This window comes from Martinezella lusitana (assembly GCF_900094565.1).
Classification (GTDB): Bacteria; Pseudomonadota; Alphaproteobacteria; order Rhizobiales; family Rhizobiaceae; genus Rhizobium; species Rhizobium lusitanum.
This window is the reverse complement of sequence record NZ_FMAF01000040.1, coordinates 1-42,922: the sequence shown is the minus strand read 5'-3', so window position 1 is coordinate 42,922 and position 42,922 is coordinate 1. Positions and strand designations below refer to the sequence as shown.

33 protein-coding genes, 6 pseudogenes and 1 other annotated feature are annotated in these 42,922 nt (G+C 55.9%); of the genes and pseudogenes, 19 read left to right on the top strand and 20 right to left on the bottom strand.

Going from position 1 to position 42,922, the window contains the following annotated elements; all coding sequences use genetic code 11:
• The 4 genes and pseudogenes from GA0061101_RS39105 to GA0061101_RS35170 all read right to left on the bottom strand — a co-directional run.
• A pseudogene (locus tag GA0061101_RS39105) lies at positions 1-90 on the bottom strand (IS5/IS1182 family transposase); the annotation flags it as partial.
• A 117-nt stretch (positions 91-207) separates the two neighbouring features.
• Positions 208-1,530, bottom strand: a complete 1,323-nt coding sequence (gene ltrA, locus GA0061101_RS35180; protein ID WP_028755411.1) for a group II intron reverse transcriptase/maturase — start codon at positions 1,528-1,530, stop codon at positions 208-210.
• Positions 1,531-2,001: 471 nt separating this feature from the next.
• Positions 2,002-2,222: pseudogene (locus tag GA0061101_RS35175) on the bottom strand (hypothetical protein); the annotation flags it as partial.
• Positions 2,223-2,376: 154 nt separating this feature from the next.
• On the bottom strand, positions 2,377-3,375 hold the full coding sequence (locus GA0061101_RS35170) for a hypothetical protein (protein WP_004118206.1): 999 nt from the start codon (positions 3,373-3,375) through the stop codon (positions 2,377-2,379).
• Positions 3,376-3,656: 281 nt separating this feature from the next.
• Here GA0061101_RS35170 and GA0061101_RS35165 point away from each other — a divergent pair, with 281 nt between their 5' ends.
• Positions 3,657-7,727, top strand: coding sequence for a helix-turn-helix domain-containing protein (locus GA0061101_RS35165; protein ID WP_004118204.1), 4,071 nt, complete (start codon positions 3,657-3,659; stop codon positions 7,725-7,727).
• An 896-nt stretch (positions 7,728-8,623) separates the two neighbouring features.
• Positions 8,624-9,361 (top strand): hypothetical protein, encoded by a 738-nt coding sequence (locus GA0061101_RS35160; RefSeq protein WP_004118203.1) that lies wholly within the window; start codon positions 8,624-8,626, stop codon positions 9,359-9,361.
• Positions 9,362-9,367: 6 nt separating this feature from the next.
• Here GA0061101_RS35160 and GA0061101_RS35155 read toward each other — a convergent pair whose 3' ends face one another.
• The 5 genes and pseudogenes from GA0061101_RS35155 to GA0061101_RS40590 form a co-directional block, all read right to left on the bottom strand.
• Complete coding sequence (locus GA0061101_RS35155; protein WP_004118201.1) at positions 9,368-10,789, bottom strand: ISNCY family transposase; 1,422 nt, start codon at positions 10,787-10,789, stop codon at positions 9,368-9,370.
• Between the two features lie 217 nt (positions 10,790-11,006).
• Positions 11,007-12,323 carry a reverse transcriptase domain-containing protein gene (locus GA0061101_RS35150; protein WP_004122915.1) on the bottom strand — a complete coding sequence of 439 codons (1,317 nt, stop codon included), beginning with the start codon at positions 12,321-12,323 and terminating at the stop codon, positions 11,007-11,009.
• A gap of 5 nt (positions 12,324-12,328) precedes the next feature.
• Entirely contained in the window at positions 12,329-12,907 is a 579-nt protein-coding gene (locus tag GA0061101_RS35145) for an SLATT domain-containing protein (RefSeq protein WP_004122917.1), read from the bottom strand.
• Between the two features lie 292 nt (positions 12,908-13,199).
• Positions 13,200-13,487: a Shedu anti-phage system protein SduA domain-containing protein gene (locus GA0061101_RS35140; protein ID WP_004122918.1), complete on the bottom strand. Its 288-nt coding sequence runs from the start codon at positions 13,485-13,487 to the stop codon at positions 13,200-13,202.
• 119 nt (positions 13,488-13,606) lie between these two features.
• Positions 13,607-13,729: pseudogene (locus GA0061101_RS40590) on the bottom strand (non-homologous end-joining DNA ligase); the annotation flags it as partial.
• A 37-nt stretch (positions 13,730-13,766) separates the two neighbouring features.
• Between GA0061101_RS40590 and GA0061101_RS35135 the strand changes: the two are divergent.
• Complete coding sequence (locus GA0061101_RS35135; protein ID WP_004122919.1) at positions 13,767-13,988, top strand: hypothetical protein; 222 nt, start codon at positions 13,767-13,769, stop codon at positions 13,986-13,988.
• Between the two features lie 236 nt (positions 13,989-14,224).
• Here GA0061101_RS35135 and GA0061101_RS35130 read toward each other — a convergent pair whose 3' ends face one another.
• Positions 14,225-14,407, bottom strand: a complete 183-nt coding sequence (locus tag GA0061101_RS35130) for a hypothetical protein (protein ID WP_240535486.1) — start codon at positions 14,405-14,407, stop codon at positions 14,225-14,227.
• 159 nt (positions 14,408-14,566) lie between these two features.
• Between GA0061101_RS35130 and GA0061101_RS41225 the strand changes: the two genes are divergently transcribed.
• The 5 genes from GA0061101_RS41225 (at position 14,567) to GA0061101_RS39960 (ending at position 18,106) form a co-directional block, all read left to right on the top strand.
• Positions 14,567-14,926: a hypothetical protein gene (locus GA0061101_RS41225; protein WP_004122923.1), complete on the top strand. Its 360-nt coding sequence runs from the start codon at positions 14,567-14,569 to the stop codon at positions 14,924-14,926.
• Positions 14,830-15,120, top strand: coding sequence for a DUF7146 domain-containing protein (locus tag GA0061101_RS41220; RefSeq protein ID WP_425281488.1), 291 nt, complete (start codon positions 14,830-14,832; stop codon positions 15,118-15,120). The genes GA0061101_RS41225 and GA0061101_RS41220 overlap by 97 nt, the downstream gene beginning before the upstream one ends.
• Before the next feature lie 82 nt (positions 15,121-15,202).
• Complete coding sequence (locus tag GA0061101_RS41215) at positions 15,203-15,484, top strand: toprim domain-containing protein (protein ID WP_376766907.1); 282 nt, start codon at positions 15,203-15,205, stop codon at positions 15,482-15,484.
• 376 nt (positions 15,485-15,860) lie between these two features.
• Positions 15,861-16,340 carry a coproporphyrinogen III oxidase gene (locus GA0061101_RS35120; RefSeq protein WP_240535487.1) on the top strand — a complete coding sequence of 160 codons (480 nt, stop codon included), beginning with the start codon at positions 15,861-15,863 and terminating at the stop codon, positions 16,338-16,340.
• Entirely contained in the window at positions 16,337-18,106 is a 1,770-nt protein-coding gene (locus GA0061101_RS39960) for a GNAT family N-acetyltransferase (RefSeq protein ID WP_004122926.1), read from the top strand. Before GA0061101_RS35120 ends, GA0061101_RS39960 begins: the two co-directional genes overlap by 4 nt.
• A 172-nt stretch (positions 18,107-18,278) precedes the next feature.
• Here GA0061101_RS39960 and GA0061101_RS35110 read toward each other — a convergent pair.
• Positions 18,279-18,930, bottom strand: a pseudogene (locus GA0061101_RS35110) (ISNCY family transposase); the annotation flags it as partial.
• Between the two features lie 1,088 nt (positions 18,931-20,018).
• Between GA0061101_RS35110 and GA0061101_RS35100 the strand changes: the two are divergent.
• Genes GA0061101_RS35100 through GA0061101_RS35090 form a run of 3 tightly spaced genes read left to right on the top strand, consistent with a single transcriptional unit; the run spans position 20,019 to position 23,370 of the window.
• Positions 20,019-20,699 (top strand): vWA domain-containing protein, encoded by a 681-nt coding sequence (locus tag GA0061101_RS35100; protein WP_004122927.1) that lies wholly within the window; start codon positions 20,019-20,021, stop codon positions 20,697-20,699.
• The gene (locus GA0061101_RS35095) at positions 20,696-21,466 is read left to right on the top strand and encodes a PP2C family serine/threonine-protein phosphatase (protein ID WP_037136628.1); all 771 of its coding nucleotides are present in this window, start codon (positions 20,696-20,698) and stop codon (positions 21,464-21,466) included. The genes GA0061101_RS35100 and GA0061101_RS35095 overlap by 4 nt, the downstream gene beginning before the upstream one ends.
• On the top strand, positions 21,463-23,370 hold the full coding sequence (locus GA0061101_RS35090; RefSeq protein ID WP_004122931.1) for a protein kinase domain-containing protein: 1,908 nt from the start codon (positions 21,463-21,465) through the stop codon (positions 23,368-23,370). The genes GA0061101_RS35095 and GA0061101_RS35090 overlap by 4 nt, the downstream gene beginning before the upstream one ends.
• A 756-nt stretch (positions 23,371-24,126) precedes the next feature.
• On the opposite strand, the gene GA0061101_RS35080 is transcribed toward GA0061101_RS35090, so the two are convergent.
• From GA0061101_RS35080 to GA0061101_RS35050, 7 genes are all read right to left on the bottom strand, one after another.
• The gene (locus tag GA0061101_RS35080) at positions 24,127-25,305 is read right to left on the bottom strand and encodes a hypothetical protein (RefSeq protein WP_240535488.1); all 1,179 of its coding nucleotides are present in this window, start codon (positions 25,303-25,305) and stop codon (positions 24,127-24,129) included.
• A gap of 12 nt (positions 25,306-25,317) precedes the next feature.
• The gene (gene hxsA / locus GA0061101_RS35075; protein WP_004122938.1) at positions 25,318-25,941 is read right to left on the bottom strand and encodes a His-Xaa-Ser repeat protein HxsA; all 624 of its coding nucleotides are present in this window, start codon (positions 25,939-25,941) and stop codon (positions 25,318-25,320) included.
• On the bottom strand, positions 25,938-27,020 hold the full coding sequence (hxsC, locus tag GA0061101_RS35070; protein WP_004122943.1) for a His-Xaa-Ser system radical SAM maturase HxsC: 1,083 nt from the start codon (positions 27,018-27,020) through the stop codon (positions 25,938-25,940). Before hxsC ends, hxsA begins: the two co-directional genes overlap by 4 nt.
• The gene (hxsB, locus tag GA0061101_RS35065; RefSeq protein WP_004122947.1) at positions 27,017-28,423 is read right to left on the bottom strand and encodes a His-Xaa-Ser system radical SAM maturase HxsB; all 1,407 of its coding nucleotides are present in this window, start codon (positions 28,421-28,423) and stop codon (positions 27,017-27,019) included. The genes hxsC and hxsB overlap by 4 nt, the downstream gene beginning before the upstream one ends.
• Positions 28,420-28,854 carry a hypothetical protein gene (locus GA0061101_RS35060; protein ID WP_240535489.1) on the bottom strand — a complete coding sequence of 145 codons (435 nt, stop codon included), beginning with the start codon at positions 28,852-28,854 and terminating at the stop codon, positions 28,420-28,422. Before GA0061101_RS35060 ends, hxsB begins: the two co-directional genes overlap by 4 nt.
• Positions 28,855-29,227: 373 nt before the next feature.
• Complete coding sequence (locus GA0061101_RS35055) at positions 29,228-30,124, bottom strand: MFS transporter (protein ID WP_004122951.1); 897 nt, start codon at positions 30,122-30,124, stop codon at positions 29,228-29,230.
• 291 nt (positions 30,125-30,415) lie between these two features.
• On the bottom strand, positions 30,416-31,813 hold the full coding sequence (locus GA0061101_RS35050) for a helix-turn-helix domain-containing protein (protein WP_004122953.1): 1,398 nt from the start codon (positions 31,811-31,813) through the stop codon (positions 30,416-30,418).
• A gap of 124 nt (positions 31,814-31,937) precedes the next feature.
• Here GA0061101_RS35050 and GA0061101_RS35045 point away from each other — a divergent pair, with 124 nt between their 5' ends.
• Positions 31,938-33,530 carry an isocitrate lyase gene (locus GA0061101_RS35045; protein WP_004122955.1) on the top strand — a complete coding sequence of 531 codons (1,593 nt, stop codon included), beginning with the start codon at positions 31,938-31,940 and terminating at the stop codon, positions 33,528-33,530.
• 63 nt (positions 33,531-33,593) lie between these two features.
• Positions 33,594-33,773: a hypothetical protein gene (locus tag GA0061101_RS35040; protein ID WP_015342020.1), complete on the top strand. Its 180-nt coding sequence runs from the start codon at positions 33,594-33,596 to the stop codon at positions 33,771-33,773.
• Between the two features lie 98 nt (positions 33,774-33,871).
• Here GA0061101_RS35040 and GA0061101_RS35035 read toward each other — a convergent pair.
• Positions 33,872-35,100, bottom strand: a protein-coding gene (locus GA0061101_RS35035) for an IS3-like element ISRtr2 family transposase (protein WP_076611960.1) whose coding sequence is annotated in 2 segments (ribosomal slippage) — positions 33,872-34,812 and positions 34,812-35,100 — 1,230 coding nt in all. Because the reading frame shifts where the segments join, the coding sequence is not laid out codon by codon here.
• Positions 34,703-34,819 (bottom strand) — a sequence feature (AL1L pseudoknot). (Overlaps the previous gene by 117 nt.)
• Before the next feature lie 140 nt (positions 35,101-35,240).
• Here GA0061101_RS35035 and gltA point away from each other — a divergent pair.
• Together gltA and GA0061101_RS35025 are read left to right on the top strand one after the other, a co-directional pair.
• Positions 35,241-36,530, top strand: coding sequence for a citrate synthase (gene gltA / locus GA0061101_RS35030; RefSeq protein ID WP_004129043.1), 1,290 nt, complete (start codon positions 35,241-35,243; stop codon positions 36,528-36,530).
• A gap of 408 nt (positions 36,531-36,938) precedes the next feature.
• Positions 36,939-38,411: pseudogene (locus GA0061101_RS35025) on the top strand (NAD-dependent succinate-semialdehyde dehydrogenase).
• Between the two features lie 162 nt (positions 38,412-38,573).
• On the opposite strand, the pseudogene GA0061101_RS35020 reads toward GA0061101_RS35025, so the two are convergent.
• Positions 38,574-38,917 (bottom strand): annotated as a pseudogene (locus GA0061101_RS35020) (glutamate dehydrogenase); the annotation flags it as partial.
• 613 nt (positions 38,918-39,530) lie between these two features.
• On the opposite strand from GA0061101_RS35020, the gene GA0061101_RS35015 reads away from it, so the two are divergent.
• The 4 genes from GA0061101_RS35015 to GA0061101_RS35000 all read left to right on the top strand — a co-directional run.
• The gene (locus tag GA0061101_RS35015) at positions 39,531-40,367 is read left to right on the top strand and encodes a transporter substrate-binding domain-containing protein (protein ID WP_004129031.1); all 837 of its coding nucleotides are present in this window, start codon (positions 39,531-39,533) and stop codon (positions 40,365-40,367) included.
• Positions 40,368-40,423: 56 nt separating this feature from the next.
• Entirely contained in the window at positions 40,424-41,398 is a 975-nt protein-coding gene (locus tag GA0061101_RS35010; RefSeq protein ID WP_004129028.1) for an amino acid ABC transporter permease, read from the top strand.
• A gap of 122 nt (positions 41,399-41,520) precedes the next feature.
• Entirely contained in the window at positions 41,521-42,264 is a 744-nt protein-coding gene (locus GA0061101_RS35005) for an amino acid ABC transporter ATP-binding protein (protein WP_028755383.1), read from the top strand.
• Between the two features lie 422 nt (positions 42,265-42,686).
• A partial coding sequence (locus GA0061101_RS35000; protein ID WP_141694157.1) for a transposase occupies positions 42,687-42,922 on the top strand: 236 nt, incomplete at its 3' end.

The following is a 42,922-nucleotide window of genomic DNA, read 5'->3' as shown; positions in this document are numbered from 1 at the left end:
ACCGTCGCGATCCTGGATGTCGGCGCTGTGCACCATGAGACCGACCATCAGGCCGAGCGTATCGACGATGATATGGCGCTTGCGGCCTTTGGTCTGTAGAGTCGAGGAAAGGCGCGGTGGCTGGCCCTTGCGAGGCTCGCTCCGTTTCCTTTCCCCGCTCATCAAACCGGACGTGCGGATTTCCCGCATCCGGCTTTCCGACTGGCTTCATCGTAAGGCCCACGGCGACTGCTTGCCGCGCTCGCGTCGAAGACACAGCACGCCCAATTCCCCGTAAACATGTTCACGTGGGAATCGACGCGTGCTGCGTCCTTGCACTTTGTGCCGTCTGCACAGGAAGTTCGTGACGCGGTCATAGACGTGTCGATCGACGCCTTCATAGGCCGATGCGAGAGCGCCATAGGAGAAGTATGCGGCCCAACCGCCCAGGAGGCGGTTCAATCGCTTGCGAACTTCAGGCCATGTGCCCTTGTTGCCCGGCGTCAGCAGCGCGCTGACCTTGGTCTTGATCCGCTGCACGCTCTTCCTGGACGGGCTCGCTCCCAGGTACCACCGGCCGCCGTTGGGCAGATGACGTGGTCCAAGCGAGTAGCCAAGGAAGTCGAAGTGTTCGCGCCGGGCATCCTTCACCGAGGTTTTCGCCTCGTTGAGCGACAGCCCGAGTTTCGTCATCACCGTCCTTGTCCACGCCAGCGCCTCGGCCGCATGATCGCGGCTGAGAATGACGAAGTCATCGGCATAAGAGATGACGTGCGCGCGGAACTCTTCACCCAGACCGCTGAGACGCCAGTGCTTCAGGAACCGGTTCATGTAGATGACCGAGAGCAGCGGACTGACGACACCCCCTTGGGGCGTGCCGTGTGTGCTGCTCTTGCCGCCAGTCATGCGCCGTTTCCCGTCGCCATCCCGCTCCTCGACCGGTGCTCGCAGCCACAGCCTGATCAGCCGCAGCACGCTCCGATCGACGATGCGTCGGGCCACCGATTTGAGGAGGTCCGAATGCGGGATCGTGTCAAAATATTTCGACAAATCAGCGTCGACAACGTCGGTGTAGCCCCGGCACATCAGCCGGTGCGTTTCCTTGACTGCATCGACCGCGCTGCGACGCGGCCGATAACCATAAGCACCGTCCTCGAAGTCCGCCTCGAAGATTGGTTCCAGTACGAGCTTGGCAGCGGTCTGGATGACGCGACAGCGGATAGAGGGAATGCCGAGCGCACGCTCGCCTCCCCCAGGCTTCGGTATCATCACCCGCCGCACCGGATCGGGTCGGTACGTCTTCGAAACGAGTTCTTCGCGCAGGCCCGCCAACCACGCATCCACGCCCGACGCCTCGATCTGCGTAAAGGTCACTCCGTCGACGCCAGGCGCTCCCGCATTGGCGCGGGCCAGCGCATAGGCATGGCGCAGAATGTCTTCACGGCAAATCTTGTCGTAGAGCAAATAGAAGCGGAAAGCGGGCTCCGCCTTCGCCTTACAATAGAGCTTTCTCTGTAGGTTCCTGATCTTTTCAGGTGTTTCGAGGCTCATCGCCAATCAACCTTTCCTCACCATCTTCGAAAGCATGCCAGAAGTCAGGGTCCTTTCCTCCGCCGGCATTGCCCGGCATCGACAGTCTTACGACCCTGTCCGACTCCCGTCCGGTCCATCGCCATCAGCGATGTCGAAGCCGCGACCTCCGACCGCACGGGTCTCCCTCGATTACCCGCATCACCCTTCCCGCGTGCCGTGCCCAATACCCCGGCAGACCGAACAGGTGCTTGTGACGATTGCTTCCCTGTTCGCACGGCCTTCCCCGGGTAAGAGACGGGTCGGCATCTGCATCGACTCTTTCGAGGCCTGCTCGGACTTCACTCGCGTTACGGCCCACTGGATTGCTCAACCGCCCAAGGCGGCCTTTGTCACGAGGCTTCGAACCGGCCGGTTACCCGACCGATCCGCTCGTCAGCTACCAGATCAATCGACAACTCTCTGGATGGAACCTTCCTCCATTGGTGACACGCGCCTTCGAGGCGCACTCTTGCCCGCGTCATAGCCCCGGATGCCGCCGCTTTCGGTGGTTTTGACGCTCTGGCTATCGATCACACCGGCCGTCGGGCTTGCCTCCTTGCCCTCCAACTCGCGCGTTTCCATCACGAGACGATGGTTGATGCGTGGCCAAAGTCCCAACGCTCTCCATATTGCCGACGGGTGATTTTGGTCCAGGCCATCGTGTTCTCCATCGAATCTCGCAAATCCGAAGGAATCATAACCTGTTGAAATCACCCACCTCTTTTTGAGGCAGCCTCTAAAGAGAAGCCCACCACGGCAACTGATCGGTTCATATCCAAGAATATCACCATGAACCGGAAGCGGTGGCTCATTAAGAGGCAACGCCTAATAGTCGCACCAGATTGCAGCAAGCGACGCGAATTCTTCCCAGTTCGGTTTGCCTTTATCCTTCCACCGCATGCAAACTTTAGGAAGGTCGGCTGTCATTTGGGCCCAATCATCTGCGGAGACTTCTTTGATCTTGCCGACGTCCCATCGATCTTGAGACAAACGCGAGAGCTTTTCATAGGCCTCCGGTTTACCCAGCAGAATCTTGCGCGTCCCGCCGGGAATCCAAGCGTCACGCCAAGAGTGTTGGGCGCAAACATTATGCGGACTGACTGTCGGAATGAAAAATTCTAATCCCGTGTAGTGGCAATAGTCCCAAGTCTCGTCTTCGGGAGAGCCAGTATTGCATTTTTCCCACACGTTTTCCGGCAACTTCACACTCGATCGCAACTGCTCAGCCGTAAGCAATAGGCCATCTCGCGCCTCCAATTCTTTCGAAGGCGGCGGATTTGACGTATCGTAGCCGCAGCCTCCTTTGAGAAAGGTTTCGCGCACCATCGAAGCACCTGGAGCCATTGTCCAGGTAAAGTCATTTGCTTGGTGGAACAGCGTATATTCGTGCCATTCGTTTGCCCCGGTTGCTTCAGTGGCCAATTCATTGAAAAAAATTCCTGCGGATACGGCATCGGGCTGCGAGCCTAGGCCGATCATCTTTGTAGGGAAGCGATTGAACCAGTCGAAGGCTACAGGTTGTCGACTCTGGCAAGGCCGATCCCCTGAAAAATGCAAAGTGTCGCCTTTGACTGTATAGAGTTCCCCGTTTCCAATTTGGATGAGTTCGCATCCATGGCTAGGCTTAACCAAGTCCGGTGCATACTCAGGGTTGAGTGTCATGAAAATAATTATTGCGACAATCGCGATGATCGCGAGCGACGGATATTTGTCCAAGATTCTATGAAATAATCGGCGCAAAAGCCTGTAGATCGCAACGAATGGGCGAAGTGCCTGGTTTTTCTTGGCAATGTCGAAGCAATATCGAAGAATGCCCGCCAACATGTTCTGCCCCAGCGGCTACTTAAGTTTCTGCATGCTACAGACAATATTTTTCTTAACAATAGCAGTTCCGATTCGATCTAATTGTACCACGCTTCACAACTATAGATGTGGATTCTGGAAGGGGCAATGAAAACATCCCGATGTTCATCGCTGCTCGCGGAATCCCCAATCCTTTTGACTTGGAGAAGGAGCCGAAGGCGAGGCAGGGTAGCTGGTCCCTGAATGTGTTGTTCGGCTCCAGGGTTATTGCATTTTTAATTTGACGTCATATAAAATCACTAATGTCTACGTTGCTCAATCCTCCTGCCTCCAATGAGGCTATCACTCCCGCACAATGTCGCGCTGCTCGCGCTCTTTTGGCTTGGTCTCAGCAGGAGCTCGCCAGCCGCGCTCGAGTAGCCACCTCCACCGTGGCAGACTTTGAGCGGGGCCATCGCAACCCGATTCAACAGAACGCTGAAGCAATTCGCGGAGTGCTCGAAGCGGAAGGCATTGCTTTCCGAGCGGGAGGAGCTGTTATCGGGCCAACATTGCCCGCCTTCGCCGACCGGAAGGACGCTGGTTTGCCAATAAGATGGGTCGATGCGACTGATCTTTCTCAGTGGGCCGAGCGACGCGACGGTCAGGGATCTCTTCCAACCTTGCTTGCGAAGCTAGCAAGGGCAAATCGCCCCATATTACTGAGGTTTCCCTCGGACGAAGGTGTCCAGCACGCTGGCTGGGACGGAGTTACCGAAGCAAGCGAAGCGTCTGAATATATTCCGCTCGGTGTCACGGGATGGGAAATCGGGACGCAGCGAGATCGCATCGCCTCGAAGGCCGATGATGACTATAAGAAGCGCAGCGAGAATCCGCTTGGTCTTATACCTGCCGAGTTGACGTTCATCTTCGTGACGCCGCGTCATTGGCCCCAAAAGGAAATGTGGGCGCAAAAGAAGCGTGCGGAGAACATCTGGAAGGACGTGCGTGCTTACGATGGAGATAATCTAGTCCATTGGATCGAACTCTATCCCGCTGTCGGGTTATGGCTGGCTATCGCCCTTGGCAAGCGACCAGCCGGGGCACTTGATCTTCGGGAATATTGGCTGGAATGGGCGCTCGCGACCCAATGGCAATTGCCAAGTGAATTGGTGCTCTGTGATCGCGACGAAAGTGCCACCCGGATTCTTCGATGGCTCAGGGGGCCGTCGTCTGTGCTTGCGGTAAAGGGGGAGAGCCCGGCTGAGGTTTCCGGATTTGTTTATGCGGCGATCAACCAGCTTCCCGCTAATCTTGCGGAATATTACCTGTGCCGAAGCTTGGTAGTCGCAAACTCCGAAACTGCAAGGCTGATTGGAGATAGTGCAACGCCGTTGGTCATCGTGGTGTTAGATCCGGAGCCAGGCCCGGCGCAGGCGTTGGCCAAGAAGGGACACCATGTACTTGCCGCATATGGCCAAGACGCCTCGTCCTCCGGCGATGCCATTGTGCTTGAACGCCCCGCACGAGAGAATATTAAGATCGTCCTTGAAGGGGTTGGCGTGCCTTCCGAGATGGCAGGGCGGATGGCGAGAGATTCGTCGCGAAGTCTAGGAATTCTGCGACGTCTCATGCCAAGCTCTCCTGGACGAGTACCCGCGTGGGCGAAAGGACTTCCCTCTCAATCGCTCATTGCGGCTCTCCTCGCAGGTGGCTGGGATGAAAGCAGCGAGGGAGACAAATCTGTCCTATCGCGGTTGGCTGACATGCCCTACGAACCGTTCGCAGCTAGTCTTGCGGGTTTGGCCGGAAATTTCGATAGTCCTCTGCGTAAAGTGGGCTCTGTGTGGAAAATTGCCTCGCCACGCGATGCTTGGGGCCTGCTGGCAGCGGATATATCGCCCTCTCACATGGAACGGTTTGCTGCAGTCGCATTAGACGTTTTGAGCGCGGCCGACCCCCGCTACGAAATGCCCGCGGAGGAACGGTGGTATGCATCGGTCCGGGGGGTGCATCCAGAATTTTCCAAAAATCTGCGTAACGGTGTCGGCGAAGTATTGATTATACTTGCTCTGTTCGGAAAACTGGCCTCATCCGTACCATCTGCGGAGCTGCAGCCAGATCTTATCATTCAACGCTTGCTTAGCGGCGCCGACCGTCAACGTTGGTGGTCACTGTCGAGGGATTTTCAACTATTAGCGGAAGCCTCACCGTCCAGTTTCCTCAGCGCACTCGACGACGCACTTGGTCAGGACGATAGCCCTGTCGCCGTTCTTTTCGGTCACGATACGTCCCCGCTTTTTGGCGCCGAGCACCTATCCACATTATTGTGGGCTCTCGAAACTTTGGCATGGTCTCCCGACTATCTCGGGCGTGCGGCCTCTATTCTCGGGGCGCTCGATGAGCTTGATCCTGGGGGCCGTTATACTAACCGTCCCGGCAGTAGTCTCCGAACTACATTTCTTCTATGGGCGCCGCAAACACACGCGACACTAGAACAGCGACTTCGGGTCTTGGACCGGCTAAGAGCGAGGTTCCCCAAGGCAGCTTGGAAACTCCTGCTGGGCATTCTTCCGACCGAACACGACTCGTTTTCACCAACGCCAGCCCCTCTCTGGCGCGATTTCTCGACGCCAACCTCAGAAATCGTCACTTTCGAGCTGATTGAAAGAGGCGCGCTCGCGATTACCGATCGTCTCCTTGCAGACGCGTCGGCTGATATCTCACGGTGGGTGGCGCTGCTCGATCGCTGGGGCAATCTCGGAGCCAGACGGGAAGAAGCGCTAAACAAACTCAAGGCGCTTGTTCCGTTCATTGCGGACGACGTGGGTCGGAACGCGTTAAGGTCGAAGTTGCGCGCAATTTTGCATAGCCATCGCAGTTTCCGTGATGCCGCGTGGGCGCTTCCTGAAGAAGAATTGGCTCCTTTTGAGGAAATTTACAACGCCATAACCCCTGTCGACCTAATCGCAGAGATTTCTTGGTTGTTTGACACGTCGGTCGCACTTCCGAACCCAATCGGCACCAGGTGGCACGAGGACACACAGCGGCAGCTCCAAGGGGAACGCCGAAGCGTTGTTGAAGCAATTCTCACCAATATGGGACTGGACGGCCTGTTTGCTCTTGCTAACGCTGTACAGGAGAAAGGTTACCTGGGACAAGCCATTGCCGAGGCCGAAGTTGGCAACCCGCGACGGGGACACGAAATTATCGTCCGGGCTCTCACAAGAGAGGGCGTAGTGGGCTTAGGAGTTGCCCGGGGGATGATAATAACGATGTATCCCATGCAAGCTGATCAATGGGTGACAGATTTGGTCGACGAGATGCAGCAGATAGGAGCCAAACAGGAAAGCTTGCTCGCAATTCTGCTCGCCCTCCCGCCCTCGTCGCGCGCTTGGTCGCTCTTGCGGGAATTGGGCGCAAATTTCGAAGAGCAGTACTGGAAACGGGTCCCAATCCTTTGGATTAATGGCGAACGGGAAGATACAGAGTTTGCGGTGAGCAAACTGATGGATGTCGGTCGCGCTCGCCATGTCGTGCATCTAGTTGGCTTGCGGTTGCATACAGGTCTGACATTTGGCTCGGATTTGCTCGTCCGCCTCCTTATTGAAGCGGCCTTACAACCAGCCGAATTCGACGCCGATCACAATGACACGACGATGTTCCAACACTACGTTGCCGAAATTCTGTCTGTTTTAGACAACCGTGACGACGTCCCCGCCACGGAGATGTTAAAGCTGGAATGGATTTATCTTCCAGTGCTTGAATACTCGCAGCGTCCGGCCAAGTTAATCATCCGCGAGCTTGCGTCCAATCCGCAGCTATTCATCGACGTAATCTGCGCAATTTACAAACCCAGCGAGGACAGCCGCGTAGTTGAAGAGACTGTGGCTAACCAAGAACAAGTCACCAATCGTGCCCGCCAAGCAAGCAACCTCTTGCGTCTCTGGAATGTTGTTCCTGGAACCAGACCAGACGGTACAATAGATCTAGCGATCTTAGAAGACTGGGTTCAACGTGCCCGCCAACTGGCGAAATCCGCCGGGCGGGAGGATATTTCGGACCAGAAGATCGGCGAAGTCCTTGCCTGCGCACCTTCGGGGCAAGACGGCATCTGGCCCACAGAAGCTGTCCGCGAATTAATTGAATCCGTTCGCAACAAAAATATCGAAATTGGGCTCATGATTGGTCGTCGCAATCTGCGTGGCGTTACGACGAGGCTACCGCGTGACGGCGGCGCCCAAGAGCACGATCTTGCGAGGACCTTTAGCGAGTGGTCGCGAGCGACGGCGCTGGAATGGCCGCGCACGTCTGCTGTTCTCGAAAAAATCGCTACGAGCTATGACTACGAAGCTCGTTCGCATGACAATGACGCGGAAAAGCTCGATTGGTAAGATTGTACCTGCTTCATGCGAGGAAATTGCCTGGGATGGTGCCATCCCAAGCAATTTCGACCGCGTTACTGGCTGTGAAGCCGTATGCCAGCTTAAGCATTCGGCTCATAGGCACTTGACAATAAGTGAGTTTGTTCTTTATTTGTTCCGTCCATGACAAACATTGGCCGCCTCATACGCTTTCGCGAACCGAGTGGTCATGCTTTCTCGTTTATCGTATCGGAGTGGCAAAAATGGGCGAATTATTGTCCCATCGCGTGGAAGCCTGCACTTTTCTTCCATCAGGTTTGAATACCGTCCAATCGGTGCTGAGGAAACGAGATCGTTCGTTCCAGAGATATTTCGACAGCGGTACAATTATGAAAGGCGGCCCAAGCCTGTTCGCGGTTTTGACCTATTCCGATAGCGGAAACTGCAGGGCTCGAAGCAGGTTAGAGAGCCGCTCCACGAAAAAGGCCCGACTATCCTAAAGTTCAGAACTCCCCTGTTCTGAAGATCGCGTCTCAACTCACAGGTATGACGGCATTTCGACGCTGTCGGATGTGGGGACACCCTGGGGGCGCGACTTTTTCAGCGGACAGGCTATGTTCCTGTTTGGACATGAAATCTCTTGCTGTGGAACATTTATAAGTCCGTTTTACAAGATTATATAATAATTCCATTAGGTTACAGATGTCAAAGCTGGCTAGACGCGCGACATTGTCAGCCAGTTAGAAATGCGACACTGGCTCTGACAATCAGCCCCCGATCCGGCCGGCTGGGCCGGGTTGAAAGGGCGGAGCGGGGGCGGGTGATAACATTCCCCTTCGGCTTTAGCTTTCTCACTGGCAATTGTTCTTTTACCGCTCGATACTCGCTAGCACTTGCATGGCGCAGTTGGGGATCAAAGCCGCACGATGCTTCCGGAAATCAACCTGCAAGGTGACGTCGACATCGCCGCGCTGTCACCACTTCTTCGCGGCATGCTTCTTTCGGTTGCCTATGCTGACGGTGAGGGTGGCATAGGATTGACCGCGACCGGCGCCATGAACCGCAAGTTCGTGCATTGGGCCGCTGTGCACTTCCTCTGGCCCGGATTCACAGCCGAGGACCTCTACAGCATGAACAAGGTGCTCAATGAAAGCGACATGCCGCCGCTTTGGGTCGTGCGCGACATGACCCGCCACCTGAAGCTTCTTCGCCGGAAAAAGGATGTGCTGCTGCCAACCAGACGCGGGCGGGAGTTTCTGGTGAATCCGCAAGCCTTCTTCGATGTGGTCGCCACGGATTATCTCTATTCGTATGTCCACGCCACCGAGCGGGAAGAAAAGGTCCGCGCGCGGTTACGCTGGTGGCGCATGTTCCTCAATCTTCTCAATATCAAGGCCAGGGAAGGTTGCACGCCAATGGACGTTGTGAAGATCCTCTATCCAGACTTGGCGCCTCTGTCACACACCGAAATGACCATAGAAGCCTGGGAGTTGAAATCCGATCTCCAATATGGCGTCTTACGGCGCTTGTGCTGGCTCGGCTTGCTCTATGAAGCAAGAGAGGGCCTCACACTCTTCCAGGACGGATCCTTCCACAAGACACCGCTTTGGTCCGCATGCCTGCAGCTGGAATCGGATACGCAAAGCGACATCGGCGTGCACTGACGATCTTTATTCCGCCGCTGGTTGCCTCAATAACGCTTTCTCTCGCCGTGCAATCACCGCCGGATCGTTCATGTAATCTGTCCTCGGCTTGCGTCCCCGCTTCTGATAGCCGTTGGCTGTGCTACCGTCCCGAATGCCAAACATATGATCCTTCTGCCCGGTGCGTCGGGGACCACTCTTGCTGCGTTGCTGTTCTCGGCCGGCTTGCAACTCGGCGACGATCGACAGCATGTCGTCCAGCCGCTTGTTGTCGACGACCTCCGCACGATGCACCGAGCGCAACGTATCGAAGGTCTTGTAGGGCAGGGAAAAGCTCTCGTGCATGATCTCGAGCCGACCGTCCGGATAGTCGCAGACGATCACTTTCTGGCCAGCCAGTGGCCTGGAAATCTCGGTCGGATCGAGAATGAACAACATCTTGTCGTAGCGTAGCGTCAGAGATTGCGACAGCGTGCGGACTTCCTTCCGGCACATGGCACCATCGAGGTTCTCGTGGTTGGCCAGCGGTCGGTGCATGTCCTTTGGATTGCGTGGTTGCTTGCCAAAGCGAGTGTTGAAATCCGCAATGAACTCAGGCGCATAGGAATTGGCAGCTTCGATCGTATCAATGCCGCGAAGCCGTAATTCCTTCACAAGCCGATCCTGCAATGTCTGGTTGGCACGTTCCACCCGACCCTTGGCCTGAGGGGTGTTGGCGCAGATGATATCGATGTTGAGCTCATAAAGCGCCCGGCCGAACTGCGTCAGACCGCTTGTCCTGTCCTTCTTCGACGGATGCGTCGATCGAAAGACACCATGTTTGTCGCTGTAGAAAGCCAACGGCTTGCCCCACTGCTGCAGATAATCCTTTGTCGCATGCAGATAGTCGAACGTATTCTCCGATCCGGCGAAACGCAGGTGCAATAGCCTGCCGGTGGCGTCATCGATATAGACGAGCAGGGCGCATTTGGGGCCGCGGTTCTCGAACCACCAGTGATGCGATCCGTCGATCTGCACCAGTTCGCCAAAGCAGCCGCGCCGGCCGCGTGGTTGGAAAACCCGTTTCTTGCGTTCACGACGCGAAATCCAGATACCAGCCTCGGTCATCCATTGCCGCAGCGTCTCCTTGGCGACCGAGATCCGGTGCAACTCGAGCAGCTTCTCGCGTGCCAGCGTCGGACCGAAATCCAGATAGCGTTCGCGGATCAGATCCAGCACCGCATTGCGAAACTCTTCGCTATGGCGCCGGTTGCTTGGTCGTGATCGCTTCTTTGAAACAAGGCCGGCCGGACCATCCTGATCATAGGCCTGCAGCAGCCTGTGGACCTGACTTCGACTGAGGTCGAGCAGTTCGGCGGCCTGTACGACGCTCAGGCGTTGGTTACGGATCTTCTGGATGACTTCGAGGCGATGTAATTCTTTCTGCGACATGGTGATCATAAAGGACATGACGACTCCGACCGCTCCTGGTCTCGACCAGGCTGAAGATCGTCATCCTTGCTCCCAACGGTGGCTTTGACCAGTGCGTCGAGAGGCGAGACTGTCGCATCTCTAACTGGCCCAACTGTCGCATTACTAAATAGCCGCTACAACAGAAACTCAGATAAGTTCTATTATGGAACGGCCGAGCCATTTTGGATTTGTTCGTAACGTTTGTCCGTTGGCATTAGCTAACAGGTGTAAGATCCTTCTCGAGTTCGCTCACCTCTCTCCGGACCAGACGCCAGAACATCTTGTTGATCTTTTCCTCCGTCCAGTCTTTGATGCTATCGAGCTCGACCCCTTGGAGATCCGCGATCAACTGCATTTTCTTTTCCAGGGAATAGTCGTCGAACCGTGGGATATATTTCGATTTCGCCATGTTGAATCGAATCTCATGGTAGGCCTTCACGAAGGTCTTTGGCTTCCCCTGCCCGGCCATGCCAAGTTTCCTCCACAGCCGGGCGGCGAAGCGGTCGAGCCGTTTGAGCTGCTTCACGTCCTGGGTCATCGAGAAAAAGAACATCCAGCCGTAGCGTTTGTCGTTAAGAATGCACCCCGTGATCTTGAGATTGAGCTTCGCCAGCAGGCGCTTGTGGTTTGCACGATACTTCGCGCTTGTCATAAGCGACATTATCGTCGTCATCATCCGTCGGTAGGAGCTTTTCCGCACAGACACAAGCTTCGGCGTGATGTGGTACCCGAGATAGTCGACGCCGGTCGAAAGCGGAACGATCTTCGACTTGCTGCCCTCTTCGAGCGGATGACATGTCAGTTGCGCCTTTGACAGCCTGCCTTTCAGCCATCGGAAGTGCCGCTTGGCGTCGGATGCCTTGCAGACCACCAGTATGTCATCGACGTACCGATAATATTGGAAGCGGTCGTGGGCGTTCTCGTCGATCTGCATCATGTATATCGAGGAGAGAATGTTGGACACGCTGAGTCCTTGTGGAACTCCGACACCGTTCGCTTTCTTACCGTCGCCGGTAGGCGTCTTGACTGCGGAGTCCACCAGAGAGGTTAGGAACCTGTATCGGGTTCGCGTTCGGATCCGCTTTAGCAAGAGCTGATGGTCGAGGCTCGGATAGAAGTCCTGGACATCCAGTTGAAGAAAGACGTGATCGTCTGCCAGCGGCCGCACGAACTCCAACAGGTCCTTCACGATGAAGTGGGCGGGAGGGAGCTTCGCGTCATCAAAGACGTGCATCAGCACGTTCGTGAGGGCTCTCAGGGTGACCCGGTCTCTAACGCCCGCTATCGCGATCTCGCGCGGCGCCTTCCCCGCTCCCTTCGATATCAAGCGCTGTTTGAAGGACGTGAACCGATAGGAGTCGGCATACACCCGTTTCCTGATGAGCGCCAACTCGGCATCGATGTTCTTCTGAAAGGCTCCGGGGTCGATACCGTCCTTTCCGATCGTTCCGGATGCGGCAATTCGCTCATCGAAGATCGATTGCAGGTTCCCGATTGCAAACTGCTCGTCGAACTTTTCTTTGGCCTGCATCAACCTCACCCGTGAAGAAATGGCCACATGAGGAACGCCGCCGGAACCAGAAATAATGCGGCGATGATCGACCGGTAAAGGATTCGCCGCCCGAAGAACGAAAAGAACTGGAACCACGTCCATGTTAGGGGCTTGCCGTGATTGGTAAGCTCCTTCCCTTCGAGGAGCATGTGATTGACGAGAAGGTCCGTGTAATCGTGGTTCGAATGATTTGGGAAGTCGAGTAGGATGTCCCGATATCGAAGCTTCTTGTCCTGATCCGGGAGATCTTCGTCGTAGAGCTTCTGCAGCTTGAGATAGCACTCGCGAAACGAAGCGGCCCGAGCCTCCATCCGGAAACCGCCCGCGACTAGAGACGCCACAAGCACGACCACCGACGACGCCAGGTTCAGCTTGCCGAGTTCCGGGTACGGAACGCTGTAGAAGGACTCGAAGATGGAAAGGATGACTGAGAATACAGAGTAATAAGTCACCGCGAGGTATGAAATGTTTTGGTTCCGCAGAGCTTTGCGCTCTGCGATCATTCGAACTCGGGACGTTATCCAGATCGTGTCGTTGATCGTACTCGGACTAGGACGCGTCATATCTTTCTCGCAAGAACTGAAGTGGTGCGGACGCAAAAACTCAAAGCAACTAAACACTCAATCGAATGTAGCCATAGGCCGACGCGCAGAACGCGCCCCTTTGTGACCAGAACCCAGCAAGCTGAGCCAGCGGCTTTACCCGCTCCGCCCGCACCGCAAACCATCTAACTGTAGTTGTAGTTTTTTTCAACTAGCTGACGACTTGTGCTTGCAGCGCCTCGCCGTGTTCGGCAAAGGCGGGAGGCGTCCTTGGTGTTCCAGTTCCTCCGTCACAAGAGAGGCATCATTCGGCTCAGTCTCTCGGAATAAATCTCGCTCGATCAAGCCATTCATCGAAGGTGACAATGTCCAGGTTCCGGGTGTAACGTCGAAACAGTTCGAATGTGTCGCGTCTGACCTCAGCGTCACGGGAGGTTCCATCGCCTTCGATATCGCGGCCCCGCCCAATCACCAGGATCGCCTTGGGATCCCGCGTCCTCGCGGTCATGCGGCGATTGCCGGTCTTGTCGAAGTTTTGGCCGGTCTGGCCTTGAATGAACCATCCTGCCTTCTGTTCGAGAACCTGGGACACGGCATCCATGAATTCGCCGCTGAATCTCCAAGTCCCTGACCTTCCGGCGCGGCGTTGCTGGAATATCGGCGTGTGATTTCAACAAGAACTGAGTACTCGGTGAAATTCATCAGATAGTCGACCGTCGGCCTGTCACGGTTGGGGTCGAGCAGAAGGTTCGGCTGTGCGGGATCGCGACGACGCAGTGGCTTCGACCGGGCCGGACCGTCAGTGTCTTGGAGGAGCGGTTTCGAACGCGGAGGCTTGGACATGGTGCTATTCCAGCCGGAAAAGCGTTAAGAAGCTGATATGAGCCGCTTTGAAGAAACCGAAATAGCCCTGACGGATAAGCTTCGGTCCCTGAAGCTGAAGCCCGACATGATGATCAACCTGTTCGACATCGGGGTTCCACTCACCGCGGCAGGATTTACGCAAGATGAGATCATGGCTGTGCTCGTCGCATTGGAGCAGGACAAGATCATCGAGTTTGCGCCGGGAAACAGGCTTCGGCTCTTGAAGCGACTGCCCTGACGCCCTTAATGCCGGGACTCGGTCATCATGTCTCGGTCGAAATCGTCCATCACGTCCGGGCAAGCAGGGCGACGTAATGGAGCCGCTTCGAGATCTTCTGCAGAACTTCCTTCCGCAGATCGACAGGGAGTTTAGAGAACGGTTTCTGAGCATAAATTTCGACATCTCGGGCCATGACGCAATACCTCCGAAAAGCGATTCGCGGCTCAAGACGAATCACCGTCGAAGGTTCCGACTCATCGGACAAAGAAAAAGGCCGTCCCCAGCAGATGGCCCTGATCTTGGTCTTCTCCGAAGAGATCGGTCGGTAGTGTGCAGCACGCGCAATCAGGCCCCTGACCGTTCGCTTCCCATGCCTCAGTCATGGCTTCTAGCTCGGGATCCACTTCCATGCCGGAGATCGCGAGATTGGCCTTCATCTGCTCGTAGCGCCACTTCTGGGCTTCAGGGCTATGCACACTTCCATGCTCGTCACTGAAAAGTTGCCATCGAATGTGCCCCACGTACTTCAGCGTACGAGGGCAGATTGGGTGGCAGTGCCGCTTTGATGTTCGCGGGCGTCGTGATGCGAGCGTATCATGCAGTGGAGACGAGCCGAGGCGACCTCCGAATTTGGCGATCTGCTCGATGTCATCCGCGAAAGCTGTGGTCTGGTCGACTTCCGCGAAGTCGCGGATGAAGCACGTCGCTTCCTCTCCATGCCGCTGCCACCTCCCCAGCTCCCAGGCGCGCAGCGCCAGCCAGCGGCGAAACGCGGCTCCCCGAAGGCCGCGCGTAGACTGTTCGCCATGTCTCAGCCGATCGCCGGCACGCTGCCGAACGATACCTCGCCGGTCGCGGCATTCTGCTCTCCCCGCATGAGCGCGCGCTGCGCTTCCATCCCGGCTGCTACTACAGGGATCTCGTTACGGGCGAGACGCAGACTCTTCCTGCCCTAATTGCCGCTGTCAGCGGCCTGCAGCGCACCTGGCTTGATCCTTCGGGTCAGGGCAAGGCGCAACTCGCGGATCCACGCCGCTCGCTGGGGGATATTCTTGGCAACGGCATCTTGCTAGGCCACCAGCCCGGTGCGCCCGTCCCGGTCATGGCCGCCGGCGAGGCTTCGAGACGATGGCTTCGCTTAAGGTGGTGATGCCGGCGCTGCCGGTGGCCGCCGCCGCCTCGGCCAATCACCTCGCCGGCCCGGACTTCCGCTTGGCTGCCGTCGCCTCTACATCGCAGCCGATGCCGACTCTGCCGGCCGGCACTGCATCGAACGTCTCAGCCAGCGCGCAGGCGAGTCCGGGATCCTCGCCTTGGTGTTGCGGCCGCAGCTCGGCGACTTCAACGACGATCTGCTTCATCTCGGCCGGGCCCACCTCGCGGCATGGCTCGGCGATCAACTCGTCCCCGACGATGAGGCTCAGCGGCCTTTGACGGTGTCCGACAATTTATGGCTGTTTTGGCGAATTTTGGACATAGGCTTGTTTAGCCGGCCTCCTCGATGTTTTCGCTAAGTAACTGAAAGGAAATCTACAATCTATTTTTTAGCGCCAAAATACAAATTGGTATGAACTTTGCCCCGCCGTTGAGAGCCGACGAAGTTGCTTGCCAGGTAGGAGCGAAGCGATCGCTCGGCAAAATTAAAGGGACTGGAATAAATGGGTTTGTTGAACTCCCACGACTCACGATTGCAAGACCCATCTTGCCCTCCAAGGAATGGATAATCATGCATTTTATGGCGGAGCACATCCTCACCGCGCTTGGCTATCGTCACGGGCCGATTTTCTATGGACGAAGGCGTCGCAATCGCACTCCTTTCGACAGTCTTGCAAGTACGATTCCTGGAACGACAATAATCTTGTGCCGTTTGGGGTTAGCGGATTTGGCTCCATGAGCCAGCGCCAGTTCTATATTGAGGCCGATTTTGATCGGTATCTGACTAGAGTTGAAGCGGGCGATAAACCGATTTGGAAAGGTGTCGCACTGTTAGAGGACGATCTGATGGGCAGGACAGTAATGTTTGCGTTGCGAAGCAGCGGAGTGTTGTTATCCCGCTTCGCACGGGAGTTTGGGGTGCCCTTCGAAAAATACTTTCCCCGCGAGCTTGAAATCTTGAAGGAGACCGACCTTGTATTCATCTCTAACGACGGCGTACTTTCTCTGACTTCCGCCGGCATCATCAATTCAGGCGCTGTGTCTCTGCTGTTTTTCTCGGACCAGGTGCTTGATCGGGTAGCCTACAACGATAGCAGGATAGGGACAAGAAGACCGACCTCTTGGAAGAGCACGATTACTCGCCAGCGGGACGGTACGGCTCAAGTGCGAAAATGCAAGCTGTGTTTCGGCGAAGTCGGGGGACCTCGTCAATGACCTTCACCTCGTCCTTTTCCATCCCAGATCGACCCGCCCATCAGGCGCGGGGGATATTTTCTCACCTGGTCGACAGCATCGACCGCAGCCAGGCAAAACGCCCGCTTGGGATTGTCAGCGATTTCGTCGCCGAGCAACTCCCGCACCAAATTGCGCAGATCAAAGGGAATGAACGGCCAGATGAAGCGGTTAAGGCGCTCGGGCAGAGCATCAACGCAATGATACGGGGAACAGACTGTGAGGCGCAGCTAATAAATCTGCCCCAGTCCGACTTCGGAGTGGCTAAGACAGACATTCAGTATCTCGTCAATTGTGCTTATCAGATGTCCGCGTTTGCCGGCCTCAATCCCGTCGATGCGGAGTTGGCGGTAGGAGAACCGTTGATGCGTATTGCACAATTAAGTCGTCAGCGGCAGCCTAGCATTGATGTCCTCTCCTATGAAGACATGATCCTCACCAACCCAGTGGAGAGGGATCCTCGCGTATATTGCCTCGGTTCAGCTGGGGTCGAGGAGCGCGATTTTTGCCTCGGCCATCAACTTATTGAGGGTGACTTACAGTCGGCAATAGAAGCTCTGCTTGAGTTGCGAGACACGGTCGCGGCAGATGCACGCAAGTGTCTATCGCTGTGCATGAAGTCGCTGGAGTCAGCCATTTATGTTTTGGAACGTTTTTATGAACATATGTCGCACGATCTTTTCGAGCAATTTCGCATGTTCTACGGAAAGAACCCTTACAAGGATAGGCTTGGCCCAAGCGGTCGTTTCTCTGCCCGCATCGTGGCGGTCTCGGTTCTTCTGATCGGCGAAGAGCTGTTGCGCCAGAAGCCGCAATTCTACAAGGATGTATATCGGTTGTCGGAATATTATCCTCAAAAATGCATTGACGACGTATTTCGCTGGTTATCGCCAGACAAGGTGCGCGCGAGAACCCAGCCAAGCTGGCTTGAAGGGAAAGCGCCTTTCCCTAAGCTCGCAACGGTCTCGTCCATCGTGGAGCGCCAGAGCAGCGAAATCCGAGAGCTGCACGCGTCCTGTGTTTGTGCGCTGGATCGGTTTACCCGGATGCATCGTCGTGCGGCCCTGAAATATACGGTAGGGCCGGGTCTCCCAATTGTTGGAGTTGATATGTCGGAAAGGATTGAGGATGTGTTGTCGCAGCGGCTGTTAGGGAGCGCACCAAAGCTAGAGGCGGCATTTTCCTCGATCAAGCATATCTCCGACATCAGGCGAAAATGGTCAATGTCTCAAGACGAAGTGGTCTTTCGCCGATTCGAGGTAGGAGATGCTGACGATGTATGGCGGTTGCATCGAAGCGCATCCGACGGTGTTGGTGTACATGGGCCGGAAGGGGCATGGGAGGATGATTTGCGTAATGTCGGGGACGTATATCTAGCCTCAGGCGGAGATTTTGTAGTTGCTCATATTGGCGGCCAACTCGTCGCTATGGGTGGACTGAAACCTGCCGAAGATGATGTTGCAGAGCTGAAGCGGATGCGGGTCGATCCCGCCTTTCAACGACGAGGGCTTGGAAGGAGAATACTTAGTGAATTGGAGCTGCGCGCCGCTGCCCTAGGTATCAAGTGCATAATGCTCGAAACAACAACCATCCAGGTCGGGGCTCAAATGATGTATGAGACGTCTGGCTATAGTCGCCGCGGTGAGGGGATGCTGCATGGGTATGCCGTGATTTTCTACGAGAAGCGGCTCGCCAGCCAGGATGACTTGTTGATTTCTGCTGAGAAGCGACCCGGGAATTCAGACTGATGGGGTCGTCTAGTCTTACTGCGTCATAAACCGCGGATTTGCCGCGGCTGTCCATGGCCCTTGTACAGCACGGACATCGTTGCAGGCGGTTGGCCAGGGCCGCAGTCAGGCGTCGACGGATGGTCGGGATCGCGGTCGGGACGCGCCGCCCTGGTCGGATCGGAGGATCCGCGGGGGTTTTGGCGCAGATGATGTCGATGTTCAGCTCATAAAGCGCCCGGCCGAAGTGCGTCAGGCCGCTCGTCCGGTCCTTCTTCACGGATGTGTCGATCGAAAGACACCATGCTTGTCGCTATAGAAAGCGAGCGGCTTGCCCCATTGCTGCAGATAGGCCTTCGTCGCAGCAGATAGTCGAACGTGTTCTCCGATCCGGCAAAACGCAAATGCAGAAGCTTTCCGGCGGCATCGTCGATATAGACGAGTAGGGCGCATTTGGGGCCGCGGTTCTCGAACCAACAGTGATGCGACCCGTCGATCTGCACCAGTTCGCCAAAGCAGTCGCGCCGGCCACGCGGCTGGAAAACCCGTTTCTTGCGTTCCCGGCGCGAGATCCAGATGCCGGCCTCAGTCATCCATTGCCGCAGCGTCTCCTTGGCAACAGAGATCCGGTGCAACTCGATCAGCTTCTCACGCGCCAGTGTCGGGCCGAAATCCAGACAGCGCTCGCGGATCAGATCCAGCGCCGCATTGCGAAACTCCTCGCTGTGGCGCCGGTTGCCCGGCTGCGTTCGCTTCTTCGAAACGAGGCCGGCCGGACCTGAATGGTCATAAGCCTGCAGCAGCCTGTGAACCTGACTTCGGCCCAGCCCAAGCAGTTCGGCAGCCTAGACGACGCTCAGGGAAAATACAGGCGCCGTGATAAAGACGCCCTCTTTTTTCTCGCCGCACGGTCCAACGGAATCGATTTCTTCGATGAAGAGCAGACTCGGTGCGTTTGAGCGTGCACGTGCAAAGTCGAGATCGTCTACGCCACTCGGCAACGTCATAAACGAGCGTTAACGCCCAATCGCAGGGCGCGCCGTAGCCTCTTACGCTACTCAGGTCCGTACCACCTCGCCAGACTTCGCTCGGTTAACTTTGGTTGCAATTGCAGCAAACGCAAACGCCCCAATGTCTCATCGAAACCGCAACCCTTTCGAATGGTCTTCCAAAATAGGCCGGGCGCAATGGCCACGGCTTCCGCAACGGCTCCCTTGTTAGCTTGAGGTTCGGAGCCTCCTGGTCCGCGTAAATTCGGAGATCGCCGCCCATTTGTTCGGCACTTCCACGCCGTGATCAAAAAGGAGAGCACGCTTGGAAGTGTCGATGGCGTTCTCCGCCCGATTCACCGCCCTGCGGTCGCCAACGACCAATACGAACCCAGGTGGGAAGAAGATTGCTGTCGGCAGCGTCCACGAGCTAAATTGAACATCATGATTGTATAACGTCGGTCTGAGAAAAACCCTGGGTAGCTTCTCCCAGAGACTCGTATATGCTGCCTGACGAATCTTAGTCCGCAGGCAACGAGATCGCGATGGCAATGCACCAGCTCCCCTCATCACAAAGCGGCTCGAGCACTCGGCCGCGGCTCTGGTGGATGGTATTTCTATTTCCCGGCAAGGCCATCTTATGGTTTCAGTATCACTTTCCTAAATTCGGCAATGTCATTGCTACTGGCCGCCGCTATCGGAGCCGCACTTGCGGAATAATGTACTCGGCCGTGTTTTGGGTGCTAGTCGTCGCCTGGCTGCTTGCACTTTTGCACGGCGCACTTCGGTAACACCTCGATGCTGCCATCTCGAGCCCGAGAGTCGCGGTTCCGGTGCTTTTCCCAAAAGCCACACCCGGCGAAAAAATATCTTTGAGCGCTCTTTTGTAAATGCAGCGCCGGCGAGAGCTGCTATGCATTGTTCGCAAGCTTGAGGAGAACCACATGCCGAATCCGTTTGAGCAAATTCCCTTTGATGGCGCGGAGTTCGTGGACAATCCCGAACCGCGTTGTCCCTGCCTTTTATTGCTAGACGTTTCTGGTTCGATGCGGGGACGCCCGCTTAGGGAACTCAATGAAGGTCTCGTCCAGTTCAAAGACGAACTCTATGCGGACTCTCTCGCATCTAAGCGCGTTGAGATAGGCATAGTCTCCTTCGGCCCTGTGACCATCGTGAACGACTTTACAAGCATGCAAAACTGGATCGTCCCCGAGTTGGCCGCACAGGGAGATACGCCAATGGGCCATGCAATCGAGGAGGGCCTCCGGCTCCTGCGCGACCGGAAGAACTCCTATCGCCAAAACGGAATCTCATACTATCGCCCGTGGGTTTTCCTGATTACGGACGGAGCCCCAACAGACGCCTGGCAGAGTGCGGCGGCGCAGGTCAAGGCTGGAGAAGTTGAAAAGGCCTTCAGCTTTTTTGCTGTCGGCGTCGACGGTGCTAATTTCGAAACGCTTTCCCATATCTGCGTGCGCCAGCCTTTGGCGCTGAAGGAACTCAGGTTTCGAGATCTGTTCCAGTGGCTTTCCAGCTCTCTAAGCTCGGTCTCGCAATCCAATCCCGGTGACGCCGTTCCTCTCTCTAATCCTGCAACGCCAGACGGATGGGCCTCAATCGCATGACCGACGGCTGGCGATGGGCTGCGGCCCGTGCTCGTGGCACCTCCCATGTGAAGACGGGTTTGCCATGTCAGGATTTTGCATTGAGTGAGACTTTAGCCAGCGTCGATGAAACCGTTATGGCAGTGATCGTTTCAGATGGTGCGGGAAGCGCAAAACTGGCGCAGATTGGTTCCAAATCAGTCTGCATTGGTCTGCTTCGGCTCATCCGCGGATATCTCGCAAATCACTCCCTCTCCCAGCTTCGTGAAGAAATGGTCTGGGACTGGATAGACGATATCCGCGAATACATCAGCGCGAAGGCTAGTCGCTCTGGAACACAGCGACGCGATTTCGCGGCCACAAGCGTTGCTGCTCTCATGTCTGAAAACGGTACTGTGATCTTTCACATCGGCGATGGCGCGGCTGTCGTACGCTACGAAGGAGACGAAGCCTGGGATGTGCCGTCGTGGCCGTATCAAGGCGAATATGCATCGACAACCACCTTCATCACCGATGATCCCCAACCGCATCTCACTTTCGTTCGAAATGACCGTCGTGTCGATCGATTTGCAGTCTTCTCCGACGGCATCGAACGTCTAGTCCTCAATAGCGCAAATCGTTCGGCTCATGAGCCATTTTTCAATCGGATGGTGACGCCGCTGGCTCTTTCGGAGGAAGCCGGCAGGAACCTTCCTCTGTCGATGGCGCTGCGAGAATATCTTGAAAGCCCATCCGTTTGCGAAAGAACCGATGACGACAAGACGCTCGTACTCGGTGTGCGCAAATGAGCACTATCGTATTCGGATCGGATGGGAGGAAGCTGACGCTTGGCGGGATGCTAGGAAAAGGCGGCGAAGGCGCGGTCTATCACGTCCACGAGGCGGGCGATTTGGCGGTGAAGATTTATAATCCCGGCAGGGCCTTCGAGAGGAAAGCAAAAATCCTTGCCATGACGTCGGCCGCACTCCACAAGACAACCGACATCGTCGCCTTCCCGATCGACACTGTCAGTGACAAGAGCGGAATGTTCATGGGGTTTTCCATGAAGAAGGTCGCAGGTTTTAAGAATATCCATGAACTCTATGGGCCTGGCAGCAGGCGGACGGAATTTCCTTCTGCCGACGCCCGGTTCCTGGTGCGCAGCGCGTTCAATCTTGCGAACGCGTTTGCTGCAATCCACAGCACGGGCTGCGTGGTCGGCGACGTAAACCACTCCGGCATCCTCGTTTCAAACCAGGCTATGGTAACTCTGATCGACAGCGACTCCTTTCAGTTCAATAAGGGGCCAGAAGTCTATCGCTGCACCGTAGGCGTGCCGGATTACACGCCGCCTGAGCTGAGAGGCGCGGACTTCGAAAAAGTGGTTCGGATGGCGAACCACGACAACTTTGGTCTAGCCGTCCTCATCTTTCAGCTGCTTTTTCTTGGGAGACATCCGTTTGCTGGGAAGCATCTCGGTCTTGGCGACATAGACATCCCGACCGCTGTAGGCGACCACCGTTTCGCCTATAGCGCACGCAGGGCTGAGACGCGCATGGAACCTCCGCCGCTAACACCAGCGCTGGGTGACTTTGGCAAGGAGGTTTCCGACGCATTCGAATCCGCTTTCGGAAAGAGTGGTGATCTTCCGGGCGGTCGACCGAATGCGACCTCGTGGGTCCAAATCCTCGGCAAGCTCGAGAAGGGTTTGCTGGAGTGCTCTGCTGACAAATCGCATGCGTATTTTCGGAGCTCGTCGTGTCCCTGGTGCCGCCTCGAGAAATCGATGGGCAGGAGCCTCTTCGCCGCGAAGATTTCAAGCACTGTTTCCACACTGAACATCGGTGACCTCATTGCTCTGATCAACCGTCCCGCTCCACCAAACCAACCCCCAGCACCTGAAAGCATCATTGCGGTTCCGTCTCTCACCCGCAGCCCTGTGGCGGTATCCTTCTCACGTGGAAAGCAGCTGGCGTTTTTCGCCTCGGTTGCGGGACTGCTGATAGGTATTTTCCTTGCAAACCAGTTGAATGGCTTCTGGGGTGCAGCTCTGGTTATCGCATCAATCACAATGATGATCCGATCCCGCCGTCCTGCGGAAGAATTTAGGGTCGAACTGCAGGCGGCTACCGCAGCATGGGAGGAGAAGAAGAAAATTTGGGAAGAGCACGCCGGGCCTGCCGTGTTCCTGAAACGAAAAAGCCACTATCTGTCCCTGGCCTCGGCTCATGGCAAACTTCCGGAACAGGAACGCGAACGTCTCGCCGAGCTCGAGCGAAAGAAAAGAGACCTTCAATTCAGGAGCCACATGCAGGGGCACTTGATCTCCCGCGCAAAAATCGCTGGCATTGGACAGAGCAGGACGGTAACGCTCTCGTCGTTTGGTTTTGACAGCGCGTGGGATGTGAAGACTCGCTCGGTTTTAGCCGTTCCCGGCATTGGTCCCAAAAAAGCCGACGCCCTTGCGAGTTGGTCGTCGTCTGTTGAAAAGAAATTTGTATTCAATAGTCACATTGCCACCGATCCGCAGGCTATCAATGAGGTCAAAACGGACATAGCGCGTCAGAGGGCTGACCTGGAAGGAGAGCTGAGGCGTGCTCCGGATGAGCTCAAGGAACTTCTGGATACTGCCTCCGAACTGCGAAGGAACCCGCCCCCGCAATTGGTTGAAGCGTATGTGCGGCTTAAGCAAGTCCAAATGGATATAGGGTAACGGTGACGCGCGTGGCCGGAGCATACCGAGACTTCTGGGTAATGCTGGCGATGATCGGGGGCGCTGTCTTCGCAGCGAATACGACGTCAAAGCCGGGAACGGCGTCTCACGCCCCTGTTTCGTCACTTATTCCCTCGCGCAATCAGATCGTGACAGCGCCGGTTACTACCCCAACACGCGCTCAGGAAAAAGCGCTTCCTGCGTCTCAAACTTCGGTGGTAACCGCGACTCCTGCAAGTGCAGAGCCGTCGCCCACATCTTCCAGTACAGCGAATGCGACATCCGTTTCGGAAGCGGCTCCGTCTTTCTCCGCACCTACGCCTCAAAGCACCGAGGCGAGCCCTGGGCTTCCGATCACGCAGCCAACGAGCGGCGCCCCTGAACCTGATCCGTACGTCTTCGATGGATTGATCGCGTCCATCGAGAAATCGGAGGCGACCACCATCGCGCCTGCGGTCGATCCTTTCGATAAGGCCACCCCGCCCCCTGCCGCGAGGTTCGCTTACATTCGGCTACCTCTTGAACTCAGAGACGGCCCTGGTCCTAAGTACATCGTTGTCGGCAGTCTTGGGCAGAACGCCCTTGTATCTCTTATGGAGCAAGAAGCGGGTTGGACCCACGTTAGCGCCGGCGACGCCATTGGCTGGGTGCCTCCTGGGATGATTTCCTCCAGTCCCGTGCTTTCTGTTGCTCGCAAACCGACTCCTGCAGCACGGTCAGTCGAAACTCCACGCCGCGAGGGCGGCCGCTAGTTGATCACGGGCTGGCGCACTGCCTCCAGCCCAATCCCCGCTGATCACACCATCCAGAGCTATTCAAATCGGCCTCCAGGATCGAGCGCGATTTGCATACTTCCGCGTCGACAGCGTTCCCAATCGAGCAGGCGGTAGCGTCGAGAATCCAACGGCGGATGATACGATCGGGGCCGGCGACTGCTTTGTCGGTCTCAATGACCCTGCCCGTCTCACTGACTATCCTTCGACTAACCGGGTCCCAAGTCAGCGCCAGGTTGACTGCGCCTGAAGCACCCTTTTTTCTGGTTGCACTGAAGGCGTACCAGTCGACAACGCCGAAGACTGAACACTTGTCTGCACAAAGCGCATGAACTGAACCCGGCCGCGCTGTGTAGATTCTTGTCGGCCATCGGTCCACGAAAGCGCTCTTCTCCTTAAGCACATCTTCTCGCGAAAGGTCTTTTCCGTAATACTGGATGCGGTCGGCATAGACGTTGCGAAGAAAGGCTACCGCCTCGCTGCTCGAGCCCGACCATACCCGCTGGAACTCATTGAACACTTCCACTGCCCCTGCTTGATCGGTGGGCTGAATATCCTGCACTTCATCTGCCGAAGCGCTTTCTTCATTGAGCTGGGCCGTTACCAGCTGATAGCCCGCCATATCGACAAGATTCAATTCTTTCGATTGCCCCAGCGGCATTGACAACGCTGCGTCCAGAAGCGAAGCGCTGACACCCATCGTGCCGAGGTAGTCTTTGAGGGCTGCTGACACTGAGGGATTGAGACGACCGTCAGATTCCGCAGATGTCGCAAACGTCTCTACAGATATGCCTATGCTCTCATCTTCGGCATAACGACTAAGGCCACCCATAAAAGCCAAAAGGCAGGTTTCGAGACAAGGGGAGCCTTTTGTCTGGAGCGTCGGAAGGCCGGTCTTGCGGATTGCCTTCCCGAAAGCCATCGCGATTGATCGATCGCCACCCGCCGAATTAAACGCGATGTATTTGGCCGGGCTTGCAGCAAGTTCTAAGGCGATGTGTTGAGGATCATCGCCAGTCTCGAAGCTGCCCTCAACAAGAAGGATCGTGGTCCCATTCGTCGTGGAGAGATGACGGTAAGAGACCGCAGCAGTCGCGGCGCCCATCGAAACCGAAACAGACAAAACAATTGTGATAATCGTATAAAGGAAACGCCGTTTCATTCGCATGGCGGTTTAGTTCGTCGCGATCCCCAGGGCCGACAGGACCTGCGGAGTTATGGTGCCGGTGACTTTGAGACCGTACGCGTCCTGCATTTTACTGAGCCCGCCCTTCGTGGCGGCATCGACTTGACCTGTTATCGGGCCGCCGAAATAACCAAATGCGATCAGAGCGGTCTGGACCTGTATGACGATACGGCGAAATTTGTCCGAGTTGCCTGGCAACGTCTTCAGTGGCACTGGCTGCGCGCTCGTCGAAGAGGATTGCGTCGAATAGGTGCCAGTTGACGTCGTCGCCGGTAAGTTTGGAGTGGTTGGGAGACTTCTGATGACCGGCCCCGGGTTGGGCTGATAGCGCGGTGTCGGATCGGGGGATGGATAAGCAGTGTCATAATCGCCCCGTGGGACGTAGCCACCTCCAGCTGAGGATGCGTGGCTTGCGTGACTGGCATGGCTTGCGTGGCTCGAATGCGAGCTATGGCCGGCAAGGGTGTAGACCTGCTTGACCCGCAACCGTTCGAACAAGGTGGCGGCCGGCTTCTTTTCGGTAAGGCCGATGATCGGCGCAGCATCACCTTTCGATGGCATGAAACCGGCCGCGATCAACGACGGCACCAGGTAGATCTTGCGCTTCTTCATTGTGGTGAGAGTCCCCCAAACCCCTGATCAGCTTTATACCATTCAAAAAATCCACCACAAGTAGAGCGCAGCGAACATCCGCTGCACTGTTCCAAAAATTTGTTCTTCCAATCTGAAATCGTGCCTGGTGCCAGATGTCGGTACCCTGGAGGGACACTGCAAAGAGGGAAATTATAGAGCAGCGTTTGAATACCGCGCCCAATCGCGAGGTTGATGGCTGTGCGGAGTCGGCCGAAATCCAGCGACGTATCCTTGAACGAATGGGCCCAGTTCATTCTGCCGTAGCCAATATTTTCCAGTTGCATGATCGCCCATACGTCAATGAACGGAAGCCGGGTCGAGACATAGTTCGCAAGCTGTGGCAACACATCCCAGTTCTGCTGGAGGACAACCGTACGAAGCTCGACCGCTGCCCCCGCCCTCATCAGCGCCGTCAAGTTCAACGACAGCGTTTCAAAGGCTCCGGATTTTCCAACAATGCTGTCGTGAAGTCCCGCATAAGGCGCATAGAGCGGAATGCCCCATAGCACGCGATCACGTCCGATCTCATCCATCACGGTGCTGTCGCCCGGTTCGAAAAACTGGCCGTTGGTCAGAACATGAAATGAGATATCCGGCCGGGCTTTCACGGCTGCTAGAAGAAACTGAAACAGCCTTCCTTTGTGCAGCAGCGGTTCGCCGCCAGATATGGTGATCCGAGCGTTTTCCGGCGCTAAGGTGGCGGCGACTGTGAACTGGTCGAAGAGGTCGGCGTGATATTTCTTTGGAGGCTGCGAGCACATGACGCAGAGCTGGTCGCATTGCTCGGTGACCAAGAAGGTGTTGTGTCTCGACCGGGATCGCACCAATCGATGCGCTGACTTTCGCCCAGGAACTAGAAGCAGGACGTCACCGTCAAGATCGGTTTCGGGACCGCAGTGGACGCGAAGCGAGTAACCCGCGAGATCGAAGGTTTGACTTTCCTGATCTCTGTCGATCAGGAGTGCATCATATTCACTGTCCACCGCGTGCGAGCGCAAGCGAACGATACTTGGATTGTCGATCGGGACGTCATCGATCTTGAGCCGCAAATCGATCATGTGTGTACCGGCGCCAGTGACGGATCGAATTCCGGAATTCCGGCCCAGAACGCAAGGCTCTTTTGGACTTTCTCGTCAGCCGAATAGAGCAGCTCGAAGATCTTGTCGAAGATTGCGGTATGACGGCGACAGAAGGCTGTGTCGGCCTTCGGTAGATCGATGCGCCCATAACGGGATAGATCGTCAACAACGTCCGCACCACACGCGGCTTGGTATGGACAATGGATGCAGTCGGGATGGAATGAATTGGAAGACTCTTGGTTCAGCACGTCTAGCTTGGACTGGTCGATGCCGTCACAAAGATTGCCAATGCTAAGATCGACCTGTCCAACCCGCGTGACCATCCTGGCTTCATCCGTCGGATAGAAGGTGCCATCGTAGTCAATAACGATGTAGTCTCGGCCGAGAATATTCGGATTACGAAGGTCGACGTGCTGATTGTGGCCGCCACGCAGAACCCGCCGCAGGCAGTGTGTGAAATAGAACTCCTCAACCGGCTGCCCGGCGGTCCAATTGTCCTCGATCAGAGCGTCGATAAAATCGGCATGGTAGGCATTCCATTTGTCTTCGAGACCGGTGGTCTGAAACCGTTTTCTGGCAAAACCCTGATGATTAACTGGTCGAAGGAAAATTGACCGAAATCCGAACCGGCCAAATGTATCAATGATCTCGGAAACGCTCGGCAACTGGTTGATGTCTAGCGTCGGGAGAGCCGAGACCTTTCCCTGCCCCAAGCGCTCGATGGCATAGCTGAGGTTCGATACGAATTGCTGCGTGTCTTTGGCGTTTACGGTTCGTTGCCGCTCATGCGTCGAAAATTCGCCATCAAGTGACGTACTCACGAAGACGTCCGAAGCATCCAGGAAATCCCAAGCTTCTTCCGATACTGATTGCAGATTGGTGCATACCGTAAAGAAAACTTCTTGGAACTTGCGGCGAGCGAAATCACGAACCTTCTCCAATAGGTCTAATCGGAGCAGTGGCTCGCCACCCTGGAATTCGATTTTGACGCTCGCGGACGTCATGGCATCGAGAAATCGGAGAACGCGCTCAAGCGTCTCATCCGTCCAATCAAAGCCCGGAGTGCTCTCGTTCACCCGAGACACCTGGCAATAGGCACATGCCAAATTGCAACGGAGGGTCGGAACGAGAATGACGTAATTCAGCTCTTGAGGACGGTGCAACCGTTGGGCCCACCGGTAGGCAAATCCCATATAGGCTGGATCGTCGATCTCATTGAACGCATGACCATTTGCTTCAAGAAAGCCCCTATCCAGTGCCGTCAGCTTTCCGGTCGCATAGCGATTGAGAAAGTGAGCGTCGGCTTTGAAGTAACCGCCCGCATCATCCGCAAAAAGATAGCCGGCGCCGAACGGTTTGAACTTAAGGGGAAATACGGTCATCGCCCGAGGACACCGTCGACCAGGGCACGCCTGAGCGGAAGCGTCTCGGCATAAATTTTCTCGCGATACAGACAGTGGTGGAACTCTCGAACGAGCAGATCACTCGGCGCTGCGCCGTTATCCAACAGGCTGATGGTTTGCGATATTTCGATTTCTGTATCTGGATGCGACGCACTAAACCGAACGATAGCCACTGCGAGATATGGACGGAATGTCGGATCGAGCTCGATCGCACTGCGGCGAGTTTTCTCTGGGGACGAGGTGTGAGAGTTTTGCGGTTTCACGTCAGTGCAGCCTCCCCATTCCGTACGATTGAGATTGTAGCCATGCTGGCATCCAAACACCAGACGGTTGCACTGAATTTTCTCTTTCGAGCCCCGCGCACGACGTCCCAAACCAAGTATCCATTCGACTGGGTTTTCAATTACCACATTTATTCCAGTGAGTGCTTTCGTGATTTGCCCTCTTGCCGTAGCAGGAAGCGCTCGTGATTCCTTGTCTGGCACCGAATCGCAGAGGAGCCAGGGAGGCGTGGTTTGATAGCGACCTTGCCGGTCACGGCGGGCAACACTTTGCCGATGTGAATCCTTTTCGTTCCAATATTCGAAATGCCGTTGACGTCTCACAAAGGAAGGGCCGCCTCGAAGGGGCTATTGGCGGCCCAAAGGTGACTGCTCGTGCAGCCACTTTGGCGAATGAAAGGAAAATTCGCCTAAGCCATAGTAGAATTTCAATTTTGATATTGCAACGGTCACTTTGAAATAGCTGTAGCACGAAGCTCTACCACTGATTGATTTACCATACCTATTTGCCGATGCGAACCGATGTCTTGCAAACAGCTGAAGTCGAGCTGGGGGATGATGGGAGACGCCGGCGCTTTTTGCAAACCACGCTGAGCTGCGGCGACAGCCTTCGGGCCAGCGGCCAAGGCCTCCCACAGCCGAATTGGAACCGCGCATAACCTCGGCGACGCGATGCACGGCAATTTCTTGATCTTGGGTCATCATGTTTATGGTTCCTGCCTTGGGCGTTTTCAAAGCTTCCAGTTCCTTTAGGTATCGATCCACTTGATTTCGGCCGGGCACTCAGCCAGCCCGTGGAGCAGCCAAATGCGACCGAAAGCGAGTGGCTCTGTGCAACCGTTCCCTTGATTTCTGAGGACATAGCGGTGAAGCGCAAGCCATCACAGATAGCTGTAAACATCGCCTCACGCGGCAAGGATGAGGAAAGCGTTTTCCATTTATTTTGCCACAAGGTGATCAGCGGAACTGCAAAACCAAATGTTGCAATCGCAAAGGCAGAGAGGGGCCTCGCTGAGGCAACGACGATCCCTCCCAGTGCGGGACCGACACTGCGAACAGTATTGAACCCGACAGAAATAAGCGTGACTGCACCCGGCAGGTGGGGCCGTTCGACGATATCCCCGACCGATGCCTGCCAGGCGGGATCGTGGAGAGCAATGCCGCAGCCAGCCTGAAAACTGAAACCGAGAATGATCCACGGATCAGTTTCGTCGAAAGCAACGGAAAGCGTGAGCATGGCGGACGCGGTCATCATAAGGCTTCGGCCAATGATCATCACCTTACGTCGGCTAAAGTTGTCAGCGATCGCCCCGACGAAAATGGCCAGAATGAATGCAGGTGACGTTGAAGACGCCTGGACCAATGCGACCATCACATCCGAGGTCGAAAGGGTCGCCATCAGCCAACTGATCGCAACCGCTTACATTAGCCGGCCGAGACTGGAGAACTGATTGGCGGGCCAGATGGCGCGAAACGTAGGATTTGTTCAGCGGCGCCGACAACGTTGATGAAGCAGGAAACCTGCATTAATAGACAGGTTGACGCCCTTTGGCGGGAAGCTTTTTGACTAAGAGAGCGTCACTTTAGGAGTGACATGCCACGATCCCGGATTGAACGGCGGAGCCGATCCGAATTCGTTCCACCTTGGCGCCGATACAACACGAGGGCGCACCTCCTGCGGCCCTCATCCTCAGTCGGAAAACCCAAATGGCGCGTCCGTGCGCCGGTAGTGATCAGGCAAGATCTGTCGGCCGATTGGCGGTTCCGACCGGGATGTGCAGCTATCGCGTTGGCAAAGACGACAGGTAATGCCGATGGGCGTTGGCACAACGGACGTGTTGTCCTTATGATAGACCAGACGTTCGACGTGGCTGGCTTCGCAAACCAGCGCCACGGCCCGATCGACGCGCGGAAGTCCAAAGGCACCTCCCCCGGAACTTACGGTTCGAGCGATCGAAAAAAATAGTTGGCCATCCGGCAACTCTAGCCACTGCGTTACCACCGTCCTCGGCGTTGTAAAAACCTGGTGCAACGTCCAAAGGGGGCAACCACCGCCATGTCGTGCGAAGGGAAAATTTGCGCTGTCGAGGCGCTTGGACACGTTGCCTGCAGAATCCACACGGATAAAGAAGAAGGGGATCCGCTCTTGTCCGGGCTTCTGCAGTGTGGTCAGCCGATGTGCCGTCTGTTCGAAACTGGTGCCAAATTGACGCGAGAGCGCTTCGACATCATAGCGGCGCGCTTCAACCGCTTTGGCAAATTGCGTGTAGGGCATGACAACGGCTGCTGCAAAGTAGCCTGCGAGCGCCCGGTACGCTAATCGTCGCCCACTCTCTGTCGCAAGATTGCCTTCTTGAACGAACTTTTGAATATCGCCCTCGGATTCAAGATAGGCGAGTTGCTGTGCAAGTTGAAAGTTTTGGCTTGCCAGATCCAAGCAGTCGTCAAGTAGAACCTCATGCCTGTGTCGGTCCAGTCGGCGGACCGATCCTGACATGATCTCCGTTGGTAATCGTCTCACTCGAAGATTGTGACGTTGCATAAGATAGAATGGAAGCCCGCCAGCCTCCTTCACCGCCGCCGCCAACTTTTCTGCCGCAACATCAAGGCCAGGAAAGCAATTACGTCGAGCTGCGAGGAACCGTCGCACGCCCGCAACAGGATCTGCTCCTTCATCGATCCCTCCGTCGAGGGCGGCCTGTCGTTGATCGGCAAGAACAATCTGTTCCTCCTTGTACGAGGTGTAGAGCCGCAGCATCGCTTCTGCAAACCCCGGAAAGCTGCTGAGCACGTCTGCGACTTCGAGCGGTGATATCTCTATGCCACTGAATATTGGATCCTTCATGGTCGATTGTAGTCGCGCAAGGATTTCGGGCGTGCCGTCGTCGGCAAAGAGCGACATGTCGAGCTTGTAGATCTTCGCAAGTCGCAGAAGAATCTCGGCCGTAACTGGTCGCTGATTCCCCTCCATGAGCGCGACATAAGAAGGGGAGACATCGAGGTCAGATGCCATGTCGGCTTGAGTGAGGCCAAGATTTTTCCGCAAGCGTCGAAGTCGCGGACCGAGATAAACGCAGAGTTTTTCCATACACCGATTACAGCATTACAAAATATCCTTGTAAAGTTTGACAACATCACAAAGGCACCGGCTGAAAAGAAAACGGCGACCCGCTATTGCAGTGCACACAACTGGCCGACCCTTGGAGGAGTAAATGTCGTATTCAGATAGTGTTGAAGGAGCCAAAACCTTGATTGTCGAAAACCACGCATGGTCCGGCCTCACTGCCGAAGCTGTCGCTCGCATGCGCCTTCAGAACAGATTCAGAACCGGTCTAGACATTGCGCGCTATACCGCTGCGATCATGCGTCGGGACATGGGCGCCTATGATCAAGACCCGAGCAAATATACGCAGTCGCTCGGATGCTGGCATGGGTTTATTGCCCAACAGAAAGTCATCTCGCTGAAAAAGCACTTCGGCACGACGGAACGCCGTTACATCTATCTCTCAGGTTGGATGGTTACGGCACTGCGGTCGCAGTTCGGTCCGCTCCCCGACCAGTCCATGCATGAAAAAACGAGCGTGCCGGCCCTTGTCGAGGAGATCTACACCTTCTTGCGCCAGGCAGATTCACGCGAACTCGGCATGTTGTTCAGGGAAATCGACAAAGCCCGGGTGGAGGGTGACCGAGCGCGGGAACAGCAGCTGGTTCAGGCGGTCGACAATCATCAGACCCACGTCATTCCCATCATTGCTGATATTGATGCAGGTTTCGGAAATGCCGAAGCAACCTACCTGCTGGCGAAAAAGTTGATTGAAGCCGGCGCCTGCGCGCTGCAGATCGAGAACCAGGTCTCCGATGAAAAGCAGTGCGGCCATCAGGACGGAAAGGTGACCATTCCGCACGAGGAATTCGTCGCCAAGATCCGCGCATGCCGCTACGCGTTTCTCGAGCTCGGCATCGACGACGGCATCATCGTGGCTCGCACCGATTCACTCGGCGCAGGCCTTACCAAGCAGATCGCCTTCAGCGTCAGCGAAGGCGACATCGCCGACCTGTACAACGGCTTCCTGGATTGCGACGATGTCACCGGCCAGCCACCCTCCAACGGCGACGTGTTGATCACGCGCGGCTCGAAGCTCTTGCGGCCGAAGCGGCTGCGTTCCAACCTTTATCAGTTTCGTGAAGGCACAGGCGCCGACCGCTGCGTGATTGACTGCATCAATGCGCTTAACAATGGCGCCGACTTGCTGTGGATCGAGACCGAAAAGCCTCATGTCGAACAGATCGCGAGCATGATGGACCGCATCCGGCAGGTGATCCCCAATGCCAAGCTGGTCTATAACAACTCGCCCTCTTTTAACTGGACGCTGAATTTCCGGCAGCAGGTTTTTGATGGTTGGCAGAGCGAAGGAAGGGACGTCTCTGGGTTCGACAGGGCCAAGCTGATGAGCGAACAATATGACGACAGCGATTTGGCGCGGGAAGCCGACGAAAAAATCAGGACCTTCCAGCATGACGCCTCCAAACGCGCCGGCATTTTCCATCACCTGATTACGCTGCCGACCTATCACACCACGGCGCTCTCGACGGACAATCTCGCCAAAGAATATTTCGGCGCGCAGGGCATGCTCGGTTACGTCGCCAACGTCCAGCGAAGGGAAATCCGCCAGGGCATTGCCTGCGCGAAGCACCAGAACATGGCTGGTTCTGACATTGGCGACGATCACAAAGAGTATTTTGCCGGCGAGGCGGCGCTTAAGGCCGGCGGAGCCAATAACACGATGAACCAGTTTGCGGCCTGATGCAGACCTACCTTGCAAGGGACCTGCAGCAGGCCTGCGTCCTTTACCTTACCGGAGGAAGTAATGTCGAACGACGAAGAGAAAAAGAAACCGATCTTGCTGGAGCGACCGCGGGCTGTCTTTTCGCAAGAGGACTTTGAGCTCATCCGGGTAGCTGTCGCCCACTATCTGCACGTGGTGAAAAACGAGCCAGTGGCAGTAAAATACTCAAACCTGCATCACCGGCTCGGCCGGATATCTTAAGATCGCAGCTCTTGTAATCGCGCGTCGCAATTGCGCTCGAAGAGTTTCGTTCCGAACCCTGAACCGCGCCGGGTTTGCCGGAGGCCGTTTGGTTTAAGTTATGCGGCCATGGCTGGCTCGTCCAGCATGGCATAGTAACGTTCTTCGGCTTCGGCAGGCGGAATGTTTCCTATGGGCTCCAGAAGACGCCGGTTGTTGAACCAATCCACCCATTCGAGTGTGGCGAACTCCACGGCTTCGAAATTGCGCCATGGTCCCCGCCGATGGATGACCTCGGCCTTGTAGAGGCCGTTGATCGTTTCGGCGAGAGCGTTGTCGTAACTGTCGCCGACGCTTCCAACGGAAGGCTCGATGCCTGCCTCCGCCAGCCGTTCGGAATACTTAATCGATACGTATTGAACACCCCTGTCGGAGTGGTGGATGAGCCCACCGCGATGGACTGGCCGCCGGTCATGGAGTGCCTGGTCCAGGGCATCGAGGACGAAACCCGCATGAGCGGTTCGGCTCGCCCGCCAGCCGACGATGCGGCGGGCGAACGCGTCGATCACGAAAGCGACGTAAACGAAGCCTTGCCAAGTGGCTACATACGTGAAATCGGAAAGCCACAACATGTTCGGCGCGGGAGCGCAGAACTGGCGGTTCACGCGGTCGAGCGGACATAGAGCGGCCTTGTCAGACACGGTCGTTTTGACGGGCTTTCCACGGATAATGCCCTGAAGACCCATCATTCTCATAAGCCGAGAAACAGTGCATCGAGCTATGTCGAAGCCTTCCCGCTGCAACTGCCGCCATACTTTCCGCACGCCGTAGACTTGGAAATTCTCATTGAACACTCGGCGTATCTCGACCTTCATGGCCGCGTCGCGACGAGCGCGGGCCGACAGGCGGTCCACGTCCGTGCGCTTGGCGATGGCGTCATAGTAAGTGGACGGGGCAATCGGCAGCAGCCTGCAGATCGGCTCGACCCCGAACTTTGAGCGGTGTTCGTCGATGAAGGAAATCATCGCTTCAGTGGGCGGTCGAGCTCCGCCTGGGCAAAATAAGCCGACGCCTTACGCAAAATCTCATTGGCCTGTCGAAGCTCGCGGTTCTCCCGCTCAAGGGCCTTCATCTTCTCGGCGACATCGCTTGGAAGGCCTGCTCGTTTGCCGCTGTCAACATCGGCTTTCTTCACCCACTCATGCAGCGTATGTGCCGAGCAGCCAATCTTGGCGGCTATGGATGAAACTGCCGCCCACCGGGATGGATGCTCGGCCTCATGGTCCAAAACCATGCGGATGGCTCGGTCACGAACTTCAGGTGAAAATTTGTTGGTCGTCTTGCTCATATCGGCTCCACTTTCTCACGAGTTGGAGCCTCCGGCAAACCCGGCGCGGTTCACCCCCTCTGCGGGAAGACAATTAGAACACAGATCAGTTCATTCGGCAGCTGTTAGTTCCCAGCTAGCGAGCCCTGAGGAAAAATATCATGGATAACAACAATGCTTGTGTCTTAGTCGACGGCCATAGTGCCGAATTGAAACTTCGATCAAGCACGATCGGTCCGAACGTCCTCGGCATTGGATCCCTCTACGAGCAGACGAAGATGTTCACCTATGATCCTGGCTTCACTTCGACTGCGTCGTGCGAGTCCAGCATCACCTTTATTGATGGCGACGAAGGCGTTCTGCTGCATCGCGGTTATCCGATCGAACAGCTTGCCGAGCACGGCGACTTCCTCGAAGTCTGTTACCTGCTGCTCTACGGCGAATTGCCGACCGCAGCCCAGAAGAAGGACTTCGACTATCGGGTCGTGCACCACACCATGGTGCATGAACAAATGTCCCGCTTCTTCACCGGTTTCCGCCGCGATGCGCATCCGATGGCCGTCATGTGCGGCTGCGTCGGCGCTCTGTCGGCCTTCTATCACGACTCCACCGACATCACCGATCCGCACCAGCGCATGGTCGCAAGCCTTCGTATGATCGCCAAGATGCCGACGCTTGCCGCCATGGCCTACAAGTACCATATCGGCCAGCCCTTCGTTTACCCGAAGAACGATCTCGACTATGCGTCGAATTTCCTGCGCATGTGCTTTGCCGTGCCCTGCGAGGAATATGTGGTCAATCCGGTGCTTGCCCGCGCCATGGACCGCATCTTCATCCTGCACGCGGATCATGAACAGAACGCATCGACCTCGACGGTTCGCCTCGCCGGCTCTTCCGGCGCCAATCCCTTTGCTTGCATCGCCGCCGGCATCGCATGCCTCTGGGGCCCGGCCCATGGCGGCGCCAACGAAGCTGCGCTCAACATGCTGACGGAAATCGGCACGGTCGACCGCATTCCGGAATATATCGCCCGCGCCAAGGACAAGAACGATCCGTTCCGATTGATGGGCTTCGGTCATCGCGTTTACAAGAACTACGATCCGCGCGCCAAGATCATGCAGAAGACGGCGCACGAGGTCCTCGGCGAACTCGGCATCAAGGACGATCCGCTGCTCGACATCGCGATCGAACTGGAGCGTATCGCGCTGACCGATGACTATTTCATCGAGAAGAAGCTTTACCCGAATGTCGACTTCTATTCCGGCATCACGCTGAAGGCGCTCGGCTTCCCCACGACCATGTTCACGGTACTATTTGCGCTCGCCCGCACCGTCGGCTGGATTGCCCAGTGGAACGAGATGATCGAAGATCCGGATCAGCGTATCGGCCGCCCGCGCCAGCTCTATACCGGCGCACCGCTGCGCGAATACGTTCCGCTTTCAAAGCGCTGAGCGACATCCGTGATGAAACGAATACCCGGCTGCTCAGCTGCGATCTCGCAGGGTTGAATGCAATGGCGACCGAACAGTGGTGCTTGACGAATCTTGCTTCCCTTGCGAAGGCCTAGCGCGAGCATGCGAAGACGTTGAAAGCGACCGTTCTGCTCGTTGAACTCAGCGACTTCGCGGACGTCAAACGTATCTATGCCGCCCCCCTCTAGACCCCCTACCCCTGCTGGCGGTGGAAGGCGTTGGCGAAAGGTGCAAAAGTGAAATCGAGACCTTGATCGCTCTCAGTCAAGCTGCGCGCCGCCTTCACCGCAACGATCAGGAACAACATTGCTCCGGCGTCCCCGTTCAGCATAAACGTTCAGATGAACAAAGCTGTAGACGTTGACGATCGGAACAGGAAGAACGGGAATGACGCTCACTGCTGCGCTAACGAGGCATCTAAAAAATCCGGAGCAATTCCTCGACCTATCCGAGCCTAGCACGCACACGGCTACATCTATGAAGCGCTTTGCGGTCTTTAACCCGTCCACCGGCGATCTGCTGGCCGAGGTGCCGGACATGAGTGCCGAAGAGGTTTCCGCAGCCATTGACAAGGCGCATGCTGCCCAAGCGCCTTGGGCTGGGCTCACCGCCCGGGCGCGCTCGGACATCCTGTGGAAGTGGCACCGGCTGATCCTCGAACATAGCGACGATCTTGCCGTGATCTTGACGGCTGAGATGGGAAAGCCGCTGGGAGAGGCGAAATCGGAAGTCTTGTACGCGGCGGCATATCTCTAATGGTACGCCGAAGAGGCCAACCGCATTTACGGCGAGACCATTTCAGCGCCCTCCAATGACAGGCGTATGCTGGTGATCAAGCAACCAATCGGTGTTGTCGGGGCCATTACCCCTTGGAACTTTCCGGCCTCGATGGTAGCGCGCAAGATTTCGCCGGCGCTTGCCGCTGGCTGTACCGTTGTCTTGAAGCCCGCTGAGCAAACGCCCCTCGTTGCCGGGGCCATGTTCGCCCTCGCGCGTGCAGCTGGTTTCCCGGAGGGCGTTCTCAATTTCGTCTATGCGTCAGAGGGTGACGCTATCGGTCGTGAATTGTGTTCAAACCCAAAGGTGCGAAAGATCAGTTTCACAGGGTCGAACGAAGTCGGCCGATTACTGATGCGCTAGTGCTCCGACCAAATCAAGCGCATCAGCTTCGAACTCGGCGGGAACGCCCCTTTCATCGTCTTCGACGATGCTGATATCGACGCCGCCGTTGACGGCCCGATCCGAGCCAAGTTTCGCAATGCTGGGCAGACCTGCGTGTCCGCCAATCGGCTGTACGTCCAAAAACGCGTCTATGACGAATTTGCTGAAAAGTTCACCGCGCACGCGCGAAGACTTCGCGTTGGCGACGGCTTTGAACAGGACACCGCGATCGGGCCTCTGATCGACAATCATGCTCTGACAAAGATCGAAGCGCATGTCGATGACGCTGTCAAAAACGGGGCAATAGTGCGATGTGGTGGGCGGCGCATCGGCACGTCCGGAACATTTTTTGAGCCGACCGTGATTACAAATGTCGTCAGCTCAATGCGCATCGCCCAGGAAGAGACTTTCGGTCCTCTGGCACCAATCATCCGTTTCGACGACCCGGAGCAAGTCGTGCGATACGCTAACGATACGATCTACGGCCTCGCCGCCTATTTCTATGCTTCGAACCTCAGGCGGGTCTGGCGTGTGGCCGAGGCGCTGGAATACGGGATGGTCGGCATTAACACCGGCCGCATGTCGTCGGAGGCTGCACCCTTTGGAGGGATCAAGCAGTCAGGCATTGGACGTGAAGGCTCCCGCCACGGCCTCGAGGACTATCTTGAAATGAAGTACCTTTGCCTGGGTGGCCTCTGACGCGGATTAAGACCTCCCGCGATTTGACGCTGTTGATACCAGTCTCTCTCGCAAAAAAGAGGCTGCCGTCCTTGTTCGGCGGCAGCCAAGTCGCTTGGGAGGCGAATTCAAAGCTCAAGCGACTGATCCCCTAAACGAAGCCCTTTTCGTACGTGTCGCCGATCAGATACCTATCGCTTCATAGGCATCGGCGATCTGTCGGATTGACGCGACATAGGCGGCGGTTCGGTAGTCACCGAGTTCCGGTTGCTGCTCCATCAGGTCAGCAATGCGCCCCCAGGTGCTTCGCATCACGTCTTCCAGTCCGGAACGAACGAGATCGATTTCCGCGCCGCCTTCGAGGAACTCGTCACGGATGTCGGCAGGGAACTCCTTACCGGTCATGCATTCGAGGGCCGGTGCGATGGTCTGGTTGCGCCGCTCGCGCCGGCGGCGCTCCATCAAGCCGAAGCCGAAGGGATATGCGTGAGATTCTTCACCCATTCGAAGTAGCTGACGATCAGGCCGCTTCTTTGTTGCGAACATCCTTCCATTAACAACACGGCACAAGTCTGGCGGACCGGTAAGTAGGGGCACACTCCCAAGGACCCTACGAGCCGGAACCAATGCCTAACGCAATATGACCACTAATGCAACGAGTGTCTTAGTTTGCGATATATGGATCAGGTGTAACATCGCTTTCAAGATCATTGGGCTGCATCTGATGCGCCAGCGCACGAGCCATCCATTGGATGTCGCTCCCCAATCGAGGTTGCGACACCGCACCCTGGCAAGTTTAAATGTAAATGGCGTGGCCACTGATCAGGCCTTCCGGGCCGTCCGCTTTGACGACCGATTACACTTAGTTCCAAGAAGTGACGACACCCGCGCCCCCTTCGGTCCGGGCCAAGCGGCTACACAACACGGATACCGCAGCGTTATTAAGCCAATAACTCACGGCGATACATTCGGGTCGAACAGACATACTTAAAACAAATGTTGCATTTCGATTTACCACACGATACGCTTCGAAAACGGGGCAGCAGCCTGGGATACCGATCGGGACGCACAAGCTGAGCCGAGGTGCGCCGCGATGAGCCGCGCCGACAATCAAGAAGCACTAACAAAGGGGAATATCGGATGAACAAATTTTTAAAAATGTTGACAGCGGCGTCGTCGGTCGCGGTTGCTTCGGCAATTCCATTAGCCAAAGCAAATGCCGGTGAGGTACTTGATCGCGTACGCGCAACCAAGACGCTGACAGTTGCGGTCGGAACGGACTGGGGGCCGATGTCGCGCATGAATGACAAGCACGAACTTGATGGTGACGATGTCGATATCGCTAAGGGAGTTGCTAAGTACCTAGGGGTGGAGGTCAAGTTTGTTACGCCTGCCTGGGATCTCATCACCTCTGGCCAGTGGGAGGGTCGCTGGGATCTTTCTATGGGTCAAATGACGCCAACCAAGGAGCGTGCGGAAAAATTAAACTTCCCAGCTGTCTACGTGTGGGCGCCAGAAGTTGCCGTTGTTCACAAAGACAGCAAGGCGACGACGCTTTCGGATTTGGACGGAAAGATTGTCGGCGTCGGAGCGGGCAACGTGGCGGAATCCTACGCCAATCACAACTTCAATCCCAGTTGGATTGACGCCAAGCCGGTGCAGTACCAATTTACGCCAGGCCAAGTGAAGACGTATGGATCCAGCAACGTCGCATTCGACGACCTTCGTCTCGGCGACGGTGTTCGTTTAGATGCGGTTCTCGGTGATGATACGGTGGCCCGTGAAGCAATAAAATCAGGCTATCCGATCAAGGTGCTTGGTACCCTCTTCTACGCGCCAGGTGCAATCTCAATTTTGAAGGGCGACGACGAATTCAATGACAAGATCGCGGCCGCCGTCAAGAGTATGAAAGATGACGGTACCCTTTCCAAGATGTCGATCAAGTGGTTCGGGGTGGACTACTGCGAACAAAAATAAGACATCACGCGTTAGCGGCCCGGCTCGGCCGGGCCCATTTTCTTGAAGGGTCTATCATGCTATATCGGGATACAGTTGAATCCGAGGTGCTTGTTCATAAGCCTTGGTTCGTCGCCCTGATCTTCGTCGCAATGCTTGCATTTTTTCTTTCGTTCAACCTTGCGGGCACGACCTTCGGCGAACTTATGCGGCCGGTTATTGGCGACCCGCTACAAAGCGGAATTTACGGGCGTTTTGCGATCGCCTTCGTACTTGCGATCATATTTAGCCTCAACATCGTAGTAGTTGGATTTATTCCATTACAGGTGCAGATTGGCATCGTATGGATGGAACTATTGCTGCTGTTTCTCGCCTTTTTCAGATCATTCAATCTGAGCATGCCCTTCATATGGGAGAATTTGCCTTACCTCATCTCCCAAGGGGTGGTGACTACGATCTATGTTTCAGCGGTCTCGCTTTTCTTTGCCTCGCTAATCGCGATTGTCGCCGCGGTCGCAAAGCTTTCAAGCAATGGCTTCGCATATGCCACCGCCAGTTTTTACACCTCTTTTTTCCGGGGTCTGCCCCTTCTCATGCAGATTTATCTGATTTACCTCGGTTTGCCTCAGTTGGGGATTGTGCTCAATGCCGTTCCCTCGGGCATCTTGGCGTTGTCGCTCTGTGTGGGAGCCTATATGACAGAGATCTTTCGCGCCGGTATCCAGAGTATCGACCGGGGCCAATGGGAAGCGTCAAGATCCATCGGTTTTGGCTTCGGTCTGACCATGCGCAAGATCATCTTGCCGCAGGCTTTTCCTGTCATCATTCCACCGATGGGAAATACGTTCATCTCAATGCTAAAGGATAGTTCGCTTGTGTCGGTACTCGGCGTGTGGGAATTGACGTTCCTTGCCCGCACAATCGGTCAGCCGACGTTTCATCACATGGAGATGCTGATAGCAGCATCGCTCATCTATTGGACAATGTCTGTCTGCCTCGAGATTGGTCAATCACGGCTCGAGCGCCATTTCGGGAGGAGTATGGTACGATGACCCTTAGCAATACATTTGAAGTGAAGGGGGCCGATGAGCGCAACTCTTTGCAGGGGATTGACAACATGCCGCCAGTGCATGTGCCGTCATCCCACAAGTCTTCGAAGCAGAAGCAGGTCTCGATGAGCGCAGAAAAAATAATTGAAGCGACGAACGTTTCCAAGTGGTACGGCGCCTTCAGGGCACTCACTGATGTCAATATTACTGTCAGCAAAAGCGAACGCATCGTCATCTGCGGCCCCTCCGGATCGGGAAAATCGACACTGATCCGATGTTTCAACCGACTTGAGGCGCATCAGGAGGGTGAGATTGCCATTAACGGGATCAGGTTGCACAACAGAATGCGTAACGTCACCGAAGTTCGCAAGAATGTCGGTATGGTGTTCCAGCACTTCAATCTCTTTCCCCACATGACCGTGCTGATGAATTGTATGGCCGGTCCAATGTGGATTAATGGCGTGCCCGAGGCAGAGGCCAAAAAGATCGCTCTTAAGTTCCTAGAGCGCGTTCGCATCCCCGATCAAGCGAACAAATACCCAGCCCAATTATCAGGCGGACAACAGCAGCGCGTCGCGATTGCCCGTTCTCTGTGTATGGAACCAGCAGTGATGTTATTTGATGAGCCTACCTCAGCACTCGACCCTGAAATGGTTTCGGAGGTACTAGAAACTATGACTAGTCTGGCGCGTGAGGGAATGACCATGGTTTGCGTCACCCACGAGATGGGTTTTGCCCGAGCCGTCGCGGATCGGGTAATTTTCATGGATTGTGGTCGAATTGTCGAAGAGGGCAACCCCGATGACTTCTTTGGCAACCCCAAGCACGACAGAACAAAGCTGTTCCTCAGCCAAATCTTGACACATTGAAAGCTGTTATTTCACGCTTGGCTTTGTCTGGTTAGACTTCTGACACCAGACGTCATTAACGTGGCGAACTATCGAGAATGTGGCTTTGCGTGCGTCGACCTATATCTTCTCGAAGACGCAATTGATTATCGTCTAACGCCTTCGCAAGGAGGCGTGCGGCAGCTTGGTGCCGTCGCAGCGGCACCGCATCCGGCGAGCTAGCCGTCACCCATGCTTGTCGATATCTCCCAACAATATTACCGAAGCCGTCGTAACCACAGACTTGCGCGATCGGTTACATGTTTGGTGATCCTTCACAGGAAGTCCGGAGTTCCAGAGGTCCAGTATCCCCACGCCGAGGACCGCCTTGCTTTGTCACGGTGATATCGATGTTTTGCTGAGGTGAGCGGTATCGCCACGTTGCTAACAACGAGGATAACGACGTGTCTATCCATCAGCTTGAGATTTTGGCGGGCAGTATGCGGCGCCGGAAGTTCACACGAACTTCCAAGGAATCGATCGTTTCGGAGACGCTGACTGGCGAGATGACGGTGACGGAGGTTGCGCGACGTCACGACGTTGATCGGTCACTGGTTTATCGGTGGCGTCGTGAGCTTGGTGTTGCAGAGAGAGCGGAAGAGCCGCGCGCCTTCGTTCCGGTGAAGGTACAACAGGCGCC

Bases quoted from the DNA above. Each gene is read 5' to 3' on its own strand.
- ltrA (WP_028755411.1), bottom strand. From the start codon at position 1,530: ATGAGCCTCGAAACACCTGAAAAGATCAGGAACCTACAGAGAAAGCTC.
- GA0061101_RS35170 (WP_004118206.1), bottom strand. From the start codon at position 3,375: ATGTTGGCGGGCATTCTTCGATATTGCTTCGACATTGCCAAGAAAAAC.
- GA0061101_RS35165 (WP_004118204.1), top strand. From the start codon at position 3,657: ATGTCTACGTTGCTCAATCCTCCTGCCTCCAATGAGGCTATCACTCCC.
- GA0061101_RS35160 (WP_004118203.1), top strand. From the start codon at position 8,624: ATGCTTCCGGAAATCAACCTGCAAGGTGACGTCGACATCGCCGCGCTG.
- GA0061101_RS35155 (WP_004118201.1), bottom strand. From the start codon at position 10,789: ATGTCCTTTATGATCACCATGTCGCAGAAAGAATTACATCGCCTCGAA.
- GA0061101_RS35150 (WP_004122915.1), bottom strand. From the start codon at position 12,323: ATGCAGGCCAAAGAAAAGTTCGACGAGCAGTTTGCAATCGGGAACCTG.
- GA0061101_RS35145 (WP_004122917.1), bottom strand. From the start codon at position 12,907: ATGACGCGTCCTAGTCCGAGTACGATCAACGACACGATCTGGATAACG.
- GA0061101_RS35140 (WP_004122918.1), bottom strand. From the start codon at position 13,487: ATGGATGCCGTGTCCCAGGTTCTCGAACAGAAGGCAGGATGGTTCATT.
- GA0061101_RS35135 (WP_004122919.1), top strand. From the start codon at position 13,767: ATGAGCCGCTTTGAAGAAACCGAAATAGCCCTGACGGATAAGCTTCGG.
- GA0061101_RS35130 (WP_240535486.1), bottom strand. From the start codon at position 14,407: ATGAAGGCCAATCTCGCGATCTCCGGCATGGAAGTGGATCCCGAGCTA.
- GA0061101_RS41225 (WP_004122923.1), top strand. From the start codon at position 14,567: ATGCAGTGGAGACGAGCCGAGGCGACCTCCGAATTTGGCGATCTGCTC.
- GA0061101_RS35120 (WP_240535487.1), top strand. From the start codon at position 15,861: ATGAGCCAGCGCCAGTTCTATATTGAGGCCGATTTTGATCGGTATCTG.
- GA0061101_RS39960 (WP_004122926.1), top strand. From the start codon at position 16,337: ATGACCTTCACCTCGTCCTTTTCCATCCCAGATCGACCCGCCCATCAG.
- GA0061101_RS35100 (WP_004122927.1), top strand. From the start codon at position 20,019: ATGCCGAATCCGTTTGAGCAAATTCCCTTTGATGGCGCGGAGTTCGTG.
- GA0061101_RS35095 (WP_037136628.1), top strand. From the start codon at position 20,696: ATGACCGACGGCTGGCGATGGGCTGCGGCCCGTGCTCGTGGCACCTCC.
- GA0061101_RS35090 (WP_004122931.1), top strand. From the start codon at position 21,463: ATGAGCACTATCGTATTCGGATCGGATGGGAGGAAGCTGACGCTTGGC.
- GA0061101_RS35080 (WP_240535488.1), bottom strand. From the start codon at position 25,305: ATGAAACGGCGTTTCCTTTATACGATTATCACAATTGTTTTGTCTGTT.
- hxsA (WP_004122938.1), bottom strand. From the start codon at position 25,941: ATGAAGAAGCGCAAGATCTACCTGGTGCCGTCGTTGATCGCGGCCGGT.
- hxsC (WP_004122943.1), bottom strand. From the start codon at position 27,020: ATGATCGATTTGCGGCTCAAGATCGATGACGTCCCGATCGACAATCCA.
- hxsB (WP_004122947.1), bottom strand. From the start codon at position 28,423: ATGACCGTATTTCCCCTTAAGTTCAAACCGTTCGGCGCCGGCTATCTT.
- GA0061101_RS35055 (WP_004122951.1), bottom strand. From the start codon at position 30,124: ATGGCGACCCTTTCGACCTCGGATGTGATGGTCGCATTGGTCCAGGCG.
- GA0061101_RS35050 (WP_004122953.1), bottom strand. From the start codon at position 31,813: ATGGAAAAACTCTGCGTTTATCTCGGTCCGCGACTTCGACGCTTGCGG.
- GA0061101_RS35045 (WP_004122955.1), top strand. From the start codon at position 31,938: ATGTCGTATTCAGATAGTGTTGAAGGAGCCAAAACCTTGATTGTCGAA.
- GA0061101_RS35040 (WP_015342020.1), top strand. From the start codon at position 33,594: ATGTCGAACGACGAAGAGAAAAAGAAACCGATCTTGCTGGAGCGACCG.
- gltA (WP_004129043.1), top strand. From the start codon at position 35,241: ATGGATAACAACAATGCTTGTGTCTTAGTCGACGGCCATAGTGCCGAA.
- GA0061101_RS35015 (WP_004129031.1), top strand. From the start codon at position 39,531: ATGAACAAATTTTTAAAAATGTTGACAGCGGCGTCGTCGGTCGCGGTT.
- GA0061101_RS35010 (WP_004129028.1), top strand. From the start codon at position 40,424: ATGCTATATCGGGATACAGTTGAATCCGAGGTGCTTGTTCATAAGCCT.
- GA0061101_RS35005 (WP_028755383.1), top strand. From the start codon at position 41,521: ATGAGCGCAGAAAAAATAATTGAAGCGACGAACGTTTCCAAGTGGTAC.